Origin of the sequence: Bacillus sp. SRB_331 (assembly GCF_003264175.1) — a bacterium.
GTDB lineage: Bacteria > Bacillota > Bacilli > Bacillales > Bacillaceae_G > Bacillus_A > Bacillus_A mycoides.
Genome location: NZ_NADV01000052.1, coordinates 1 through 46,518 on the forward strand (window position 1 = coordinate 1; position 46,518 = coordinate 46,518).

At 34.7% G+C, this 46,518-nt stretch carries 45 protein-coding genes, 2 pseudogenes and 1 other annotated feature; of the genes and pseudogenes, 28 read left to right on the top strand and 19 right to left on the bottom strand.

The genetic code is table 11. The features are described 5' to 3' along the window. Window positions 1-81: 81 nt before the first annotated feature. Both B5P42_RS28190 and B5P42_RS28195 read right to left on the bottom strand, forming a co-directional pair. Complete coding sequence (locus B5P42_RS28190) at window positions 82-297, bottom strand: helix-turn-helix domain-containing protein (protein WP_000974615.1); 216 nt, start codon at window positions 295-297, stop codon at window positions 82-84. Between the two features lie 10 nt (window positions 298-307). Continuing rightward, window positions 308-790: a DUF2975 domain-containing protein gene (locus B5P42_RS28195; protein WP_113735784.1), complete on the bottom strand. Its 483-nt coding sequence runs from the start codon at window positions 788-790 to the stop codon at window positions 308-310. Window positions 791-1,135: 345 nt separating this feature from the next. Here B5P42_RS28195 and B5P42_RS28200 point away from each other — a divergent pair, with 345 nt between their 5' ends. From B5P42_RS28200 to B5P42_RS28230, 7 genes are all read left to right on the top strand, one after another. Continuing rightward, window positions 1,136-1,924, top strand: coding sequence for a DeoR/GlpR family DNA-binding transcription regulator (locus tag B5P42_RS28200; RefSeq protein ID WP_107886701.1), 789 nt, complete (start codon window positions 1,136-1,138; stop codon window positions 1,922-1,924). A gap of 162 nt (window positions 1,925-2,086) precedes the next feature. Next, window positions 2,087-2,953 carry a carbohydrate ABC transporter permease gene (locus B5P42_RS28205; RefSeq protein WP_002200097.1) on the top strand — a complete coding sequence of 289 codons (867 nt, stop codon included), beginning with the start codon at window positions 2,087-2,089 and terminating at the stop codon, window positions 2,951-2,953. A 10-nt stretch (window positions 2,954-2,963) separates the two neighbouring features. Beyond that, window positions 2,964-3,782: a carbohydrate ABC transporter permease gene (locus tag B5P42_RS28210; RefSeq protein WP_113735785.1), complete on the top strand. Its 819-nt coding sequence runs from the start codon at window positions 2,964-2,966 to the stop codon at window positions 3,780-3,782. Window positions 3,783-3,807: 25 nt separating this feature from the next. Next, window positions 3,808-5,169, top strand: coding sequence for an extracellular solute-binding protein (locus tag B5P42_RS28215; RefSeq protein ID WP_113735786.1), 1,362 nt, complete (start codon window positions 3,808-3,810; stop codon window positions 5,167-5,169). Window positions 5,170-5,247: 78 nt separating this feature from the next. Next, entirely contained in the window at window positions 5,248-6,675 is a 1,428-nt protein-coding gene (locus B5P42_RS28220; protein WP_113735787.1) for a CehA/McbA family metallohydrolase, read from the top strand. Continuing rightward, the gene (locus tag B5P42_RS28225) at window positions 6,668-7,375 is read left to right on the top strand and encodes an HAD family hydrolase (protein ID WP_113735788.1); all 708 of its coding nucleotides are present in this window, start codon (window positions 6,668-6,670) and stop codon (window positions 7,373-7,375) included. Before B5P42_RS28220 ends, B5P42_RS28225 begins: the two co-directional genes overlap by 8 nt. Window positions 7,376-7,436: 61 nt before the next feature. Then, on the top strand, window positions 7,437-8,537 hold the full coding sequence (locus tag B5P42_RS28230; protein WP_113735789.1) for an ABC transporter ATP-binding protein: 1,101 nt from the start codon (window positions 7,437-7,439) through the stop codon (window positions 8,535-8,537). Between the two features lie 438 nt (window positions 8,538-8,975). Here the strand turns inward: B5P42_RS28230 and B5P42_RS28240 are convergent, their stop codons facing one another. Continuing rightward, window positions 8,976-9,566, bottom strand: coding sequence for a hypothetical protein (locus B5P42_RS28240; RefSeq protein WP_113735790.1), 591 nt, complete (start codon window positions 9,564-9,566; stop codon window positions 8,976-8,978). Between the two features lie 649 nt (window positions 9,567-10,215). On the opposite strand from B5P42_RS28240, the gene desA reads away from it, so the two are divergent. Beyond that, window positions 10,216-11,247: a Delta(5) desaturase DesA gene (gene desA, locus B5P42_RS28250; protein ID WP_113735792.1), complete on the top strand. Its 1,032-nt coding sequence runs from the start codon at window positions 10,216-10,218 to the stop codon at window positions 11,245-11,247. A gap of 537 nt (window positions 11,248-11,784) precedes the next feature. Here the strand turns inward: desA and proC are convergent. Then, complete coding sequence (gene proC, locus B5P42_RS28255; protein ID WP_113735793.1) at window positions 11,785-12,603, bottom strand: pyrroline-5-carboxylate reductase; 819 nt, start codon at window positions 12,601-12,603, stop codon at window positions 11,785-11,787. Window positions 12,604-13,081: 478 nt separating this feature from the next. Then, window positions 13,082-13,292, top strand: a binding site (T-box leader). 144 nt (window positions 13,293-13,436) lie between these two features. On the opposite strand from proC, the gene proB reads away from it, so the two are divergent. Continuing rightward, complete coding sequence (gene proB / locus B5P42_RS28260; RefSeq protein WP_113735794.1) at window positions 13,437-14,540, top strand: glutamate 5-kinase; 1,104 nt, start codon at window positions 13,437-13,439, stop codon at window positions 14,538-14,540. 123 nt (window positions 14,541-14,663) lie between these two features. Next, window positions 14,664-15,911 carry a glutamate-5-semialdehyde dehydrogenase gene (locus tag B5P42_RS28265; protein WP_113735795.1) on the top strand — a complete coding sequence of 416 codons (1,248 nt, stop codon included), beginning with the start codon at window positions 14,664-14,666 and terminating at the stop codon, window positions 15,909-15,911. 77 nt (window positions 15,912-15,988) lie between these two features. On the opposite strand, the gene B5P42_RS28270 is transcribed toward B5P42_RS28265, so the two are convergent. After that, window positions 15,989-17,182 (bottom strand): NupC/NupG family nucleoside CNT transporter, encoded by a 1,194-nt coding sequence (locus tag B5P42_RS28270; protein WP_113735796.1) that lies wholly within the window; start codon window positions 17,180-17,182, stop codon window positions 15,989-15,991. Between the two features lie 246 nt (window positions 17,183-17,428). Beyond that, window positions 17,429-18,664: a helix-turn-helix domain-containing protein gene (locus tag B5P42_RS28275; RefSeq protein WP_113735797.1), complete on the bottom strand. Its 1,236-nt coding sequence runs from the start codon at window positions 18,662-18,664 to the stop codon at window positions 17,429-17,431. Window positions 18,665-18,890: 226 nt separating this feature from the next. On the opposite strand from B5P42_RS28275, the gene B5P42_RS28280 reads away from it, so the two are divergent. Further along, entirely contained in the window at window positions 18,891-21,179 is a 2,289-nt protein-coding gene (locus tag B5P42_RS28280) for a glycoside hydrolase family 3 C-terminal domain-containing protein (protein ID WP_113735798.1), read from the top strand. 237 nt (window positions 21,180-21,416) lie between these two features. Here the strand turns inward: B5P42_RS28280 and B5P42_RS28285 are convergent, their stop codons facing one another. Further along, complete coding sequence (locus B5P42_RS28285; RefSeq protein WP_113735799.1) at window positions 21,417-21,878, bottom strand: DinB family protein; 462 nt, start codon at window positions 21,876-21,878, stop codon at window positions 21,417-21,419. Between the two features lie 355 nt (window positions 21,879-22,233). Between B5P42_RS28285 and B5P42_RS28290 the strand changes: the two genes are divergently transcribed. From B5P42_RS28290 to B5P42_RS28315, 6 genes are all read left to right on the top strand, one after another. After that, the gene (locus tag B5P42_RS28290; protein ID WP_088035442.1) at window positions 22,234-23,277 is read left to right on the top strand and encodes an ArsR/SmtB family transcription factor; all 1,044 of its coding nucleotides are present in this window, start codon (window positions 22,234-22,236) and stop codon (window positions 23,275-23,277) included. Between the two features lie 57 nt (window positions 23,278-23,334). Further along, window positions 23,335-24,549 (top strand): MFS transporter, encoded by a 1,215-nt coding sequence (locus B5P42_RS28295; protein WP_113735800.1) that lies wholly within the window; start codon window positions 23,335-23,337, stop codon window positions 24,547-24,549. Between the two features lie 97 nt (window positions 24,550-24,646). Next, complete coding sequence (hmoA, locus tag B5P42_RS28300; protein WP_002084853.1) at window positions 24,647-24,973, top strand: heme-degrading monooxygenase HmoA; 327 nt, start codon at window positions 24,647-24,649, stop codon at window positions 24,971-24,973. A 184-nt stretch (window positions 24,974-25,157) separates the two neighbouring features. Further along, entirely contained in the window at window positions 25,158-25,595 is a 438-nt protein-coding gene (locus tag B5P42_RS28305; protein WP_113735801.1) for a VOC family protein, read from the top strand. Between the two features lie 181 nt (window positions 25,596-25,776). Then, a complete protein-coding gene (locus B5P42_RS28310) occupies window positions 25,777-26,484 on the top strand; it encodes a nucleotidyltransferase family protein (protein ID WP_113735802.1) in 708 nt (235 codons plus the stop codon). Window positions 26,485-26,702: 218 nt separating this feature from the next. Next, window positions 26,703-27,122, top strand: a complete 420-nt coding sequence (locus tag B5P42_RS28315; protein WP_113735803.1) for a VOC family protein — start codon at window positions 26,703-26,705, stop codon at window positions 27,120-27,122. A gap of 138 nt (window positions 27,123-27,260) precedes the next feature. On the opposite strand, the gene B5P42_RS28320 is transcribed toward B5P42_RS28315, so the two are convergent. The 5 genes from B5P42_RS28320 to B5P42_RS28340 form a co-directional block, all read right to left on the bottom strand. Then, complete coding sequence (locus tag B5P42_RS28320; RefSeq protein ID WP_181458843.1) at window positions 27,261-27,863, bottom strand: chorismate mutase; 603 nt, start codon at window positions 27,861-27,863, stop codon at window positions 27,261-27,263. Between the two features lie 109 nt (window positions 27,864-27,972). Continuing rightward, window positions 27,973-28,755 carry a 3-hydroxy-5-phosphonooxypentane-2,4-dione thiolase gene (gene lsrF, locus B5P42_RS28325; protein ID WP_113735805.1) on the bottom strand — a complete coding sequence of 261 codons (783 nt, stop codon included), beginning with the start codon at window positions 28,753-28,755 and terminating at the stop codon, window positions 27,973-27,975. Between the two features lie 6 nt (window positions 28,756-28,761). Further along, the gene (locus B5P42_RS28330) at window positions 28,762-29,124 is read right to left on the bottom strand and encodes a cupin domain-containing protein (RefSeq protein ID WP_000909986.1); all 363 of its coding nucleotides are present in this window, start codon (window positions 29,122-29,124) and stop codon (window positions 28,762-28,764) included. A 25-nt stretch (window positions 29,125-29,149) separates the two neighbouring features. Continuing rightward, window positions 29,150-30,712 carry an autoinducer-2 kinase gene (lsrK, locus tag B5P42_RS28335; protein ID WP_113735806.1) on the bottom strand — a complete coding sequence of 521 codons (1,563 nt, stop codon included), beginning with the start codon at window positions 30,710-30,712 and terminating at the stop codon, window positions 29,150-29,152. Further along, a complete protein-coding gene (locus B5P42_RS28340; RefSeq protein WP_113735807.1) occupies window positions 30,712-31,644 on the bottom strand; it encodes a sugar-binding transcriptional regulator in 933 nt (310 codons plus the stop codon). Before B5P42_RS28340 ends, lsrK begins: the two co-directional genes overlap by 1 nt. Window positions 31,645-31,841: 197 nt before the next feature. Between B5P42_RS28340 and B5P42_RS28345 the strand changes: the two genes are divergently transcribed. The 4 genes from B5P42_RS28345 to lsrB are packed head-to-tail and all read left to right on the top strand — an operon-like array spanning window position 31,842 to window position 36,335. After that, the gene (locus tag B5P42_RS28345; RefSeq protein ID WP_113735808.1) at window positions 31,842-33,335 is read left to right on the top strand and encodes a sugar ABC transporter ATP-binding protein; all 1,494 of its coding nucleotides are present in this window, start codon (window positions 31,842-31,844) and stop codon (window positions 33,333-33,335) included. Beyond that, the gene (locus B5P42_RS28350) at window positions 33,332-34,300 is read left to right on the top strand and encodes an ABC transporter permease subunit (protein ID WP_113735809.1); all 969 of its coding nucleotides are present in this window, start codon (window positions 33,332-33,334) and stop codon (window positions 34,298-34,300) included. Before B5P42_RS28345 ends, B5P42_RS28350 begins: the two co-directional genes overlap by 4 nt. Beyond that, window positions 34,297-35,295: an ABC transporter permease gene (locus B5P42_RS28355; protein WP_113735810.1), complete on the top strand. Its 999-nt coding sequence runs from the start codon at window positions 34,297-34,299 to the stop codon at window positions 35,293-35,295. Before B5P42_RS28350 ends, B5P42_RS28355 begins: the two co-directional genes overlap by 4 nt. After that, a complete protein-coding gene (gene lsrB, locus B5P42_RS28360; protein WP_113735811.1) occupies window positions 35,292-36,335 on the top strand; it encodes an autoinducer 2 ABC transporter substrate-binding protein LsrB in 1,044 nt (347 codons plus the stop codon). The genes B5P42_RS28355 and lsrB overlap by 4 nt, the downstream gene beginning before the upstream one ends. Window positions 36,336-36,398: 63 nt before the next feature. On the opposite strand, the gene B5P42_RS28365 is transcribed toward lsrB, so the two are convergent. Next, a complete protein-coding gene (locus B5P42_RS28365; protein ID WP_044438243.1) occupies window positions 36,399-37,901 on the bottom strand; it encodes a malate:quinone oxidoreductase in 1,503 nt (500 codons plus the stop codon). 420 nt (window positions 37,902-38,321) lie between these two features. Between B5P42_RS28365 and B5P42_RS28370 the strand changes: the two genes are divergently transcribed. Together B5P42_RS28370 and B5P42_RS28375 are read left to right on the top strand one after the other, a co-directional pair. Continuing rightward, a complete protein-coding gene (locus B5P42_RS28370; RefSeq protein WP_113735812.1) occupies window positions 38,322-39,368 on the top strand; it encodes a DUF2332 domain-containing protein in 1,047 nt (348 codons plus the stop codon). A 112-nt stretch (window positions 39,369-39,480) separates the two neighbouring features. Beyond that, window positions 39,481-40,017 (top strand): DinB family protein, encoded by a 537-nt coding sequence (locus tag B5P42_RS28375; RefSeq protein WP_113735813.1) that lies wholly within the window; start codon window positions 39,481-39,483, stop codon window positions 40,015-40,017. 263 nt (window positions 40,018-40,280) lie between these two features. Here the strand turns inward: B5P42_RS28375 and tnpB are convergent, their stop codons facing one another. Next, window positions 40,281-40,409, bottom strand: coding sequence for an IS66 family insertion sequence element accessory protein TnpB (gene tnpB / locus B5P42_RS28380; protein ID WP_002127887.1), 129 nt, complete (start codon window positions 40,407-40,409; stop codon window positions 40,281-40,283). Further along, the gene (locus B5P42_RS28385) at window positions 40,390-40,872 is read right to left on the bottom strand and encodes a hypothetical protein (protein ID WP_113735815.1); all 483 of its coding nucleotides are present in this window, start codon (window positions 40,870-40,872) and stop codon (window positions 40,390-40,392) included. Before B5P42_RS28385 ends, tnpB begins: the two co-directional genes overlap by 20 nt. 130 nt (window positions 40,873-41,002) lie before the next feature. Here B5P42_RS28385 and B5P42_RS28390 point away from each other — a divergent pair. After that, window positions 41,003-41,142 (top strand): annotated as a pseudogene (locus tag B5P42_RS28390) (sigma-70 family RNA polymerase sigma factor); the annotation flags it as partial. A gap of 90 nt (window positions 41,143-41,232) precedes the next feature. After that, entirely contained in the window at window positions 41,233-41,778 is a 546-nt protein-coding gene (locus B5P42_RS28395) for an NADPH-dependent FMN reductase (RefSeq protein ID WP_113735816.1), read from the top strand. A 161-nt stretch (window positions 41,779-41,939) separates the two neighbouring features. Here the strand turns inward: B5P42_RS28395 and B5P42_RS28400 are convergent, their stop codons facing one another. Next, complete coding sequence (locus B5P42_RS28400; RefSeq protein ID WP_113735817.1) at window positions 41,940-42,776, bottom strand: COG4705 family protein; 837 nt, start codon at window positions 42,774-42,776, stop codon at window positions 41,940-41,942. Window positions 42,777-43,142: 366 nt separating this feature from the next. Between B5P42_RS28400 and B5P42_RS28405 the strand changes: the two genes are divergently transcribed. After that, a complete protein-coding gene (locus tag B5P42_RS28405) occupies window positions 43,143-43,700 on the top strand; it encodes a class I SAM-dependent methyltransferase (protein WP_113735818.1) in 558 nt (185 codons plus the stop codon). Between the two features lie 151 nt (window positions 43,701-43,851). On the opposite strand, the pseudogene B5P42_RS28410 reads toward B5P42_RS28405, so the two are convergent. From B5P42_RS28410 to B5P42_RS28420, 3 genes and pseudogenes are all read right to left on the bottom strand, one after another. Then, window positions 43,852-44,016 (bottom strand): annotated as a pseudogene (locus B5P42_RS28410) (BBE domain-containing protein); the annotation flags it as partial. Between the two features lie 15 nt (window positions 44,017-44,031). Continuing rightward, a complete protein-coding gene (locus B5P42_RS28415; protein ID WP_113735819.1) occupies window positions 44,032-44,517 on the bottom strand; it encodes a GNAT family N-acetyltransferase in 486 nt (161 codons plus the stop codon). A 52-nt stretch (window positions 44,518-44,569) separates the two neighbouring features. Next, the gene (locus B5P42_RS28420) at window positions 44,570-44,950 is read right to left on the bottom strand and encodes a VOC family protein (protein ID WP_113735820.1); all 381 of its coding nucleotides are present in this window, start codon (window positions 44,948-44,950) and stop codon (window positions 44,570-44,572) included. Window positions 44,951-45,211: 261 nt separating this feature from the next. On the opposite strand from B5P42_RS28420, the gene B5P42_RS28425 reads away from it, so the two are divergent. Continuing rightward, complete coding sequence (locus B5P42_RS28425; RefSeq protein WP_113735821.1) at window positions 45,212-45,703, top strand: nitroreductase; 492 nt, start codon at window positions 45,212-45,214, stop codon at window positions 45,701-45,703. 216 nt (window positions 45,704-45,919) lie between these two features. Continuing rightward, the coding region (locus tag B5P42_RS28430) for an SH3 domain-containing protein (RefSeq protein WP_142674064.1) at window positions 45,920-46,518 on the top strand (599 nt) is incomplete at its 3' end.

A 46,518-nucleotide genomic window follows, 5' to 3' on the forward strand; every position in this document is an offset into this window, starting at 1 on the left:
CTTTTAAGTGCTTGATTTTTCAGGGCTTTTTTATTAAACTGTCCATTTTATAGGGTACAGTTCATAATAGAAGGACTCTTTTTATTCGGTATCTTCAGGTTGATATTCTAAAATATCCCCAGGTTGGCATTCTAATGCTTTACAAATAGCATCTAAAGTTGTAATTCTAATTGCTTTTGCTTTTCCATTTTTTAATATAGAAAGGTTAGCCATTGTAATTCCAACCTTCTCCGAAAGCTCTGTTACACTCATTTTTCTTTTAGCTAACATTACATCAATATTAATTATTATTGCCATGTTATTCACCTCAGACCGTTAAATCATTTTCTGATTTTATATCTATCGCATCTTTTAAAAGTCTTTGGAGAACGGCAGCAAAGACTGCGATAACCATTGAAGTAAAGATTAGGAGCATGCCAAGTATAATAATACCTGGTGCGTCATCTCTTTCTGCTACAAGATAGAAGAGTGGCATACCTACCACATATAAAATACTGATTGTTACTGCGCAGTTTTTTATCTTTTTTAAAGCCCTAACAGATAATTTCGAGAAAGCGTTACCCTTGTCAATGAAGCTTACAAGTTTAAAGGCTTGATATAGAGCAAAATAAAAAGGTATCACGGTTGCATATAGATTGATTAAAACAAGATATTTTATAAATGCAATATCCGGGAACAATTCCGCTGCATATTTCCCTATGTTAGGAACTAAAAATATACATAAAGCAAGAACAGGGATTCCAATCAGAATAATAGCTGTCTTTAAAAAGAGTGTTGATCCTTGTTTCATATAAAGCACCTCATTTATTAATTATCTATTTAATCTAACATGAAATTTATCGTTTAACAATAAATTTTTATTTATTATAATCTTGTTTTTATTGTTAAACCAATTTGGATTTTAGATGAAAATAAAAAGTGCTGCTCTTTATAAAAAAGGGTGCCAAACAAATAGACTTCCTGAAATAAAAAAGTATGGTGATATATATCATTGTTCCTTTGATGAAATATAGTGAAGATAATCGTTCCTTCTTTCTGTAAATGATGTTATGTTAAAAGTAACGATTAAGTCGTTCTAATAATAAGAGTTTTTAGAAAAACAATATTTTTCGTAATTTGAAGAGGTGTTAATGAAATGAAATCGTACACGCAATTTGAACGAAGAAAACACATACTAGATGAGTTAGAAAAGTACAACCGAGTTATGGTGAATGATTTAGCGAAGGTATTAAATGTTACAACAGAAACGATACGAAGAGATTTAGATATGTTGCACAAGGAAGGGCAGCTTACGAAAATACATGGTGGTGCAATTAAGAAAAAAGATCAGACACTAGAATTTCATTTTAATAAGCGCCGAGCTGAAAATATTGAAGAAAAACGAAAAATTGCAATGGAAGCAAGTAAACTCGTAGAAGATAATGATATTATCGCAATTGAAATTGGGACAACCACAATGCAAATTTTGGATTACATACACGATAAAAAGAATTTGACGATTTTAACAAACTCGATACCAGCTGTAAATAAAATTATTGAGCTTAAAGAACAATATGATTCCTTTGATTGCAGGTTAATAGTCATTGGAGGAATATTGAATACAAATTCATTAGCATTGTCTGGAGAAATGACGTTAAACTATCTTGACCATTTCACTGTTAATAAGTTATTTGCTTCGTGTGATGGAATTTCTTTAGAAAAGGAACTAACATGTTCGTATATTGAAGATGCACAAATATATAAGCAGTTAAAGCATAATGCAAAACAAGTTGTAATGATGGTAGATGAGTCAAAGTTTAATTTAACAAAGTTTTATAAAAGCGGGAATTTTAGTGATATAGATGCATTATATACAAACGCTAAGCTCGATGAGGCGTGGCAAAATGTGTTAACAAGTAATGGGGTAGAAGTAATAACAGTATAGAAAAACAAAAAGAAGACTATTTCTTAGTAAGTTGAGAAATAGTCTTCTTTTTGTTTATATGTTGTTTTATTTTGTTTATTTGTTGTTTTTACAATTAGTTAACAAATTAACAACATTGTGTTAATAATATACCCGTACAATATGAATTAGGAGGTGGCAAGAATGCAAATAAAACTATCAAAAGCTGTGTTCTTTTTGATACCAGTTGGAATACCTCTAATATTATTTTGGATTATTCCGAATTTCATTAGTTTAGGTATTAGTTTTACTGATTGGGATTTTATGACGAATGATTTTAATTTTGTTGGTTTAGAAAACTATTTCAATTTATTTACACAAGATTCTTTTATGCAAGCATTGCTAAATACGTTTTATTTCGGAATTGGAACAGTGATTCCAACGATTGCATTAGGTTTAGGATTCGCATTATTCTTCCGAAAAAAATTCAAAGGTTCTGCATTGTACCAATTAATGATCTTTTCACCTTGGGTAACGCCAACAATAGCTGTATCCATTGTGTGGTCACTCTTATATGAACCTCAATTTGGAGTTATTAATAAAGTTCTAAACTTTTTCGGGATACCAGGTTTGGACTGGCTTCAAAGTAGTCAAACAGCGATGTTAGCAGTCATTATTGTGACAGTTTGGAAATTAGTTGGTTGGACGATGATTTTCTATATCGGCGCATTAGAGAAAGTTCCAGATAGTTTATATGAAGCAGCTAGTATTGATGGAGCAAATTCATGGCAGAAATTTCGATATGTAACACTGCCTATGGTTTCATCAACAACGTTCTTCTTAGTTGTTGTCAATACAATTTCTTCAGTGCAGGCTTACGATCAAATAAAAATTTTAACACAAGGTGGACCTAGTGGTTCGACGCGTACGTTACTTTATTTATTCTTCCAACAAGGGTTTGAACAATTTGATATGGGATCTGCAACAGCAATCGCATTTATCATACTAATCATTACAATACTACTATCTGTTATAAACAAAATAATAGGTGACAAGTGGGTGAACTATTAAGGTGAATAATATGAAAAAAGGTCCATTAATCGTAAAGCATCTCTTTCTAGCATTATCAAGTATACTATTTATTTTTCCATTCATATGGATGGTGCTTGGTTCGTTTAAAACATCTAGTGAAGTATTACAAGGAGGTTTTTGGCCTAAAGAATTTCACTGGGAAAATTATCAGCAAGTATTAGATATACTTCCATTTAGCACATATTTATTTAATAGTTTCTATACTTCTTTCATCATTACTATATATGTACCTGTTTCGTCAGCGCTTTTTGCTTATATGTTGGCATTTTATAAGTTTAAAGGCAAGAATATTACGTTTAGTGTTGTGATGGCAACCTATATGATCCCTGGAGCTGTATCGTATGTTCCTGTATATGTAATGTTAGGGAAATTTGGTTTGCTTGATTCACATTTTGGATACATGATTTCTATGGCTGTTAGCGTATTCGGTATTTTCTATTTGAAACAAACGTTCCACAAAGTTGGTTTTGAAATAGTAGAAGCAGCCAAAATTGATGGAGCGAGTGATTGGCGTATTCTTTGGAAGATTATTTTTCCAATGACACGATCATCATTTGTAACATTAGGATTGGTCACATTTATTGGTAACTATAATAATTACATTTGGCCAGCTCTTATTTTGAAAGATAATACACAAAAGTTAATTACGAATGGAATTGCTGATTATTTCATTAATAGTTCTTTAGGACGAGATTGGTCACACATTATGGTTGCAAGTACAATCGCAACGGTGCCGCTCTTAATCGTATTTTTAATTCTACAAAAATGGTTCTTATCTGGTGTTACTGATTCAGGAATAAAGGGGTAATTAAATATTAAAGGAGATATGTGGGATGAAAAAACTATTCATGCTTCTAACAGTTTTAACATTGTTTGTTAGTGCACTTGCGGGTTGTTCAGGCGGAAAAGGAAGTACGGTTAAAGCAAGTAAAGAAGGCGAGAAGGTTGTTGTTCCATTCATAAATGGAGTGGGTGGTTCTCTTGCAGATCGTGTAGACAAGATCGTGGAAGAATACAATAAAAGTCAGGACAAATATGTAGTGAAAACGACGAAAGCGGGTAACTACGATGAGTCTTATCAAAAGCTACAAAGTGGATTTGCAGCGAATAACCAAGAAGCAATCGCATTACTAGGTTCAGACGTCATTCAAGAATATGTTAAAAAACAGTTAATCGTACCTTTAGATGAATCTGTTAAAAATGATAATAATTTCAAAAAAGAAGATTACGGAAAAGGTTTTATGGAGCAAGCAACAATTGACGGAAAGTTATATGGAATTCCGTTTTACGGTACAACACAAATCTTTTATTACAATAAAAAAGCATTAGCGGAAAATGGCTTTACAAAAGAGGATTTAAAGACGTGGGAAGGTGTAGAAAAGGTAGCAAAAACAGTCGCAAAACGTGGTGAAAACGGAAATGTTTCATATGCTGGCTGGATGCCAATGTGGGGGACATCAAACTTAATTGATGTAGTCCGTAGTGCTGGTGGCAATGTATTAAGTGAAGATGGTAAAAAAGTATTAATTAACGATGATACTTGGGTTACGGTATGGGAGAAATTCCGCACATGGCTTCATGAAGATAAAATTATGAAAATACATTCAGGTGGTACTGGATGGGAATATTGGGATAAAACGGTAATTGATTTAGTAGAAGGCAGAACATTAGGGTTTACAGGATCATCTGGTGACCAAGGATTTGTTTTCAAATCATTAGGTAAAGGAATGACGGAAGAAGAACGTCTTAACACGTTTGACGCATTGCCACAACCAGCTTGGGATAATAATAAACCAGCACCAAAATTAGAAACATATTTATTCACATTAACGAGAAATATTGATCCAGAAGTAGCAAAAGGTGCATATGACTTTATGAAATTTGCGACAAGTACGGAGAAAACGGCTGAATGGTCAATGGCAACAGGCTATATTCCTGTTCGTAACAATGTAACAGAGTACGGTCCATATGCTAAATTTGTTAAAAAACAACCACAAGCATTAGTTCCGTTAGAACAAGCCAACAATAATGGAGTGGGACCATTTGTAGATCCAACGGGCGGAAAAATCAATGACGCTTTAAATGTAGCAAAAGATAAAGTAGAGATTGAAGGAGTTCCAGCAAAGAAAGCATTAGATGAAGCAGCTAAAGTTGCGCAAGAAGAATTAGATAAAGTTCTAAAAAAGAAGAAATAAACCTGTTGTAGTACGAACGTGAGGTGCTTTTGAACGAAGGAAGTGCCTCTAAAATTCACTTGAAAAGGTGTGAGAACTATGATTGAAATAACAAGTACGATAACACTCTCTCCATTCGTAAAAAATAAACATTGTTTCCAAATGGATGAAACTGATATTACAAACTTTACATTAACAATTGATCAAGGGGATAACCGAAAGATTCCGCTTTTACTAATCTTAAGAGATCCTAACGGTTATGTACGTATACAATATCAAACGCCAATTGTAAATGAAAAACTAGTCGTTTCGAAAGATTCAAAGTTTTGTTCTGCTGGTTGTATTGGAGGAGAAATACAGTTAGGTAATTGGGAATTAGAAGTCGTATATATCCCTCATTGTGCAAAGAAAGTAGTGAAATTTACTGGAGAAAAAGTTGACTATACAGTAAATATAGAAGTGAATGATCAGTTGGAGCGAAAGTATAATAGAGAGCATTTTTGTAAGGGAAATGTTTTTATCGATGAAGACCGTTTTAATAAGGTAGTAAATGAAGAACATCGCTGGTACAAAGGGGATTTTCATGAACATACAGATTTAACAGATGGCGAGATAGATGATGAACTTGGAATGAAAGTATGTGAAAAACAAGAATTAGATTTTTTATATGCGACGGAGCACAATATTGTTATGCCATCTTATGAAATAGGAAACACATTAATTATACCATCTATGGAACTTACAACTCCTTTCGGTCATTACAACATATTTGGTATAAGAGAATTTGTTGATTTTACAGAGTATGTAGATGAATCATTTAGTGCTGAAAAAATGAATGCACTATTTTCACTCATGAAAGAAAAAGGTTATTTATTGAGTGTGAATCATCCATTTATGAAGCCTTGGGCGAACCAAGTTAATATTAACTTAGAAAATATTCATACGATGGAAATTATGTGTGATCCAACGTATAAAAAAAGTAAATCATCTACTTTAGAAGCTTTGCGTTGTTTCGATCAAATGTGGTCAAATGGTCTTAAAATCTGGGGGATAGGAGGAAGTGACTCTCATTTACATCCGTCTAAAACATTCCCAGGATCAAAAGACCCATCAATTTACGGTGATCCAGGAACATATGTATTATGTAACGGTTTATCAATTAAAAACTTGAAATTTGCGATCAAAAACGGAAGAATTTATTTCTCTCGATTTAGAAAACTAACGATAGATATTCAAAACGAAGGTGAAACGATTGCTGTCGGCGATAAGGCTAAAGGAAATATTGTTTATAACGTTCAAACAGATAAACCGTGTGAGTGGAGACTACTTATAAATGGAAGAACGATTGAAAAAGAATACGGCAGCGATGCAACTTTTGCATTCTCTTTAAATGAAGGGGCGTACGCTAGAGTTGAGGGATGGGAAGAGGACGAATTAGTAGCATTTATTAATCCTATTCATAATAAAGTTCAGAATAAAAATATAAAAACATGGAATGAAGTTATAGGGGGAATAAAAGGTGAATAAAGCGATTATTTTTGATAAAGATGGAACATTAATACAGTTAGATTCAGTTTGGTACAAAATTGTGCATCGTGTGTTAGATGATATATTTCAAACGTATCCAAATGAAAAAAGTAAACGAGATGACTACTTAACGATTATTGGTATGAATGATAACGATTTTGAGAGTACGAGTTTACTAGCTTGTCGCACAAATTACTTTATTGCGGCTGCATGGTATTCGTTATTAGAAAATCAATATGTGGATAAAGAGAATTTTATTCAAAATGTATGTCTTCTATTCAAAAAGTACTCTACAGCAGATGATCTTGTATTTACAGAAGTGGAAGGTGCAAAGGAAACGTTACGATATTTAAAAGACAATGAATATATTATTGGGGTTGTTACGGCAGACGATGTTGATGCAGCTATTCATTCTCTGAAAATGACTGAGTTATATGATTATATAGATTTTTTAGGTGCAGATGATGGTGTGAATAGAACAAAACCTGAAAGTGACTTTTATCATATGTTTAAAGAGAAATTTTCACTAACTGAAGAAGATGTGCTTATGGTAGGTGATACATTAACAGACGTTACATTTGCGAGAAATAGTAACATTAAAGTAGTGGGCGTTTTATCGGGTGCGAGCAGGAAGGAAGATTTAGAAGGAAAAGCGGATTATATTTTAAACAGTATGAAGGATATTTCAAAGATTCTATAATTCATGTCATCATAATTTTTAACAATATCTATAAATATAGCTCGAATTCTAGGAGGATATTATGGCTCAACTATCATTCAAAAACATTTACAAAAAATATGATCATGATGTGACAATCGTAAAAGATTTTAACCTAGAAGTAAATGATGGAGAATTTATCGTTTTGGTTGGCCCTTCAGGGTGTGGGAAATCTACAACATTACGTATGATTGCAGGACTTGAGGAGATTTCAGAGGGCGACTTTTATATTGATGGAAAGCGTGTAAATGATGTTACACCGAAAGATAGAGATATTGCAATGGTATTTCAAAACTATGCACTTTATCCGCATATGAGTGTGTATGAAAACATGGCATTTGGATTAAAACTACGAAAGTATAGTAAAGAAGAAATTGATAAGCGTGTGCAACATGCAGCAAAAATTCTTGGACTTGAGCAGTATTTAAGCCGAAAGCCAAAAGCACTTTCAGGTGGGCAGCGCCAGCGTGTTGCCTTAGGCCGAGCGATTGTTCGAAATGCAAAAGTATTTTTAATGGACGAGCCTTTATCAAACTTAGATGCGAAATTGCGCGTTCAAATGCGTGCTGAGATTACAAAATTACATCAACAGCTGCAAACGACATCTGTATATGTCACGCATGATCAAATTGAAGCTATGACGATGGCTACGCGCTTAGTTGTACTAAAAGATGGGATTATACAGCAAGTCGGTACACCGAAAGAAGTGTATGATAATCCAGAGAATGTATTTGTCGGCGGATTCATTGGTTCTCCTGGAATGAATTTTTTCAAAGGAGTATTAACAGATAATGCAGTTATGATTGATAAGTGGAAAATTGAAGTGCCAGAAGAGAAGATGAAAGGCTTACGAAATAAGGGCTATACGAATAAAGAAATCATAATAGGAATACGTCCAGAAGACTTTTATTATGGAAAAGAAATCGATGCTTTACCATATAACGTAAAAGTAACAGTACCGATTGATGTAGCAGAATTAATGGGGGCAGAAACATATCTATATTCTAACATTAATGGCCAATCCTTTGTTGCACGTGTGGACACATCTTTAGATGTGCAAAGTCAATCAAATATAGAGCTAGGTTTAAACATGGACAAAGTTCATTATTTCGATTCAGAAACTGAGAAACGAATTGTTTTATAGATAATAATTAATATGATTATACCTTTAGAATTTCTTCAACTACTACAAATAAATGAATAGTAAAAAGCCGATTATCCTTTAGATTACAGGAAATCGGCTTTTTTATATAAAAGATCGCTTAGCGTACGAAAATCGCTTTTTGTTGGCAGTGCCCTGTCACAATCAAGCTGAGAAAAACAAATAATCCAAAACGAGAAAATTCTTAAGTTGATGGATGTGTGATGCTACTCCTATGTTAAGGTTCGAGTCATTTGAAACAGCAACCTCTATATTGAGTGGTGTTAAAGCGACGTATATGATAAAAAAGATGTATCGCTTGTGAAAAAAATGCATCACCTTGAATGAGCTAATACAACAAGAATTCGTGTCGGGCCTAGTATTTCCTTTCTATAAATACGGTATGTTTTTAATATAATTAAAAGAAAATTTTTGTGTTCTTTAATATGATGTGACATAATACCAGTTTTTTTCTATTTTTGTGATGTCTTTATATTCATTATTAAAGTCGTATTTGTTTGGTTTAGTATCATCTGGTGTGTAAATAAATCCTGAAAAATTATCTAATATACCACGATAAGTAAAAAAGAAAACAGAAATACCATTTTTATTTTGTTGAATAATTACATCCCCACCGTTTTTGGAAGTGGATGCAAACTGTTTAGGTAAATGAATTTGTCTACTATCATAATGAACATTAGGAGTTAACTCTTTATGTTCTATAAGTGCTATAACTTTTTCACGGTCTTCTTTATAGATAATAAAATCTAAATTTATATAAATCTCATTAAATGGTATACATATCCAAGTAATTACTATGATTAGTTGAATAATTAATGGTTTCCAATTTTTGTATTTGATGAGATGTAGGATTGTGAAAATTAATATTAAGAAAAACAATCCATGAACTATTATTGAAAGAAATGGCATAACAAATGGGGTAAGGAATTCAACTAAATACCATTTGAAAAAATGATAAAGTATAAGAGCGATACCGCTTATTAATGTAATTTTGGTTAAATTCTTATTCAAATTTTGAATCTCCTTTCTATACTAAAAACTATGTGATTTTAGTATGAATATAAAATATGTTTTTTCATAAATTTCCCTTGTTTTCATTTTATTAACTTTGTGTGATTAATATTTTGAATATATCATAGATTTGAAATTAAATAAACGGACGTTAAATTTTTATATTTTATATAGAATAACAGTTAAATAAAAGTGAGGGAAGTTTTCAAAATAGACTAGTTTTTTATTTTAAAAGTAATTTGATTTGTTCATGAAATAGATCCAGTTCCGGTAAAATCAGTTGCAACAAGTGAACATTACGTATATCGATAGAATAAGGTGAAACTAAGAGGAGCATATCAAAGTCGGTGACACCGACTTATGGGACAGTTCACTTCTGATTGTGGAAACGGGGCAGTACAGAAGTGAAAAAAATTCTGTGTTTCTTTTTAATTAATATATTTATTGGGAAAAACTTCGGAATTTCCGGCACAAATGCTCTTTCTTTCCTATAATAGAAGCTATTCTGGACGTAAGCAATTTGTAAGGAATGAGTAAGAAAAAAGAGATTTTCATAGTATAAAATATTTATTATACCTGCGTATAACACCTACTACTAATAATGTGTTATAATACGAATTAGCAACATAAAGGAAAGGAATTAGAAAAAATGACCTTACAAAATACTAAAAATTTAAAAAAACAAGTTGCTCCTTTTGAAAAATCAACGGCAAAAAAAAGTGTTTGGCAAATCATCAATACGGTAGTGCCATTTATTATCTTATGGTACCTTGCTTATAAAAGTTTGTCCGTTTCTTATTGGTTAGCATTAGTTCCAGCTGTGTTAGCCGCTGGATTTATGACACGGGTTTTCATTATTTTTCATGATTGTACCCATCATTCTTTCTTTAAAAGTCGTCGTGTAAATAGAATAGTAGGGACATGTATGGGTGTTTTAACTTTATTCCCGTTTGATCAATGGGGGCATGAGCATTCCGTTCATCACGCTACAAGTGGTAATTTGGATAAGCGAGGTACAGGAGATATTTGGACCCTTACAGTGACTGAATATTTGGCAGCGCCATTTAGACTCCGTTTAGCATATCGTTTATATCGCAATCCATTGGTTATGTTTGGGTTAGGTCCGATTTATGTTTTCCTACTTAAAAATAGATTTAACAGAAAAGGTGCTAGAAAGAAGGAACGCATGAATACCTATTTGACGAATGTTTTAATTGTTGCTTTAGTAGGATTACTTTGCTGGGCAATCGGATGGCAATCGTTTCTTTTAGTACATGGTTTCATATTCTTAATAGCAGGTTCAATAGGTATTTGGCTGTTTTACGTACAGCACACATTCGAGGATTCTTATTTTGAAGAAGATAAAGAGTGGGAATATGTGAAAGCAGCAGTGGAAGGAAGTTCTTTTTATAAACTTCCCAAAATCCTGCAATTTCTAACTGGTAATATTGGGTATCATCATGTTCACCATTTAAGTCCAAGAGTACCTAATTATAAATTAGAAGAGGCACACAATAATACGCTTCCTTTAAAGAATGTACCAACGATTACTCTTGCTACAAGTTTGCGATCACTCCGTTTCCGTCTTTGGGATGAGCAAAACAACAATTTTGTTAGCTTTAAAGAAGTTAAAAATTTAGTGAAAAATAATGTTTCTATTCCAGTGAAATCAGAACTATAACTTCATCAAATATGACTGACTCCCCTTAATCATTTTCGATTTAAGGGGAGTTTTTGTTTAACTAGTAGATGCACGGTATGGAGAAAACTTAAATGATTTAAATTGTAATGGAGGTGGATTAGGAAATAGTAATTAATATTAGAGGACGATAAAAATATTATGTTAACAATTTGAGGCGATTGATATTACTTTTTTCAATAGATATTATGCTTATTCTCTGAGTATATTTCATCTGGTGTGTATCATGTCTTACAAGAAACGTATGATTTAAAACTTGATAAAATCTGCAGCAAATACATATGAAAATGATGTTCCCTTAATAATAAAAGGGTATTACGCTATAAAATAAATGATAATAAGAATAGGGTAATTATTTTAGGATAATAAAATGTAAAACAGACAAACTCAATTACCCTTGAATTTGTCCGTTCAGTTACTGGTGAAAAAGGAGGAGTATGTAAATGAAATGTGTATATAGTCTAAAACTGTTTAAAGATATGTGAATGTATTTTAAGTGGGTTTCTTTACACTAATTTATTACTTTTTAGTTTGCCTAGATAGTTCAACAGACTTTTGCGTACAACGCTGCATAGCTGAAATGATGGCTGTTCGTAAGCCTTTTTCCTCTAATGTTGCTACAGCTTCTATTGTTGTTCCGCCTGGAGAACAAACCATATCTTTCAATGCACCTGGATGTATTCCTGTTTCTAGTACCATTTTTGCAGAGCCTAATACAGCTTGAGCTGCGAATTTATATGCTTGATTTCTTGGCATACCATCTAGTACGGCAGCATCTGCCATCGCTTCTATAATCATATATACGTATGCTGGCGAAGAACCACTTACAGATGTTACAACATCCATTAATTTTTCACTTACTATTTCTGTTTGACCAAAACTATTGAAAATGTTTAGTACATCTTCTAAATCCCTTTCTGTCACCATTTCATTAGGACATAACGCAGACATTCCTTCTCCAACAAGAGCAGGTGTATTAGGCATTACTCTTACAACCCTTAACTTTTTATGAAAAGCATCCTCAGTACTTTTAATGCTTTTTCCTGCAGCGATCGTTACGACGATAACATCGTTTTTTATCACTTCTTTTATTTCGTTAATTATTGATGCGTATAGGTCTGGTTTAATTGATAAAATTAAAATATCAGCATTTTTAGCTACTTCATTGTTGTCAGTTGTTATAGTTAGTCCATATTTTTCACTAGCATTTTTTAAATTCGTAGTGTTTAAATCTGAACAAATGATTTTATTTGAAGACACTATATTTTTGTTTATCATCCCGCCAATCATAGCCATTCCCATATTTCCGCATCCGATGAATCCAATTTGTTTGTCCATAATAACTCAATCTGGCTCCTTTTATCATAAATTATATCGGTTTCAAATTATTATTCTAAGATAACAATAATATCCACGTGCAATATAAAGAAACATTCTAAGAGAATACATTCCTTTTTGCAATACAAAAAATAAAGAAATCAATTTTATTCTGTACTAAACAAGTGCATTCTCAATTATTTAATATTTTATGTTATTTCCTATTTGGTAACATTTAAAATTAACACATCTTATCAATCGCATAAAGAACAGGGGAAGTGGTATGCTTTGCCACGAATTGCTCTTATTGTTGTAAGCTAAGAGATATTTAGAAGGTTTTATGTTTATGAATAGGTATAGTTATATCAATTCTTTCTAGATATGGTGATGTTCATAAGTGTGTACATAATTTCATACTTAAAACTTGTCGCTCTATTTATTTTTAAAAATATCTCTTGACACAAAAACGAACTATATAGCATAATATAAAAAATTAAATTGAAAATCGTTGAAGGGAACTAGTACATATGTCTTCTTACGAAAGAGAGTGGAATTCACCGGCTGAAAGATTCCTCGTATAGAATGTATCGAACCTATCCCCGAGTCTTAAATGAAAGTTTAGGCGTACGCCTGCGTTATAGGCGCCAAGTGGATATCTATGTATATCAATTAAGGTGGTACCGCGGAACAATGACCGTTTCGTCCTTTTTATTTTATTAAGGGCGAAGCGGTCATTTTTATTTTGCCCTTTAGTACTATAGGTGCAGCATTGATGAGGATAGACATAGCTGCAAACTGTATAAATAAAAGTGTAATTTATTAAAACTTTGATTTTAGACTTGGGGGATAAAAAAGTGAAAAAACAACGAATTGTTGTAAAGATTGGGAGTAGTTCCTTGACAGCGAGTCATGGAGGCATCTGTAAAGAACAACTTTCAGATCACGTTGCCGCATTGGCACGAATGAAAGAGGAAGGGCATGAAGTTTTACTAATTACATCTGGGGCCGTCGCTGCAGGTTTTTCTGCTCTAGGGTATCCTAGCAGACCTGTGACAATTAAAGGGAAACAGGCTGCTGCCGCTGTCGGGCAAAGTTTATTAATGCAGGCATACACGGAGGAATTCCGTAAATATGGTATCGTTACTGCACAACTTTTACTAACGAGAAGTGATTTTTCTAGAAAAGAACAATACAGTAACGCTTACGCTACTTTAGGAGAGCTACTAAACCGTTCTGCTCTTCCTATAATCAATGAAAATGATTCCATTTCTTTAGAAGAGCTAACGTTCGGTGATAATGATATGCTGTCAGCTTTAGTAAGCGGGCTTGTATCGGCGGATATGCTCATGATTTTTACAGATGTGAACGGTTTATATGACCAAAATCCTCAGAAAAATGCGGATGCGAAAAAATATCATTTCCTTCCTGAGGTAACGGAAGAAATTGCTTCTCTTGCAGGAGATGCTGGCTCAAAACTTGGGACTGGCGGTATGAAATCAAAAATCGATGCTGCAAAGACGGCACTATCTCTTGGAGTGAGTGTATTTATCGGAACGGGATGTGGACAGGAGAAGTTTTTAGATGTTATGAAGGGCAAAGGTGATGGAACATATATCGGGAATGCTCCTCAAAAAGTGATAAAGATGAACAAGCAATGGATCGCCTTGCATTCGCTTGTTAGCGGGCAAATTGAAGTAGATGCGGGGGCAGCCACTGCTATCATTCAACATGGAAAGAGTCTCCTTCCTGCTGGTGTTACTAATGTGTCAGGATTTTTCCAAGTGGGTGAAGTTGTGGAGGTAATCACGCAACAAGGGTGCGTAATAGGGAAAGGCCAATGCAGATATAGTGCACAGGAACTAAAGGATTTAAAAGGTATGCAGAGCCAAGATATTCAAGCAAGAGGGGAAAGGCATAGTTATGAAGTTATCCATAGGGATCATTGGGTTTCATTTTAAGAATAGCGAGGGCAGAGTCCACTGCTCAAATTCTTTAATTCCATAGGCGGGAAACACTTAGTTGGTGGAGAGAAACGGGTCTTAAATTTTTACTTATTAACTTTTTAAAAGGAGGAAATAAAAATGAATGAAGTGGTGGCAAAGGGGAAAAAGGCGAAAAAAATCGCTAGAGAACTTGTGCTTAAATCTACAAATCAAAAAAACGAAGCACTTGCTGCGATTGCGGATCAGCTGATAGTAGAAACAGCTTATATTTTAGAGGAAAACAAACGGGATATTGAAGAAGGGAAGGCAAAAGGATTTTCTGAGTCACTCCTTGATCGTCTTATGCTGAATGAACAGCGTATCATTGATATGACTGAAGGTATTAAGCAACTAATTGATTTACGTGATCCTGTTGGAGAGCGTGTTAGTGCATGGGAACGACCAAATGGATTATCTATTCAGGAGATGCGCGTACCACTTGGTGTTGTCGGAATGATTTACGAGGCAAGGCCGAATGTGACAGTGGATGCTGCTACAATTTGCTTAAAAACAGGAAACGCAGTAATACTACGTGGTAGTTCTTCTGCTATTCATTCTAACAAAGCCATCGTTAGCGTTATTCACAGGGCGCTCAAACAAACAAACTTGCCTTCAGAAAGTGTACAGCTCATAGAAGATACAACACGCGATAGTGCAAAGCAGTTGTTTACATTGAATGAGTACTTGGATGTTCTTATCCCAAGAGGCGGCAAGCAGTTAATAGATACTGTAGTGAGAGAAGCATCTGTTCCAGTACTTGAAACAGGTGCGGGAAATTGTCATATTTTCATTGATGAAACAGCGGATAAACAAATGGCATTTAATATTATTATAAACGCAAAAACGCAGCGTCCATCTGTATGTAATGCAATTGAAACGATTATACTTCATGAGAATTGGGCGCAGCAATTTGGTAGCGAGCTGTTTTCTTCCTTGAAGGAAAGAGGCGTGGAGCTACGTGGTGATAATAAAGCATTGGCAATTGATTCTTCTATTGCATTAGCTTCAGAAGAAGACTCGGAAACAGAGTTTTTATCTCTCACACTGGCAGTTAAAGTGGTTTCCACTACGGAAGAAGCAATTCATCATATAAATACGTATGGATCCATGCATTCCGAAGCGATTATTACAGAGAACGAGGAAAACGTCAGCAAATTTTTCACATCTGTTGATGCCGCGGCGCTTTATCATAATGCATCAACTCGTTTTACGGATGGATATGAATTCGGATTCGGCGCAGAAATTGGCATCAGTACACAAAAGCTACACGTAAGGGGACCAATGGGGCTACCAGCATTAACTTCCACAAAATATGTGATTCGTGGAAATGGACAGATTCGGGGATAAGAATTATAAAAGAACAAGTAATAAGATGAAGACACCCAATTCAGTTTAAGTGTCTGCATCTTATTACAATTATTTATTTACCATACAAAAAGCCCCACAAGCATAGCGCTTAATAAGGAAACAGCCATTCCGCTAACAAGAAGCTTCCAAACATTTTTACCGATTATTGATGATTTTTCCCCGCCAAATAATGAATTGTAAGTTCCATAAATCATACCTACTGTACTAAAGTTTGCAAAAGAAGCTAGAAATGTAGTGGCAACTGCAATTGTATGTGGTTGTAAAGACTTTAGGTTTGATTTTAAATCCATCATTGCAACAAATTCATTCGTTGTTATTTTTATCCCCATTAATTCAGCTACATACATAGCATCTTTTCCTGATAAACCGAGTAAAAAAGCAAAGGGACTAAAGATAATTGAGAAGATTTTTTGAATTGTTAAACCTGTTACAAAAAAGCTTAAAATACCATTTAAACATGCTGTTAATGCTACATACCCAATTACCATCGCTAAAATAACAATAACCATATTCATCCCAACTAACATACTGTTTGAAATAGTAGAAAAGAAATCTTTTTTTTCATTTTTTGAAGGTGAATAAATAACATCCTCTTCTTTAGTAACTTCTACAGGATTTAAAACATTAGCCAAGATTAATGCATTAATACAGTTTAAAGGAATAGCGCTGAAAATATATGTTGCTGGAACCATTGATAGATAAGCACCAAGAATGGATCCGCTGACGCTACTCATACTCATAATTCCAAAAGTCAACAAACGATTTTCTTTTAACACAGATAATTGATCACGAACAACTGCAAGTGCTTCCGTATTTCCTAAAAACATCATTTGAATGGAAAAGAAGCTTTCTAACTTTGGTAAACGAGAAATCTTTGAAATGATTGCACCAACTTTATCAATAATCCAAGTTAAGATTCCAAAATACGAAAGAATATCAAAAAAAGTGATAACAAAAATGATAGGAAGTAATGCGCTAAAGAAGAAATCAACTGTTTGATTTTCCATAGCTGAAGGAAATGCAAATCGAATACCTTCATTCGCACATGATAGTAGCCAACTGAAAAATGACGCAATTTTATTAATGATAATACTGCCCAATTTCGTGCCTAACATAAACCACGTAATAAAAAGCTCCAATATTATTAGAATAACGATTGGTCTCCATTTTATTTTTCTTTTATTAGGCGAACATAGGAAAACGATTAATATTACAACGAAAATCCCTAACATATTTAATATGAAATGCATGTCAACAACTCCTTGAGGCTTATTATTTGTATATAAAAAAGCCCCTATTCTTCCAAATTTGGATTATGATCAGAAGTTATGAAGAATGTAAATTATGTTTGGGATTAGTCTATTTCAATTTATGTACTAAAAATTAATGTTTTTTCGCTTTATAAAGGATATGTATTAATAATGTAAAGCAACAAAATAAATCTATTGGTAGAACGAAGGACAACAATTATTGGAAGTATGATGAAATTTTCTAAACTAATAACTGTATCCATTTTTAAATTGTTTAGGTGAAATACCAGTATGTTTTTTAAAGACCTTTGTAAAATAACTTTGGTCATGGAAATTTAATAGTGTGGAGATTTCTGATATAGAATGTTTTGTATAGGTCATTAAGCTTTTTGACTCATCTATCTTAGCGCGCTGAATATATTCGCCTAATGAAATTCCAACCTCTTTTTTGAAAAGGGAAGATAGATAACTAGGATTTAATGCGACTATTTCTGCTAGATGGGATAGTGTAATATCTTCGTAAAGATGAGTAAATATATAATTTTGACATATGTTTATAGGCTTTAAATGTTTTTGCATTTTCCCGTTTTTAACTCGTTCTGAGAACTCAAGTAAAGCATTCTCTAAAAATGGGGAAATGGCTTCACTTTTTTTTATTTCTTCGAGTTTTTGAATTAATAAATCACTGAGGGTATATGCAATTTCAGGGAATAGTCCGCCATCTATAGCCGACCTTGTCGCAAGTGTAATTGCTGCGATGGCAGAATTTTTCTGGCTTCGCAGGTGGCTTGTTTTTGACAACACCCCAAGATCTCCTGATTCAGGTAATTTTCTTAGATTTTTAATTAAATCATCCTTTTTTCCTTCTTTAATACACTCAAATATTTTCCTTTCAACTAGTGGATCGATATGAGTTAGTGTACTTTGACGTTGCTCCGATATATGTATAGCGGGCTGTTCAATTTCAAAATCATCCTTTTTTAACAGTATATTTTTTTGCAAAATATCAGCAATGTCTAATTTTTGTTGATACAGCATGTAATAAAGAACCATGCTTATATTTAAAAATTGCAAATTGCTTAAAACAGGGAGAGATTGATAATAGCGAATCATTTCCTCTTTGTCTATTTTTAGTTGAAGATCATTAACGATTCCTTTAATTGAGGTTTCTGATAACCTGGAATAAAGGACTGGTCCAACAAGGATATTCCCGCTAAGTTGATCGTTTAAACGTAAGTTAATTGAGAAAAAATTTTCAAGAAAGGCAGTCTCTTCAAGTACTGGAAAAGTATAGGGAGGATTTTCTCTAAATACTTGATTAAGTAACACCTCTTTTGAAGAATACAATGGGTTATGCTGAAAATGGGGCGAGATTTCAAATGCCAAATCCCCTTTGTTATCAATGAAAAAGATAGGTGTTTTATGTATGTCAAAGACCAACTTACAAATATAATATAAATCTTCAAGTTTGGAGAAATTCATTATTTTAACCTCTATTCTTTAAACATTAGCCTATATATGTACAAGTTAAAATCCTCTCCTAAGCAAAGGTTTTAAAATAAGAGCGAAAGAGAGTACGGTATAACCATAAATATAATAAGCTAAAATTTTTACCATTATTCTAAAAAATATACCATAATATTTAAAAAATAATAACTATAATAACATTAAGAAAGCGTTTACTTAATTATTTTTTAGGAGGGCTATTATGAAAAGGGATATTAAGAAAATCATTTCACAAATGACATTAGAAGAAAAGGCAGGTCTATGTTCTGGATTAGACTTTTGGAATACAAAAGGGATTGAGCGATTAGGAATTCCTTCAATTATGGTAACTGATGGACCACACGGCCTTAGAAAACAGGCAGAGGGAGCAGATCACTTAGGGATTTATAACAGTATTCCATCGACTTGTTTCCCATCAGCAGTAGGATTAGCTAGTACATGGAATAAAGAATTAATAAAACAAGTAGGAGTTGCATTAGGAGAAGAATGTCAGGCTGAAAATGTAGGAGTTCTCCTTGGACCAGGTGCAAATATTAAACGTTCGCCGCTATGCGGAAGAAACTTTGAATATTTTTCAGAGGACCCGTATTTATCATCACAAATGGCTGCAAACCATGTTAAAGGCGTACAAAGTCAAGGGGTTGGAACGTCATTAAAACATTTCGCTGCTAATAATCAGGAGCATCGCAGAATGTCTGTAGATGCAATTGTTGATGAAAGAACATTGCGTGAAATCTATCTTGCTAGCTTTGAAGATGTCATTAAGGAAGCACAGCCTTGGACAGTAATGAGCGCATACAACAAGGTAAATGGTGAATACGCTTCGGAAAATAACTATTTATTAAATGATATTTTAAAAGATGAATGGGGATTTGAAGGTTTTGTCGTTTCTGATTGGGGTGCAGTAAATGAGCGTGTTGCAAGTTTAGCTAACGGTTTGGAGTTAGAAATGCCTTCAAGCTTTGGAATTGGTGAGAAGAAAATTGTCGACGCAGTTAACTGTGGTAAGCTATCTGTAGAAAAGCTTGATCAAGCGGCAGAGCGTCTTCTTTACATTATTTTTAAAGCTTATGATAACCAATTAGAAAACGCTGCGTATAGTAAGGACGCGCATCATCAGCTTGCAAGAGAAGTTGCAAGTGAAAGTATGGTTATGTTACAAAATGAAGCTTCCATTCTTCCGCTGAAAAAAGAGGGAACGGTAGCAGTAATTGGAGGATTTGCAAAGCAACCACGTTTTCAAGGTGGCGGAAGCTCCCATATCAATCCAACAAATCTTGAAAGTATTCTCGAAGAAATTGAAACGGTATCAGGTGAAAAAACGAACATATTATTTGCCCAAGGCTATGACATTGCCAGTGATGATGTAAATGAAAGCATGGTTAATGAAGCGAAAAAAATAGCAGAGCGAGCAGATACAGCGGTCCTTTTTGTTGGACTTCCAGATCGTTATGAATCTGAAGGTTTTGATCGAAAACATTTACAAATGCCAGAAAATCATGTGCAATTAATTGAGGCTATCGCTGAAGTTCAAAGTAATATCGTTGTAGTTTTAAGTAACGGTGCTCCAATTGAAATGCCATGGATAGGTAAAGTAAAAGGAATACTTGAAGGCTATTTAGGTGGCCAAGCATTAGGCGGAGCGATTGCTGATTTATTATTTGGTGATGCGAATCCAAGCGGGAAATTAGCGGAAACATTTCCGAAAGTGTTAAGCGATAATCCTTCTTACTTAAACTTCCCTGGTGAAGGGGACAAAGTGGAATACAAAGAAGGTGTGTTCGTCGGATACCGTTACTACGATGCGAAAAATATTGAACCGTTGTTCCCATTTGGTTTTGGATTAAGTTATACAAATTTTGAATATAGTAATATTTCAATAAATAAGAAAGAGATAACGGATACGGACACTGTTTCTATCAGTGTGAACGTGAAAAATACTGGTAGTAGAGCAGGGAAAGAAATTGTTCAGCTTTATATAAAAGATGTTGAAAGCAGCATGACTCGTCCTGAAAAAGAGCTAAAAGGATTTGAAAAAGTAGAATTGCAACCGGGAGAAGAAAAAACGGTTAGCTTTACTTTAAATAAAAGATCATTTGCTTATTATAATGTTGAATTAAAGGACTGGCATGTTGAAACAGGTGAATTTGAGATTTTAGTAGGAAAGTCTTCAAAAGAGATTGTTTTACATGATAGCATGTATGTTCAATCAACGACTTTAACTCAACAACCAGTGCATCGTAATACGTTACTTGGGGACATATTTACGGACCCAATCTTAGCACCAATCGCAAAAGGGCTTATGGAAAAAGCATTAAAAGACAGTCCGTTTGGTAGTATGACTGAAGGGGATAGTGATGCATCTGAAATGATGGACGCTATGCTGAACTATATGCCATTACGAGCATTAGTGAACTTTAGCGCAGGTGCTTTTACAGAAGAAATGTTGAGTGAAATAATTGTGCTATTGAACGATGCGCAGGTGAATTGATAAGCGGCGAATGCGAGGAAGTTAGGCGGGAGATAATGGCCGGGAAATGCCTAATTAAAGTTTTACTTTATCCATTGAACATTCTTTGTTGAATATTAATTAAGCTTAATAATTCATTGCAGGATGTTTCTCCAGCACGCAAAAAGGCAAATGAGAGTTAGAATCTCATTTGCTTTTTTTTGTACTTATTCTGCTAAATGTAGAATCATATGCTTGTCTATCATCTTTAATCATTGCTTATAAATATGAACGATGAGATGGCCATGAACCTTGGAGTTTACGAAGTTGTATAATTTGACCTGTATGATAAGCATCGTGCAATAGGATATTCATATATTGTTGCCAAACTGGTAGAGACGGACTTGGTTGATCCAGTTCTGCTTCTTGAAGGGATGTTAATGAAGATTGTAAGGCATCATGTACTTGGAGCGTTCGCTTCACTGTTTGTTGCCAAGCACCATCATCATTAGGTCCACCTTGGACAAATGTGTCATCTTGATGTAAGCGGGACAGTAAGCGTTCTTTAAAGGTTAGTAAATGGTTTGCATTTTCCCAAATCGTATTACTGGCCTTTCCTTCTGGGTGCCAACATGCTTGTGCAGCAGTAAGATTCTTTAACGCTTCTGATATCGGTGGATACCATTCTTCTTCGTAAAAAACTTGCTTGACCCCATTTTGTAATATTTCTTTTTTACCCATTCGTATAGCCTCCTTAACTATGAGATAGACCAACAATAAGTGTTAGATAAATTAGGTAGAAACGTACCTACTTATCATCTGATTGATGTTTGGAAGTTTCTAAAAGAACAATACGGCGCCGTTGTAGTAATTGCAGAAATAAACTTATGCTTTCCAAATCATTTTTATAAACGTAATAAATTCTCCTTTCTCTTCAATAAACCTGCCTCATAGTTGAACAAGAAAATTAACTGCAGCTTAAATTTAAAAACTTGTAGCAATATAAAGTTTCAGAAAGTTTTAAAATTCTAAAAAATTAGAAGGTATAATTCGATAAATATAGAATTTAATACATAGCAAATAAGGAGGGGATAAAATGGAAGTCTTTCACGTGACGAGTAGAAAAAGGGAAACATACAACGTTCAAATGAAGTATTCGATACTTTTCGAATGCGCACTTGGCATTGCGGCAATTACTCATAAGAGGTTAATCGATACTCTTGAAAAGACTCAAAGTGAATGGGAAGAAATAAGAGAATCATTATCGGTAGAGATGAGAGAGCATTTACAGTTTGTAGAAGAAAATAATACATGGAAAGCATTGCTTCAGTTATTGTATGAGGGAGATTTTCAGGATCTATCACAGTTTATTGCAAATATCGATTCATTTTCAGAAGAAGATTTAAAGTATATATGTTTACCGTTTTTAGGAGAAGTGTATCAAGCGAAAAGACGTTTAGCCGCAAGCGGAGAAGCATCTGTAATACACGAACTAAAGGAACTGACACATGATCACCAGTTTTTCTCTACTTATATTGGCTTTATATGTGATGCAGATGTACAAGAACTAAAGGGTCATTTAATCGCGGTTATGACAGGATGGTATGAGGGTGTTATTAAGAAAGAAGAGGAGCAACTGCTCTCTATATTAAAGCGAGATTATGAAGCGAAAAATGAAATGAATAAAAAGATGAAACCGGAAGAGTTTGTCGAGTGGGCTACAGGTGGCGTTATATATATGCCAGAGCCAAGTGTTCATCACGTACTTCTTATCCCACAAATTACGTACAGACCGTGGAACATAGAAGCTGATATTGAAGATACGAAAGTGTTTCATTATCCGGTCGCAAATGAAAGTATACATCCGGAAGATCCATATGAGCCGAGCTATTTTTTAGTTCATAAACATAAGGCGCTCGGGGACGAGGCAAGATTGCGTATTGTAAAACTATTATTTGAACAAGAGCGTACACTGCAAGAAATAACGGAAAGATTACAACTAGGAAAATCGACAGTACATCATCATTTGAAACTTTTACGTTCAGCAAAGTTAGTTGATATTCATGATGGGAAATATGTGTTAAGAAAGAAAGCATTGCAGTCTTTAGCGAAAGAATTAGATGCATTTTTGAATAGATAATATACAACGAGAATGTACATAAAGGGAGGAATTTAATAGAAAAGTTGGTGAGCTATAGTGAATAGTGTATTGAAAAATCGTTCATTCTTTTTTATGTGGATTGGCAGTGCAATTTCAGAATTAGGTGGGGCTTTCGGAACGTTATGTAATTCAATTCTTGTTTATGAATTAACAGGATCAAAAACAGCATTAAGTAGCATGTGGTTACTATATTTTATCCCGTCACTCATACTGCAACTTATAAGCGGGCCATATATTGATAAATGGAGCAGAAAGTGGATTATGATTTTTTCGCAATGGATGCGGGCCTCTGTTTTCTTACTGCCTTTAGTCATGTTAGTTACTAGTAGTATAGAAGTTTGGCACGTGTATGTCGTTCAAATTATAATTGGGCTCATTACACCGCTGTATACACCTGCAAGTCAAGCAATTACACCGAGCATTGTAAGTAAAGAGCAGCTTCAAGATGCAAATGCGTATATAGATGGAATGACTCGTCTTATGATGTTTCTAGCGCCAGTATTAGGTGGTATCGTCATTCATTTTATTGGAATGAAGCTTACATTATTTTTTGTGTGCGTTTGTCTATTTATAAGTGGAGGATTATTACTTTTCATTACAGAAAAGAGGATAAAGCAAGAACTTCGAAAAACGTGGCTAGAGCAGTTTCTTCACGGCTTTACATACTTTTTCACAAAAACAGTTATCGTTTGGCTTGGTATCTTTCTAACATTCGTTCAATTTGGAGTAGGAGTAACGATGGTTACGAATCTTCCTTATATTAAAGACGAACTATCGGCAGGGTATGCTGAATACGGTTATTTTATGGCAGGATTTCCACTTGGCTATGTAGTTGGTTCCATGTTAGTTGGGAAAGTGAAGTATAGAAGCCGTAGATTACTTATGCTTGGAGGATTATTCGTAGGGGGCCTTACTTACATTTCACTAGGTTTAAATAATAGTATTATTATTGCGATTGTAATCGAGGTAATTGCTGGTATATGTATTGCATTTTTCAATGTTCATAACACGACGATATGCCAACAAACTGTCCCAAGTAATATGATAGGAAAAGTATTTTCAGTGCGATTATTTTTCATACGATCGGCAATGCCATTAGGTGTGTTATTAGGGGGAATACTGAGTGAAATGTGGGGAGTGAGAGTACTATACTTTATCATTGGTTCGATTATATGTGTTACTTCTTTAATAGGAATATTGCTTCCGTATTTCAAATTTTTAGATGAGGCGATTGAGGAGAAGTCAGCATAATTATAAAGATTTGAAACTTTATAATTGAAAATAATTATCATAATCAATTATAATAGAAGAATACTAGTATTCGTATTACAAAGAGGGAGTGGAATATATGTTTATCGAAACGAAGACATTTACAGTAAAAGAAGGTACATCAGATATAGTTGTAGAGCGTTTCACAGGAGAAGGAATTATTGAAAAATTTGAAGGATTCATCGACTTAAGTGTTCTCGTTAAAAAAGTAAGACGCGGAGACGAAGAAGTTGTAGTTATGATTCGGTGGGAATCGGAAGAAGCATGGAAGAACTGGGAAACGAGTGAAGAGCACTTAGCTGGACATAGAGCGGGCCGCGGTAAGCCAAAACCAGATCATATCATTAAGGTTGAGCACGGAGTTTATTATGTGAAATCATCGAAATCGGCTTATCAACAGTCGTAAAAATACATTTGTTTAATTATATTCTTTCGAATAAATAACCATCTATCTGCTTACTGATAGATGGTTATTTATATTGAATAAAGAGAATGATTCGCCTGTGATGTAAGAAGAATTAACGGACAGGTTAAAACTAGAAATGTTAAAATATAAACTCGATCAGTGAGTAAGATTAGGAGGGACAATAATGGTTCAATCGATAGTTCATATTGCATTAGTAGTAAAAGACTATGACGAGGCAATAGAGTTTTATACAAAGAAACTAAATTTCACATTAGTTGAAGATAGTTATCAGCCAGAAGAAAACAAACGGTGGGTAGTGGTATCTCCTCCAGGTTCAGTCGGCACAACAATATTACTAGCCAGGGCATCTAAACCTGAGCAAGAGCCCTTTATTGGTAACCAATCAGGCGGTAGAGTATTTCTTTTCTTAAATACTGACGATTTTTGGAGAGATTATAATGAAATGATTTCAAGAGGAATAGAATTTGTGAGAGAGCCGAAAGAGCAATCATACGGAATTGTTGCAGTATTTAAGGACTTATACGGGAATTTATGGGATCTACTGCAACTAAAAGATGATCACCCAATTGCACAAAGAATTAATAGAAAGCAATTTGACTAGGCATTTTACAAGTATGTGAAAATAAAATAGAGCTCGGCATGTAACAATTAGCAGTGTGTATAATGGAAATGTATGAGAAAAAATATAATTCAATATCGTTTAAAAGGTGTTTGCTTATTTTAGAAACTGAGAAATATCGATCTATTCTTATAAGAATAAATCGATAACTTGGAGGATAGAAATGATAGAGAATCTTTCATTTATTACATATGAAAACCATAAAGAGTTAGTACATAAAATTCTAAATGAACATATAGCTAGAAATGAAATAAGTGGATTAATGCTTATCGGATCTGTCGCAAGAGGCGATGCATATCCTGAATCCGATTTGGACTTTTATATTCTTTTAGAGGGCGGACAAAAGAAGAAATTTCATTCAGAAACTAGAAAAGGTATTCTAGTTGAATACAAGTATGATGATTTTAATCAAATACAAGTAAACTTTAAAAAGAATCCGATGGAACTATATTCTTTTTTAGAAGGTAAAATTTTATTTGATAGTTACAGTGAGTTAAAAAGGTTAAAGGAAATAGCTCAACATACATATGAAAATTATTCTGTTTCTAGTGATAAAGTAAAAGGCATTTCTCATTGGTTACATAGTTCGCTTATTAAAATTCAGGCTGCTTTGAAAGCAAAAGATGAGTTAAAAGCTTCATACATAGTTCACACATCAATGTGGACATTGCTAGAGGGAATATGGGCTATTAATAACAGACCAACACCTCCAGCTGGATCTGCTTTAAGGTATATTCAAGCATTATCTATTAAACCGACTAATTTTGATGATTTACTTAATAAAGTGTTTTTAGGAGATACGACAGAGCGAATCTCTTCAGCAATTTCCTTGATTGAGTGGGTTTTAACCAATTTGGAGAATAAACAATAGGGCTACTACGATTCTCAATTTTTATCAGTAAAGTGATATTCCGTGTCGAATTGTTCATATAATTTCATTCATTGTATTCCAAATGTTGCATTTTAAAAAAGTTCTAGACTATAGGGGAAAGTATTAGGCTATTAAAAATAGTCTAATACTTTCCCCTTGAATATTTAAGTGTTATTAATATGAGTATATATACCCTCTGCTTAAAAGGAGATGAGTGAATGAAGTTGAATCATTTAAATCTATGTGTTGATGATTTATCAGAAGCTAGACATTTCTTTGAAACATTTTTTGATTTTCAATTTTTGAAGCAAAAGGGAAAGGCACTTGTAGTAATGAGTGATGAGAGTGGATTTATACTTGTGCTAAGTGATCCAAAAGCATTTAAGGGGAATAAGGAAGTTATGTATCCTGAAGCTTTTCATATTGGTTTTTTAGTGGAAACTTCAAGTGAAGTTGATCAATCATATAATCGTTTAGTAGCTGGTGGCATTGAAATAGACAAGAAACCGTATTCAATGAGAGGTAGTAGTTATGGTTTTTATTTTACAATGTTTAATGGATTGTTAATTGAAGTATCTTGCCTTGACTATAGAGATGGTAAGAAAGTCTCAAAACTGAATGGCACTCATCAAGAATAATTCTTTGAAGGTGTATATATAGCCCCTTATCCAGTTTGGAAAGGGGCTTGATCATTTTATTCGCTTATTTAATGGAACACCAAAGTAAAAAATAAGCATCTTTTAGTCAAAAGCCCGATTGATTAAAGTTTCACTTTATTAATCTAATCGAATTTCAAATTCAAGCATAGCTTGATCTTTAATAAATGGCATACTTTGTTCTTTAAATAATAAGCTAATTCCAGAGAGATTATTAGGAAGAGTAGGGGAAACTACAAATTGGTAGCTCACATGTCCATCTGTTCCAGTCCATCCTTCTGCCCAGCAATCGTATGTATCATTTATCGATAATTCAACAAGGCTATGTGTATTATTCTCATTAAGTGTATTGTTTTTTTGATCCCATTCCTTATATAAATTAATTACACTAGCGTTAGAATATTGACGAATAAAGGTTACAGTATACACAGTTTCTTTATGTTCATAAGTTTTTAAAACGGGTATATGTTTTTTAAACTTAGTCGGTTCGACGCGAGGTTTAAACTCATCTTCGTCCATCATAGATGAGAATAATGAATTTAAATAATCGGGATATAACCCGTTCTGCTTTGCCCAATTAGAAATGGCTTCATCTGGTGGGAAACCCGGATTCCCATTCGAAAGTTCTTTCCGTTCTTTTAATAAAGAGCAAATTTTTTCATCAATAGAAGATAAGCGTTCATCATAATGATCAGTAGGGCGTTCAAAAGGTATTCGGTTCATAATCATTCCTCCTTTTCTTATATTTTAACAGAAAATAACAGACTACAATATTACATAGTCTGCTATTTTTATTCCGTAAAACCCCAACTGGTTATAGTTTTACTTTATTTTAATTTTTTACTTCTTCATATAATTGTAATGCTTCTTTTACTCTTAATCCATTTTTCACAATACCATGAATTGCTTGAATCATCGCAGCTGGATGTTCGGATTGCCATATGTTTCGGCCCATGTCTACTCCGATTGCGCCTTCTTGCAGCGCATTGTAAGTAATGTTTAATGCGTCTTCGATTGAATCAAGTTTTGGTCCTCCCGCGATTACGACTGGAGCAGGGCATGTGCTTGTGATTTTTTCGAATCCTTCGCAGTAGTACGTTTTAATAATATCAGCTCCCATTTCAACACATACGCGGGAGGCGAGTGCTAGAAAGCGAGCTTCACGTTTTTGTAGTTCTTTCGCAACGGCGGTAATACCGAGTACTGGCAGGCCGTAATCGTGAGCTTCAGAGACTACGTTTGCGAGATTTGAAACAGTTTGTGTTTCATAGTCTGATCCAACAAAGACAGAAACGCCGACGCCAATTGCGTTTTGTTTTACTGCTTCTTTCACAGGTGTAACAATTGTTTCATTCGCTAAATCTTTGCCTACTACAGTTGCCCCGCCTGATACACGCATAACCATCGGTGTGTTGCAGTTTTCAGGAATACAGGAACTTAATACGCCTCGTGTTAAAAAGAGGGAATCAGTATATGGAAGTAAGTTTTTAACTGTTTCTAACGGTTGTTCAAGTCCGTGAATTGGCCCTAAAAAGTAGCCGTGATCTATCGCTAACATAACCGCTCTGCCGTCAGGTAAAATTGTGTTTAATCGATTTTTAAATCCCCAAGTCATTAGGAATCACTCCTTCGTTAATGTTGGATTTTCAGTTTGTACAGTATCTTTATTTGGTAAATGTGGTGACTTTATAAAAACAGCTTTAAAAGGCTTATCAGAATGGTTAATAAGATAATGGGATTCATGAGGTCGAACTTGCAAGACATCCCCTTGTTTGATCGGAACTCTCTCGTTATTCACATAGAAATCTATTTCGCCTTCTAACGCATAGAAGACTTCTTCGCACGTTGTATGATAGTGATTTTGAAACTCTTGCCCAGGCTGAATCACGACTAGGCCAAGATCGATATTTGGACCTTGTATTAAATATTTAGGCCCGTTATCACCGAAGCGATAGGAGAAATCATTTTCATTCGCTTTTAACATACATTTCACTCCTTTATGTAATGTGTTACAGAGCACCGGGTGCAATCCACATATGTGAGGTGAGCCCTTTATCGGCTAAAGCGAGCTGACTGTTATACACAGTTTTCCATGTTTCATAGAATTCCTTATATAGTTCATGATTTTCAGTGACTGGCTCAAATGTGTTTTCCCACTGTACAAACTGTTCGGCAGTCGCTGCCATAGATGAATATATGCCAGCACCAACCCCAGCAGCAATTGCAGTTCCTAAAGCTGCCGCTTCTTTTACAACTGGTACTTTCACTGGGATTCCAAGAACGTCTGAAAGAATTTGCGGCCAAAGTTTTCCTTTAGCAGCGCCGCCAGCAAAAATCACTTCAGAAGGAAATTTACCTGTGAGAGCCTCTATTAATTTCAAGTTGCCGAATGTAACGAAGGCGGCATTTTCTTCTATTGCCCGGAACATTTCTTTCTTCCCACATTTATCAGCATCTAAGCTCAAATTTAAAAAGGATGGTGCAGCATGTCGCCAAGAAATATAATTCATTACATTTGAAAAAGTGGGGATGATGCCATGTGAGCCTACAGGAACTTCTTTCGCTTGTTCTTCTAGTAATTCATAAGCATCTACACCGAGTTTTTCAGCGAGCCGTTTTTCTTCATGGCAAAAGGCATCTCGAAACCACCTCATAACAAGGCCAGGGAAGAAAGCGATTGTTTCGTATTGCCATAGGTTAGGAACGACATGGCAATTTACGCGAAGTGCCGCATTTGGATCAGTTTCTGGTTTTGTTATATTTACTTCTTGTTGCCAAAAACTGCCCCCGCATATAAATGTTTGTTCAGGTTTTACAACTCCAGTTCCAAGCGATGCCATTTGTGCATCTCCGCCGCCAGCAACGACCGGTGTTCCTTCATGTAATCCTGTTAACTCAGCACTTCGTTTTGTGATATTCCCGATAACTGTACCAGCTTCATTTACTTTTGGAGAAAAGGCTAGAGTAAGACCGCATTGCTCAGCAACCCAGTTATCCCAAGCTCTATTTTGTAAATCGAATATACCGGACGTACATCCGTTTGAAGGATCAATTTGTAGTACGCCGCACAATTTATATAAAATCCAATCGTTTAACATCGTGAAAGAATGAATGCTCCTGTACACGTCTGGTTCATGTTTTTTAATCCAAAGTAAGCGAGGTAAAGCACCTAATGAAAAAGTTTGACCGGATTTTTTATATAAATCCTTTTCAATTTCGGAACGAACTTGTTTTAGTTCACTAACTTCCGCTGACGCACGGCCATCAACATTTGCACAAGCCCATATTTCCTGCCCGTTTTTATCGTATAAAACAAAGCCTTCACGCATACTCGTTGCACTAATACCTTTAATAGAAGAGGAGGACGTATTACTTTTTTGAAGAACCTCTTTCGTACATTGTTGAACGAGCTGCCAGTTTTCAGTTACATCAAAATTCATAGAACCAGGGTAACGACTATCTGATTTATGAATCCATTCTTTTTGACTAACAGCAAGTTGATTACCGTTTAAATCAAAAAGAACTGCTCGAATGCTCCCTGTACCAGCGTCGTAAGCTAATAGAGTAGACATTAAGAGTCACCTTCCTTTCTTAATAAGGAGAGGGCAGTTTCTTCATCGGTAATTAATGTATGAATGAACTTTCCTTTTAAGGCGCCATAAATTGCAGCTATCTTTTCCGTACCGCCAGCTACACCAACGACATGTTTCATATTTTGAAGAACAGAGAGTGGTGTGCCGATAAGACGGTTATGATGGGGAAGTTCTAATTGTTTTCCGTCAGTATTATAAAATTGCCCTAAAATATCTCCGGCCCCGTTTTGACTACGTATATAAGTCATTTCACGTAGTGTTAATTTTTCTTCTTTCACAATTGTGGCGTCTTGAGATAAACCACCAATGCCAACTACTGCTGTATGAGCGAGTGAAGCGACGTGAAGCATATCTTTCACGCTCGGTTCAGATAGAATAATTTGTGTCATTTCGTTTGTAGATGTAAGAAAAGGGGTAGGAATAATATGAAGATCGCCTTGCATGTAGTTTAAATAGCTTTGATTTCTTGGAATATAGTGATTTACGCCTCCTGTAAGAGTAACGATTGAAAGATTCATAGAGCTATCAAAATGAATGTTTTCTAGCATTTTACTTATCGTCTCTCCCCAGCCAATCCCAAGTAAATCCCCTTGTTGCAATTGAGTTTCTAAATATTGTGCGGCAGCTTTTCCAAGTGAAAATGCATAATCCTCAGTTGGAGTTGGAATAACGAAAGCATCTTTTAGATGGAATTTTTTTATAAGGTCACGTTCGATACTTAAACAGTGTAAACCAGTACCTTTTATGTGAAATGTGACGACACCTTCCGTCCGTGCTTTATCTAACAACCGAACGACTTTATTTCTTGAAATGTGAAGAAGTGAAGCAATTTCTTGCTGGGTTAATTGATCTTTATAATAGTACCAAGCTACTTTTGTTAACAAATTGTCTTCAAAGTTCAGCTGTGACATGCTCTTCATCCCTTTCAACAATTGACCACTGCTTAAACATATGTGCTCGTTATTTTGTTTATTCCAGTTGAGGCGATAAATAGCCCAGTGAAAAAAGTGTTCTAGATATGAAAAAAGAAATATACAATGCTACAAAACAAGTAGAACAAAAAATCATTTTCTCAAAAAATGTTCTGCATAAAGGCAGGTGACAACATGTGGAGAGCGTGCCCTTATTACAAGTTACAAAGATGAGTAAATCATTTGCAGATCAACTCGTATTAAAAGAAGTCAATTTACAATTAGAGCGTGGAGATATATACGCTTTAGTTGGAGGAAATGGTGCCGGGAAATCAACGTTAATGAAAATATTAACGGGTTTGTATTCATACGATGCTGGCAAAATGTATGTGAAGGGGGAAATACAAAAGTTTTCAAACACAGCAGAGGCGCATCAACATGGTATTTACTTAATACCACAAGAGCCGCTCATCTTTCCTCATATGACAATTGAAGAGAACATTTGTATCGGAATGAAAGCGAAAAAGAAAGAGCTTCGAAATAAAATTAAAAAGTTGCTAGAAGACTTAGGGTGGAACATTCAACTTCGTGAGCTAGGGGTATCGTTATCCATCGCCCAGCAACAATTAGTAGAAATATTGAGGGGATTAATAAGAGAAGCTGAGATTCTTATTTTAGATGAGCCAACATCGACATTAACAACTCACGAAATTAAGAGTCTTTTTGTGTTGATGAAAAGTTTAAGAGAAAAAGGAATTGGCATGATTTATATTACGCATCGTTTTCCAGAAATCTTTGAAATTGCGAATAAATTAGCAATTTTACGTGACGGAATGATTGTAAGTCAAGGTGATGTATCAAGGTATACATATGACATGCTAATGGAGGGGTTATTACCGAAAGGATATAAATTTGAGGAGAAAAAAGAGATCATACAAGAGGAAACAGAGCATGCGGAAAAACTATTAGATGTCACGAATGCGTCAAGCTATGCGTTTCAAAATGTATCATTTACTGTACACGCTGGAGAAGTTGTTGGGATTGCTGGGATCGTTGGATCAGGTAGGACTGAACTAGCTGAATCGTTATGTGGATTAAAGCCTTTGAAATCAGGTTCTGTTTTATTAGATGGGAAATCCATTACAAAGTATTCGGTACATAAGCGAATAAAGGAAGGTATGGTGTATGTACCGGAGGATCGAGCAGGGAATGGTATTTTTTCAATTGCGTCTGTTAAGGAAAATATAACATCTGCATCTTTAAACAGTATGAGTAGCTTCTTTTTAAATAGCAAAAAAGAAAGCGCTTTATCCGAATTGTATATAAAACAGTTTAGAATTGTTGTCCCTCATATGAATGAAGAGCTGACGTCTTTATCAGGTGGGAACCAACAGAAGGTCGTGCTAGCGAAATATCTTGCATGTAATCCGAAAGTGATTATTCTTGATGAACCGACCCGTGGTATTGATGCGAAAGCAAGATTAGAAGTATACGAAACGATACAAAGTTTGAAGAGAAAGGGACTTGCGCTCATATTAATTTCTTCAGATATGGAAGAAATCGCTCAATTAGCGAATCGTGTTTATGTGATGAGAAACGGAGGATTCGTCTCTCATTTGGAGAAGAAGGAAATTTGTATTGATGAAGTTACACGCCTTGCGTACGGAGGAAAGGGAGGTGTAACGGAGTGAACCGTTTATTTAAAATGCATGAGACGTCTATTATTATTTTATTACTTCTTTACATAGCCTTCGTTGGAGTAATGAATCCTAGTTTTGTTCAGTTTAGCTCTTTATCTTTAATTATGAAATCAAGCGTTATTTTAGTTATTTTGGCAATTGGTCAATCTTTCGTATTGTTTACGAAAAATATAGATGTATCAGTAGGATCTATTATGGGATTAAGCGCTGCGGTTTGCGGGATGTTGTTAACAGATGGATACAGTGCCTTTATTTCAATATTTGCGGCAATTATACTTGGTGCTCTTATTGGTATGGTAAATGGAATTGGCGTTACGAAATTTCGAGTGCCAGCTATCATTATGACATTAGGAATGCTCGGTATTATTAGAGGTGCAATGTTACTATTCACAGGCGGAAAGTGGATTGAAGATATTCCGAATGAGTATAAACAAATTTCTTCTATTATGATGTTAGGCATTCCGGTAACGGTATGGACCGTTCTTATCATATTACTACTACTATATTTCTTTTTAATGAAAGTACAAATTGGAAGATATTTTTATGCTGTCGGTGATAATGAAGATGGTGCAAGGCTTATTGGAATACATGTAGATAAAGTGAAAATATACGCGTTTATCATATCAGGCATAAGCGCTGGGCTCGCTGGATGTATATTCGTAATGAATATTGGATTCGTTCCAAATCAAACAGGTACAGGGATAGAATTGCAAGTTATCGCCGCTGCTGTTTTAGGTGGTATACATTTAAAAGGAGGAACAGGTTCTATATTTGGAGCGGCATTAGGTGCATTTTTTTTAGAAGTGATAAGCAGTTCACTCGTCTTTTTAAAAATACCTGCATTTTGGAATAGTGCTATTTCAGGATTTTTACTTTTACTCATCATCATATTAGATAGTGTCTTAAAAAAATGGAAGAAACTCCGGCAACTAGAAGAAAGAAGGGTGAATCTATGAGGGGAATACGTAGCTTGTATAGATGGGAAGGGGTTCTTCTCATATTGCTTCTCGTAGAGCTCATTCTCTTTAGTTTCATAAATAGTGATTTCTTAAACATTAGTAACCTCCTTTTTAGTATGAACGATTTCCTCATTATTTCAATCGCGGCTATTCCGATGACATTTGTCATTGTAACTGGTGGAATTGATGTATCAGTAGGATCTATTATGGGGCTTACTTCGATTCTTATCGGAGCACTTTGGATGAATGGCATGCCTATACTGTTTGCCGTTATCATTGCGCTCGTAATAAGTTGCATAGCGGGCGGATTAAATGGACTTATTATAAAAATGACAGATGTAGAACCTCTTGTCGTTACACTTGGAACGATGTTTTTATATGCAGGAATCGCCCTTGTTATTTCAGGTGGTTCGGGTGCAGCGGGCTATGAAGGAATAAGTGGTTTACCAGATTCGTATGTACAAATGGCAAATGGTAGTTTTATCGGTATACCTAATCTATTATGGCTCCTTGTCATTTTAACGATAGTATTTACGATATTGTTTCACCGTACAACATATGGTCGCTACGCAAAATTAACTGGCGCAAATGAAAGTACGGCGAGATATTCCGGCATTCGAACGAAGAAAGTAGTGATTATTGCTTACGTACTTTCTGGGTTAGGAGGTGGATTAGGAGGAGCTTTCTTAACAGCGTATTTCGGTTCAGCTCGTGCAGATATTGGAAGTGAAACGATTTTGCCAGTAATTACGGCAGTTGTATTAGGCGGCACACTTATTACAGGCGGAAAAGGGAGTATTATTGGGACAGTACTAGCGAGTATTTTTATAGGACTCATGCAGTACGGTTTACAAATGACGGGCTTAACGAATGAACAATCTAATGTAGTAATAGGTATTATCCTTATTGTTTCTGTTATTATGAGACATTTCAAATTACAACGATTCACTACGGGGAAAAGAAGGAATTTGCATAAGGGGGAAATGTCATGAAGAGAAAACTGGGGATTGTTATTATTATGTGTATTTGTTTAATCGGTTTAATTGCTTGTTCTAGCCAAACAGCGGACAAGAAAAAAGCAGATGATGTGAAATTTGCATTCATTCCGAAATTAACGGGAGTTGGCTTCTTTACATCAGGCGGTGAAGGTGCAAAAGAGATGGGAGATAAGTTAGGTGTACAAGTGAAATATGATGGACCTTCTGAAGCGAGCGTATCAGGGCAAGTAAAATATATAAACAATTTTATTAATCAAAACTACGATGCAATTATGGTTTCATCTACGTCAGTTGATGGTCTCTCGCAATCATTACAACGTGCAAAGAAAAAGGGGATGACCGTATTAACGTGGGATTCTGATGTGAATCCGAAAGACCGTTCGTTTTATATTAGCCAAGGTACACCAGACCAACTAGCAAAGTTATTAATAGAAATGACATCTAAGCAAATTGGAGATAAAGGGAAGGTCGCATTCTTTTATTCAAGCCCGACTGTAACAGATCAAAATCAATGGGTAACGAAGGCGAAAGAGATTATTAAAGAGAAATATCCGAATTGGGAAATTGTAACGACGCAATACGGTGAAAATAATGCGCAAAAATCTTTATCGGTAGGGGAGAGTATTTTAAAAACGTATCCAGATATTAACGCAGTAATATGTCCAGATGCAACAGCACTACCAGCAATGGCGCAAGCAGCTGAGAATTTGAAAATGGATAAGAAAGTAGTCGTAACGGGATTTTCGACACCGAACGTTATGCGTGATTATGTAAAAAGAGGAACAGTACAACAATTCGGTTTATGGGATGTAAAACAACAAGGTGCCCTCGCAACGTATGTTGCAAATGAAATTGTTGTAAAAGGGAAGAAGTTAAACGTCGGGGATAGCTTTGAAGTAAAAGGAATCGGAAAAGTGAAAGTAGAACCAAACTCAATTCAAGGGTATGACTATGAGGTAGAAGGAAACGGTATTATCGTACTTCCTGAACGAGTTGTATTTACGAAGGATAATATTGATAAGTATAATTTCTAGTAGAAAATAAAAACGTCCGAATATATCGGACGTTTTTATTATGTCGTTTTTTTAGTCTATTCATTAATTGTGAACAGCTTCTTTTTCATTTAACCCAAGTGTGCGTCCTGTTGAAGCGTGAAGCTCTTGGAACAGTCTTGGATTTTCCGTAAGTGACACGCCGTAAGAAGGGACCATTTCTTTTATCTTTGGCTCCCATTCTAGTATACGTTCTGGGAAGCATTTTTCTAATACTTCAAGCATAACGTGAACCGCAGTAGAAGCACCTGGAGAAGCACCAAGTAACGCAGCGATTGATCCGTCATTTGCACTAACAACTTCTGTACCAAATTGAAGTGTTCCTTTACCACCTGCATCAGTATCTTTAATTACCTGCACACGTTGTCCAGCAACGACAGTATCCCAATCTTCACTTTTAGCGTTCGGAATAAACTCACGTAATTCTTCCATACGCTTTTCATGTGATAACATAACTTGTTGGATTAAGTATTTTGTTAATCCCATTTCTTTTACACCGGCTGCTAACATCGTTAAGACGTTATTCGGTTTTACAGAACCAATTAAATCAAGGTTTGAGCCAGTTTTTAAGAATTTAGGTGAGAAGCCTGCAAATGGTCCAAACAGTAAAGCTTTTTTATTGTCTATATATCTCGTATCAAGGTGAGGTACAGACATTGGTGGAGCACCAACTTTAGCTTTTCCGTATACTTTTGCATGATGCTGCTCTACAATTTTTTGGTTTTTACATACCATAAATAGTCCACTTACTGGGAATCCTCCAATATGTTTTGACTCAGGAATACCAGTCTTTTGAAGTAGAGGTAGACTACCGCCACCGCCGCCGATAAAGACGAATTTTGCAGTATGATGTTCGATTTTGCCACTATTCATATCATGTACTTTTACTTCCCACAAACCATTCTTCGTGCGTTTAATATTTTCAACACTATGTTTGTAGTTTAGCTCAACATTTTTAGTTTTTAAGTAATCAAATAACATGCGCGTTAACGCACCGAAGTTAACATCTGTTCCAGAGTCAATTTTCGTTGCAGCCATAGGTTCATTAGAATTACGACCTTCCATAATGAGTGGAAGCCATTTTTTTAATGTGTCAGGTGCATCAGAAAATTCCATTCCTTGGAATAGAGCGTTTTTTGAAAGCGCTTCAAAACGTTTTTTTAGAAACTCTACATTTTTTTCCCCTTGCACCAAACTCATATGAGGTAGTGGCATAATAAAATCTTGTGGATTACGAATTAAGTTTCTTTTTACAAGATAAGCCCAAAATTGTCTTGAAAGTTGAAATTGCTCATTTACTTTTACAGCTTTACCAATATCTATAGACCCGTCAGATTTTTCGGATGTATAGTTAAGCTCACATAGCGCAGAATGTCCTGTACCAGCATTATTCCATTCGTTAGAACTTTCTTCTCCGGCATTAGCGAGTTTTTCAAATACTTTAATTTCCCATTCAGGTGCCAATTCTTTAAGTAATGATCCTAACGTTGCGCTCATAATTCCTGCGCCAATTAAGATAACGTCTGTTTTTTGCTGCATGTTGCTCATGATAATCTCTCCATCCCCTATATTGGCAAAAAAGAGTAGGTGTTTTTATATCTAAGCCGTAAAAAGAAAACACCGCCTAGGCCCCACCTAGGTACTTACCTTTTTTGTCTCAATTATATAACCATCTCATAGTCTATTATAATAATTAATAGACTAAAATATCTAGTGTTATCTGATAATTTTAAACTATTTAACGTTTTATTTCATAGAATTCTTCTGTCATAAGGGTAAAAAGCATAGTAGTAAAGCGGGATTTGGAGAAGAATTCCAGTTTGATGTTATGTCAAAAAAACTTCTATTTTTATGTTTTATCTTTGTAAACTAGTAAAATTCTATTTTCGTGACATCTAATTTGAAAAAATAGAGTAAATAACAAATAAATGATAAGAATATTCTGAAAATAATTAAGGAGGGATACCAATGCTTACAAAAGAACAAGTCGCAAACTTATTTCGAAACTTTTCTGTGAATGAATGTAAAGGATCTAGTGACTTATACGAATATTTATCAATAAAAATTTCTGAAGATGAGGAAGTTCTTACGTTAGCTTCCTACGCACAACCTGGTCAACCAGTCCCAAACTTATTATTAGGTGCAGTCCATTATTTATTGTTAAAAGGAAAAGAGCACAGTTTAAAAAACTATTATCAAAGTTTAGTTGAAAATGCTGATATAAATTTTGAAAATGCCTTTTACCAATTTAAAGATTTTTGCCATGTATATCGAGAAGAAATTATCTCTTTATTACAAACGAAACTTGTTCAAACGAATGAAGTAAGACGATGTGCCTATTTATATCCAAGTTTCTGTTACATATTTAATAAAGTGAACAAACCATTGGCGTTAATAGAAATTGGTACAAGTGCGGGATTACAACTATTTTGGGATCAATATCGTTATTCATATGGAACGGAAGAAATGTATGGAAATAGAAAATCAAATGTTCATTTACAATCAGAAATAAAAGGGGAGAAGAAGCCCTCCTTTTTAAAACAAAGTCCACCTGTTATGGAAAGAATCGGACTAGATTTACATGTGAATAATTTAAATGATGAAGAAGATTATTTATGGTTACGCGCGCTTATTTGGCCAGAACATAAAGAAAGACTTGAACTATTCGATCAAGCAGCAACGCTTGTAAAAGAAAAATCAGTACAATTAATTGAAGGGGACGGTGTAGCACTTTTTCCAGCCATTGCAAATCAAATAAGGGAAGATGCTGTAATCTGCATTTTCCATACACACGTCGCAAATCAAATACCTGAAAATGTAAAACATAAGCTAGAAAAACAAATTAAAGAAATAGGTGCAAAACGTGATGTATTCCACCTATATAACAACATGTGGGACCGGGACCTTCATATTGATTATTATATTAACGGAAACGAATATTGTGAAACGGTTGGGGAAACGGAAGGGCATGGGAGATGGTTTACTTGGGGGCTTGGGGATAAGCCGCTTTATTAATGTAATCCTATATAGGATGGGGACATTTTGTTTTAAAATTAATTTTTTTGATTAATATGATAATAATTTATGATAAGTTGTATATAAGGATAAAATAAAAAGGATGATGAGCATGCAAAAGAGACCAGAAGCAAATGAATATAACCCGTATTATTCAACGTACATAAACTTAATACCAGATGGAGATATCATACATATTCTAGAGCAACAAATGAAGGAAACGAATCTTTTATTGAAGGATATTTCTGATAGTGAGGGACATTTTAGATATGCTCCTAATAAATGGAGTATAAAAGAAGTAATCGGTCATATTGCGGATACTGAACGTATTATGGCGTATCGATTGCTTTCCATAGCAAGAGGCGAGACAGCAGAACTTCCTGGATATAACGATGATATGTATGTTCTTAGAGCAGCTTTTGATAAGCAATCTATGCAAGATCTTCTTGAGAATTTAACAGTTGTTCGCCAATCTACTATGCATTTGCTTAAAAGTTTAGATAAAGAAGCTTGGTTACAAAGGGGAATTGCGAACAATTCTGAAGTCACGGTTCTTGCATTAGCAAACATTATTGCTGGTCATGAGCTTCATCATCGTCAACTTGTAAAAGAACGTTATTTGGGTTCTAAGGTATATCCAGCATGTTAAAATATGGAAATAAAAAGAGAATGATTCATAAGGAATTTCTGAATTATTCTCTTTTTATTTTTCTGCGTATCAGTGGAATTATAAATGTTTTTTTACAAGGTCTATTCCTTCTCGTTGATGCTAATAGGGGGCACTATACATGCCCATCAAGTTAAGAGTGGGTATTGGGGTTTGTGTAGCAATGAAACCAAATCACGCAATAAGCATTAGCGAACATTAGAAATAGTAAAAATGCCACTTTTTCCTGTTAAAACGGGGTGATTTTAAATTTCAAATTCTTCTTTTACAACAGTCGCTAGTCCATCAATTGATTTACGTAAATCTGTTTCCCCTTGTGCGAGATATACTTTTTCTATTGTGATTTCTGACGGCTTATTTATTAGTAAATTCATCAGGAGTCCAAGTAGCGATTTCATTACCAGGTGCAGCAACTACTAGCCAATCCTCAAATTGGACCCCAGCTTGCCAGCATTCATAATAGTCATGAAAACCATTTACAAACATGATTTGCCCGTTCTCAAATGTTATAAATAAATGCGGAGATTCATTAGCAAGTTGTATGTTTGTAACTTTTTGTCTTCTTACATCAAAAATTCTCTTATATTCTTCCTCCTCAGTATAATCGTCAAATTCATCCTCATTAGAAGGGTACTTTTCTGGTGGAGTATTAAATAAAAACCATTTCGATTCGATGTTGATATATAATTGCCCATCATAATCAACTGCAGCTTCAAAATTTGTAAAATGAATTTTTATAGTTGTTGGAGAAATACCAAATTGCAATCCATCAACTTGTGCTCCTATGAAGAGATGTTTTAATACATTTTCAGCATAAAGTTTGTCTTCTTTGTTCATTATACGAATCCTCCTTTCTGTAAAATATATAGTATATTTTCATTGTAATAAATAAATTTTTATGTAAAATGAACCTTTTGTGAGAAACGGGCGAATATAGTGTGAAAGCTCATGAGAGGGGAACGTAATTTTGGATGAAGTAGAATTAAAAGAATGGCTGTATAAAATGGAGTCTGGGAACCAAGAAGCCTTTCGAGTTATTTATAAATTAACAAGTAAAGATATTTATAGACAGTAGTATTTTTATTAGGGAATCAAAAGCAAGATGTCAAAATTGATGAATGTACAGCTTGTTAAATAGTTCAATATTTTTGATTTTTCTCTGACTGCATAAGTATGATGTTTGTAGGAGGGGATCATATGAGTATACACAAAAAAATCATAGCGATTTCAGGAAGTATTAGGGAAGAATCATCCAACACAAACATATTAAAAACTTTAGCAGCATTTATTCCAGAAGGTATAGATTACACTATTTATAATGGGATAGAGGAACTACCTCATTTTAATCCGGATGTAGATCGAGTTGGAGCACCGGTTGTTGTTGAAGAATTTCGAAAGACATTAAGTGAAGCACATGCACTTATTATTTGTACACCAGAGTATGCAAAAAGTATTCCAGGAGTTTTGAAGAATGCTTTAGAATGGCTTGTTTCATCAGCGGAACTTTATAAAAAGCCAGTGGCTATTATAACAGCTTCACCATCAATTGCGGGAGGGGATAAAGCCCATGAATCTTTATTACTTACACTAGGTATGCTAGATACAATTGTCGTTCAAAATGGCTCGTTATTAATCCCATCTGTGCGAACTAAATTTAGTGATGATGCAAAAGTAACAGATGAGGATACCAAGAAAGCTCTTATCTCTTTAATTCAAAGTGTAGTAGATGAAATAAGGGAATAATGATTTGTTTTATAAAAAAGGCAATACTACTGGTAGTTTAAACGTAGTATTGCCTTTTCATTTCATTTCATTTCATTTTGTTTTGTTTTGTTTTGTTTGAAATTTTGTACTAACGATTAGGCAATCATGTCACCTATTTTAAGGTTTAGACAAAATATATATTAATTTAGGCTCTGGCTCGCGTCTTTTTTCGTCTTGGTCAAATAAATAACTAAGCTCAAGATTATTACGAGGAAGATTACGCTTGTTCCTACCGTACCGAGACCAAGGCCACCGGAATCGTGAGGCTGTGATAAATAATCGCCAAAAGAGGCGCCGAAAGGACGAGTTAAAATATAAGCGATCCAAAAGGCCAACACTGCATTTAATTTGAAGCGGTAGTAAGCGACGGTTACAGCCCCAATTAATGCAGCAAATATGAGCGCTGAAATCCAGTAACCTAAGTTGAGACTCTCTGCTACGAGATCACCAGCTGCAGTACCTAAGGCGAAGGTGAACAGAATAGCCAACCAGTAGAATGCTTCTCGCTTTGTTGTGTAAATAGAGTGAATGGACAGTGTCTTCTCACTCACATACCAAGCAGCAAAAGTTGCCATTAGGGCAAGGGTGAAAACGATGGTGGTCGTCTCTAGAGCGACCCCGAAGTTGTCCGTAAGATTGTCGGTGACCAGGGTGCCAACAACACTAATCAGCAAGACAGTGAGCCAGTAAATCCCTGGAACATACTTCTTCAGCCTAAACTGGAAGAACAGTGTGATGAGCAAGAGAGCACTCATAACAAAGGTCGTTTTAGTCAAGCCAAAGTTCAGGTTTGTATTCAAGAAGTCTGCGCCTGTTTCGCCCACTGTAGTTGCCATGATTTTGATAATCCAGAAGAAAATCGTGACTTCTGGAACTTTGTTCAGCATCTGCCAGCCTCGTGATGAAACGGAAGCGACTTCATCAGAAATGGATGGATTTTCTCTATTCTTATCCTGATCCTTCTCATAATAGTTCATGTAGGATTCCTCCTTATTAGTTTTTTATGGCCAGCGCCAATTTATATACAGAGTGTAACTAATAAGAATGAGATTCAGATGAAATTCGGATGAAAAAATCATTAAAATAAGATGAAAAAAAGAAATTTCTAAAGTGTCTTTTTTATTTAACAAATACAGTTAAAAAATTATATCCTTTTTTTGTTCGCGACATTGAAAATACAGCAAAATTGACACTCTTCATTTGATATCCTAAGTTGGTGACTAATTGGTTAAGTTTTTTGTATTTAGGGGGACATTAAGAATATCTTATGTATTTCTCATCATATTTTCATATTTTTTTAGTAGAGTATACCTTGTATCCTACAAGGAAAGAGGAAGAAGACTATGCATGTACTACATTTTTTAAGTGAATATATAAAGCACCCAAGAACTGTAGGAGCAGTATTGTCAAGTTCTAAGCAACTTGCAAAACAAATGGTAGCCCCTATAAATTTTGAACAAGCAAAATGCATTATTGAGTATGGACCAGGAACTGGAGTGTTTACGGAACAGCTCATTCAACATAAACATAATGAAACGTTATTATTAATCATTGAGAATAACGCACAGTTTTACCGTATACTTCAAGAGCGATATTCACACATGGAAAATGTGTACATTATTCATGACTCTGCCGAATATACGGAAAAGTATGTTCAACAATATAAAATTACCCAAGTGGATTATATTATTTCAGGATTGCCATTTACCAGTTTATCCCTTGATACCTCTACAAAGATATTACAGGTAACAAAAGAAGTATTAGGAGAAGAAGGGAAATTTATTACTTTCCAATATACACGCTTTAAACAACAATTTTTTCGTTCATTTTTTGCAAATATTGAGGTGAAGAAAATAAACTGGAATATTCCACCGGCTTTCGTGTTCACTTGCTTTATGTAAGGTGATGGGAAGGTGCGAAACCAAATCACTACCATGCAAAAGAAACGAATTATTTCCAACATAAAAAACGAACGATTTTTTCTGTGAAAGTTACAGAAAGAATCGTTCATTTTTTGCTAGAAATATAAACTATAAATTTCATTTTAGACTATTAAAAGGGCGGAATACTTTGCGGAAAGTTGAAAACATTTTTCGGGTCATATTTAGCCTTTACTTTCATTAACCGATCAAAGTTACAGCTGTAGTAAGCATCTGGCCAATCTTTAATGGAGAGGTTGGGTGTATTAACGTAAACACCTTTTGTGAATGGGGGCATCACATTTTTGTATAGTTAAATATATTTACTCAAAATCTCCCCAGGTAATCCATCAATCTCACAAACTACATCTGATGTAAAACCAACGTTTATTAATATTTTTCGAGAGGGGATATTATTTGGATCGATAATTGCCTTTAGTACGTTTACATCTGTCTGCTTCGCTATTTCAATTAATTCTCTTGCAATATAACTACCATATCTTTTTCCCCAGTGCTCTGGCAAAATCATATACCCAATTTCAGCTTCTTTTACATTATCTTCATTCACTGTTACATGTCCAAGGCCGATAAATTCATTTGTTGCACTGTCATAAACTTTATAAGACCCAAACAGTTTATGCTTTTCATTGCGCCTTAACAATTTTTCATAGTCGTTTTGTGCCTCTTCTAGCGGAATAGCACGCTCTGTAATTTGTGCCATCACTCTTTCATTTGATACGAGCTGGAAATATGGACTAAAATCTGTTGCTTCAAATTTTTTGAAATGCAGTTTATGCATAGGGTTCCTCCAAACGAATTTTTATTTGTTCTTCAGAAAAGATAAACGATAGTTAAATAGTGATCTCTATTTGATTGCCTTCCGGATCACTAATTACACTTTCATAATAGCCATCTCCAGTGAAACGTGGTCCATTTAATAAAGGAGAACCAGCTTCTTTTAACGTTTTTGTTAGTTCATTTACACGTTCTTCACTTCCAACTGAGAATGCCATATGTGCATAACCAGTAATATTAAGGTTAGGCTCATTTTCTATACCTTTTTTACGCATAAGTTCAAGCCTTGCTCCAGATTCGAACGTAATAAAATAAGATTCAAATTGCTTTGCTTCGTTATGATATAAAGAGTTTGCTTTACCATTAAAGTACTTTGTATAGAAAGTACGCATTAATTCTAAATCATTTACCCAAATTGCTATATGTTCGATTTTCATTCGTTTCACCAATCCTATCTTTATGTAAATTTAAAAATATGTACTCTGTAATAATTAGAGAAATTCAACAACACTAATTAGATGTTCACTTTATTAAATTTGCATGCATATTGCAAGAAATAAGAATGGACGTTAGGAAAAAGCGGATTGTAATGAAAAAATTTTATTAATGGTATTAGATAATTTTTAAGTCATAACATGCATACAATGTCTAATTAAGTGAATTACGTACGTCAAAATTTCAAATAAGGAGGGACATTTGTGGGGCAATTTGAACAAATGGTGATTGTCGGTATTTCCATGTCTTTTATACTATCTATGATGATATTAGGGTCTACATATTATAATCCTCGCCTTTGGTTAAATGATTATCCGAAAGATATTCAAAAAGTAGTTTTGCCAAAATCGATAAATGAAAAAAGGCAAACATTTTATTTCGGAATTATTTACAATATTATTCTCTTCGGTACACCTTTTGTTTCTACATATATACTACATCACCATGAAAAATTATTGTATATTGAGGCTTATTTACATACTTTTGGCATTTTAATGATTTTCAATTTAGTAGATTTACTTATAATTGATTGGCTTATATTTTGCTGGATTACTCCAAGATTTGTTGTTATTCCTAGTACTGAGGGAATGAAAGGATATAAAGACTATAAGTTTCACTTAAGAGGTGCAATAGCTGGAACGCCATTTTTAGCAATTGTAAGTTTATTTTTGGCAGGAATTGCGACAACTATCTAGTGTGAAGTAGAAGGTCATGAAGAGTTTATAGAAAATAAGTAGATTTATAATGTATAGAATTAGAAATGAAAATTTGATAATATTGGAGTAGAAAGTTTTAAAAACAGTATATTAAGTGCTATTAATATACTGTTACAAATGTTTTGATACTCTGTGGAATTCCCTAATTTTATGGAAGGATTTCATAGAATTCAAAAAAATGTAATGGAGGCTATTATGAAAAAAATAATTGGCGCAGCAACAGCAACAGTTCTTGGATTGGGGGCTTTTACCACATCTGCTATCGCAGAAACTATCGTAACAGCGGATGTACTTAACGTACGTGAAAAGCCAACTACGGAATCAAAAATTGTCGAAAAAGTAAAAGAAGGACAAAAGTTAAAGGTCATACATACTGAAGAAGGATGGCCAAAAATTGATTTAAATGGTAAAGAATTGTTTGTAAGTTCGGAGTATACAAAAGATATTTATCATGTAACAGCAAACCTATTAAATGTACGTACTGAAGCAAACACAGAATCAGAAATTCTTGGCAGACTGAAACAAGATGATGTAATTGAATCAACACATCAAGTAAAAGATGGATGGCTGCAATTTGAGTATAAAGGAAAAACAGCTTATGCAAATGTTTCTTTCCTATCAAGTACAGCACCAATTGAAAAGAAAGCTGAAGAGAAAACGAAGCGAGTAGCGAAAGTACAAAAAGCAGTTAAAGCAAAGGAAGAAGTAAAAACGCAGAAAGAAGCAAAAGTACAAGAAATAGCAAAAGCGAAAGAAACAACAAAAGAGCAGAAAGAAACGAAAGCAGAAGAAAT

What these genes read in the sequence shown, in the direction of transcription:
- B5P42_RS28190 (WP_000974615.1), bottom strand. Translation starts at nt 297, where the DNA reads ATGGCAATAATAATTAATATTGATGTAATGTTAGCTAAAAGAAAAATG.
- B5P42_RS28195 (WP_113735784.1), bottom strand. Translation starts at nt 790, where the DNA reads ATGAAACAAGGATCAACACTCTTTTTAAAGACAGCTATTATTCTGATT.
- B5P42_RS28200 (WP_107886701.1), top strand. Translation starts at nt 1,136, where the DNA reads ATGAAATCGTACACGCAATTTGAACGAAGAAAACACATACTAGATGAG.
- B5P42_RS28205 (WP_002200097.1), top strand. Translation starts at nt 2,087, where the DNA reads ATGCAAATAAAACTATCAAAAGCTGTGTTCTTTTTGATACCAGTTGGA.
- B5P42_RS28210 (WP_113735785.1), top strand. Translation starts at nt 2,964, where the DNA reads ATGAAAAAAGGTCCATTAATCGTAAAGCATCTCTTTCTAGCATTATCA.
- B5P42_RS28215 (WP_113735786.1), top strand. Translation starts at nt 3,808, where the DNA reads ATGAAAAAACTATTCATGCTTCTAACAGTTTTAACATTGTTTGTTAGT.
- B5P42_RS28220 (WP_113735787.1), top strand. Translation starts at nt 5,248, where the DNA reads ATGATTGAAATAACAAGTACGATAACACTCTCTCCATTCGTAAAAAAT.
- B5P42_RS28230 (WP_113735789.1), top strand. Translation starts at nt 7,437, where the DNA reads ATGGCTCAACTATCATTCAAAAACATTTACAAAAAATATGATCATGAT.
- desA (WP_113735792.1), top strand. Translation starts at nt 10,216, where the DNA reads ATGACCTTACAAAATACTAAAAATTTAAAAAAACAAGTTGCTCCTTTT.
- proC (WP_113735793.1), bottom strand. Translation starts at nt 12,603, where the DNA reads ATGGACAAACAAATTGGATTCATCGGATGCGGAAATATGGGAATGGCT.
- B5P42_RS28265 (WP_113735795.1), top strand. Translation starts at nt 14,664, where the DNA reads ATGAATGAAGTGGTGGCAAAGGGGAAAAAGGCGAAAAAAATCGCTAGA.
- B5P42_RS28270 (WP_113735796.1), bottom strand. Translation starts at nt 17,182, where the DNA reads ATGCATTTCATATTAAATATGTTAGGGATTTTCGTTGTAATATTAATC.
- B5P42_RS28275 (WP_113735797.1), bottom strand. Translation starts at nt 18,664, where the DNA reads ATGAATTTCTCCAAACTTGAAGATTTATATTATATTTGTAAGTTGGTC.
- B5P42_RS28280 (WP_113735798.1), top strand. Translation starts at nt 18,891, where the DNA reads ATGAAAAGGGATATTAAGAAAATCATTTCACAAATGACATTAGAAGAA.
- B5P42_RS28285 (WP_113735799.1), bottom strand. Translation starts at nt 21,878, where the DNA reads ATGGGTAAAAAAGAAATATTACAAAATGGGGTCAAGCAAGTTTTTTAC.
- B5P42_RS28290 (WP_088035442.1), top strand. Translation starts at nt 22,234, where the DNA reads ATGGAAGTCTTTCACGTGACGAGTAGAAAAAGGGAAACATACAACGTT.
- hmoA (WP_002084853.1), top strand. Translation starts at nt 24,647, where the DNA reads ATGTTTATCGAAACGAAGACATTTACAGTAAAAGAAGGTACATCAGAT.
- B5P42_RS28305 (WP_113735801.1), top strand. Translation starts at nt 25,158, where the DNA reads ATGGTTCAATCGATAGTTCATATTGCATTAGTAGTAAAAGACTATGAC.
- B5P42_RS28310 (WP_113735802.1), top strand. Translation starts at nt 25,777, where the DNA reads ATGATAGAGAATCTTTCATTTATTACATATGAAAACCATAAAGAGTTA.
- B5P42_RS28315 (WP_113735803.1), top strand. Translation starts at nt 26,703, where the DNA reads ATGAAGTTGAATCATTTAAATCTATGTGTTGATGATTTATCAGAAGCT.
- B5P42_RS28320 (WP_181458843.1), bottom strand. Translation starts at nt 27,863, where the DNA reads ATGAACCGAATACCTTTTGAACGCCCTACTGATCATTATGATGAACGC.
- lsrF (WP_113735805.1), bottom strand. Translation starts at nt 28,755, where the DNA reads ATGACTTGGGGATTTAAAAATCGATTAAACACAATTTTACCTGACGGC.
- B5P42_RS28330 (WP_000909986.1), bottom strand. Translation starts at nt 29,124, where the DNA reads ATGTTAAAAGCGAATGAAAATGATTTCTCCTATCGCTTCGGTGATAAC.
- lsrK (WP_113735806.1), bottom strand. Translation starts at nt 30,712, where the DNA reads ATGTCTACTCTATTAGCTTACGACGCTGGTACAGGGAGCATTCGAGCA.
- B5P42_RS28340 (WP_113735807.1), bottom strand. Translation starts at nt 31,644, where the DNA reads ATGTCACAGCTGAACTTTGAAGACAATTTGTTAACAAAAGTAGCTTGG.
- B5P42_RS28355 (WP_113735810.1), top strand. Translation starts at nt 34,297, where the DNA reads ATGAGGGGAATACGTAGCTTGTATAGATGGGAAGGGGTTCTTCTCATA.
- lsrB (WP_113735811.1), top strand. Translation starts at nt 35,292, where the DNA reads ATGAAGAGAAAACTGGGGATTGTTATTATTATGTGTATTTGTTTAATC.
- B5P42_RS28365 (WP_044438243.1), bottom strand. Translation starts at nt 37,901, where the DNA reads ATGAGCAACATGCAGCAAAAAACAGACGTTATCTTAATTGGCGCAGGA.
- B5P42_RS28370 (WP_113735812.1), top strand. Translation starts at nt 38,322, where the DNA reads ATGCTTACAAAAGAACAAGTCGCAAACTTATTTCGAAACTTTTCTGTG.
- B5P42_RS28375 (WP_113735813.1), top strand. Translation starts at nt 39,481, where the DNA reads ATGCAAAAGAGACCAGAAGCAAATGAATATAACCCGTATTATTCAACG.
- tnpB (WP_002127887.1), bottom strand. Translation starts at nt 40,409, where the DNA reads ATGAATTTACTAATAAATAAGCCGTCAGAAATCACAATAGAAAAAGTA.
- B5P42_RS28385 (WP_113735815.1), bottom strand. Translation starts at nt 40,872, where the DNA reads ATGAACAAAGAAGACAAACTTTATGCTGAAAATGTATTAAAACATCTC.
- B5P42_RS28395 (WP_113735816.1), top strand. Translation starts at nt 41,233, where the DNA reads ATGAGTATACACAAAAAAATCATAGCGATTTCAGGAAGTATTAGGGAA.
- B5P42_RS28400 (WP_113735817.1), bottom strand. Translation starts at nt 42,776, where the DNA reads ATGAACTATTATGAGAAGGATCAGGATAAGAATAGAGAAAATCCATCC.
- B5P42_RS28405 (WP_113735818.1), top strand. Translation starts at nt 43,143, where the DNA reads ATGCATGTACTACATTTTTTAAGTGAATATATAAAGCACCCAAGAACT.
- B5P42_RS28415 (WP_113735819.1), bottom strand. Translation starts at nt 44,517, where the DNA reads ATGCATAAACTGCATTTCAAAAAATTTGAAGCAACAGATTTTAGTCCA.
- B5P42_RS28420 (WP_113735820.1), bottom strand. Translation starts at nt 44,950, where the DNA reads ATGAAAATCGAACATATAGCAATTTGGGTAAATGATTTAGAATTAATG.